Origin of the sequence: Blautia caccae (assembly GCF_040095955.1) — a bacterium.
GTDB lineage: Bacteria > Bacillota > Clostridia > Lachnospirales > Lachnospiraceae > Blautia > Blautia celeris.
This window is the reverse complement of record NZ_JBBMFP010000005.1, coordinates 173,015-230,685: the sequence shown is the minus strand read 5'-3', so window position 1 is coordinate 230,685 and position 57,671 is coordinate 173,015. Positions and strand designations below refer to the sequence as shown.

General features: G+C 49.1%; 54 protein-coding genes and 2 tRNA genes (2 of these 56 running past the window's edge). 11 read left to right on the top strand and 45 right to left on the bottom strand.

The annotated features are described in order from the left end of the window. On the bottom strand, positions 1 to 101 hold the 5' end (the start) of the coding sequence (locus WMO65_RS07750; RefSeq protein ID WP_033143453.1) for a glycosyltransferase family 4 protein. Its footprint begins 991 nt before the window's first position; only the first 101 of its 1,092 coding nucleotides appear in the window; it begins with the start codon at positions 99 to 101; its stop codon lies beyond the left edge, outside the window. A 1-nt stretch (position 102) separates the two neighbouring features. Then, positions 103 to 1,362, bottom strand: a complete 1,260-nt coding sequence (locus WMO65_RS07745) for a glycosyltransferase family 4 protein (protein WP_033143454.1) — start codon at positions 1,360 to 1,362, stop codon at positions 103 to 105. Between the two features lie 164 nt (positions 1,363 to 1,526). Here WMO65_RS07745 and WMO65_RS07740 point away from each other — a divergent pair. From WMO65_RS07740 to WMO65_RS07730, 3 genes are all read left to right on the top strand, one after another. Next, a tRNA-Ala gene (locus WMO65_RS07740) sits at positions 1,527 to 1,599 on the top strand. A gap of 115 nt (positions 1,600 to 1,714) precedes the next feature. Then, entirely contained in the window at positions 1,715 to 2,473 is a 759-nt protein-coding gene (locus tag WMO65_RS07735; RefSeq protein WP_033143455.1) for a TraX family protein, read from the top strand. Positions 2,474 to 2,583: 110 nt separating this feature from the next. Next, entirely contained in the window at positions 2,584 to 3,195 is a 612-nt protein-coding gene (locus tag WMO65_RS07730) for a metal-dependent hydrolase (protein ID WP_148392918.1), read from the top strand. Between the two features lie 113 nt (positions 3,196 to 3,308). On the opposite strand, the gene WMO65_RS07725 is transcribed toward WMO65_RS07730, so the two are convergent. From WMO65_RS07725 to WMO65_RS07700, 6 genes are all read right to left on the bottom strand, one after another. Beyond that, entirely contained in the window at positions 3,309 to 3,983 is a 675-nt protein-coding gene (locus WMO65_RS07725) for an acyltransferase (protein ID WP_148392919.1), read from the bottom strand. A 5-nt stretch (positions 3,984 to 3,988) separates the two neighbouring features. Further along, positions 3,989 to 6,010 carry a DNA topoisomerase gene (locus tag WMO65_RS07720; protein ID WP_148392920.1) on the bottom strand — a complete coding sequence of 674 codons (2,022 nt, stop codon included), beginning with the start codon at positions 6,008 to 6,010 and terminating at the stop codon, positions 3,989 to 3,991. Between the two features lie 58 nt (positions 6,011 to 6,068). Continuing rightward, positions 6,069 to 7,154, bottom strand: coding sequence for an aspartate-semialdehyde dehydrogenase (gene asd, locus WMO65_RS07715; RefSeq protein WP_033143459.1), 1,086 nt, complete (start codon positions 7,152 to 7,154; stop codon positions 6,069 to 6,071). A 111-nt stretch (positions 7,155 to 7,265) separates the two neighbouring features. Next, entirely contained in the window at positions 7,266 to 8,645 is a 1,380-nt protein-coding gene (gene argH / locus WMO65_RS07710; protein WP_148392921.1) for an argininosuccinate lyase, read from the bottom strand. A gap of 84 nt (positions 8,646 to 8,729) precedes the next feature. Beyond that, the gene (locus tag WMO65_RS07705) at positions 8,730 to 9,368 is read right to left on the bottom strand and encodes an epoxyqueuosine reductase QueH (protein WP_033143461.1); all 639 of its coding nucleotides are present in this window, start codon (positions 9,366 to 9,368) and stop codon (positions 8,730 to 8,732) included. Between the two features lies 1 nt (position 9,369). Continuing rightward, positions 9,370 to 10,368: a 2-hydroxyacid dehydrogenase gene (locus WMO65_RS07700; protein ID WP_148392922.1), complete on the bottom strand. Its 999-nt coding sequence runs from the start codon at positions 10,366 to 10,368 to the stop codon at positions 9,370 to 9,372. 214 nt (positions 10,369 to 10,582) lie between these two features. Here WMO65_RS07700 and WMO65_RS07695 point away from each other — a divergent pair, with 214 nt between their 5' ends. Both WMO65_RS07695 and WMO65_RS07690 read left to right on the top strand, forming a co-directional pair. Beyond that, positions 10,583 to 11,353 carry an ABC transporter ATP-binding protein gene (locus WMO65_RS07695; RefSeq protein ID WP_148392923.1) on the top strand — a complete coding sequence of 257 codons (771 nt, stop codon included), beginning with the start codon at positions 10,583 to 10,585 and terminating at the stop codon, positions 11,351 to 11,353. After that, a complete protein-coding gene (locus WMO65_RS07690) occupies positions 11,346 to 12,152 on the top strand; it encodes an ABC transporter permease (protein WP_187370619.1) in 807 nt (268 codons plus the stop codon). Before WMO65_RS07695 ends, WMO65_RS07690 begins: the two co-directional genes overlap by 8 nt. Positions 12,153 to 12,211: 59 nt before the next feature. Here WMO65_RS07690 and WMO65_RS07685 read toward each other — a convergent pair whose 3' ends face one another. The 5 genes from WMO65_RS07685 to WMO65_RS07665 all read right to left on the bottom strand — a co-directional run bounded on the left by WMO65_RS07685 (position 12,212) and on the right by WMO65_RS07665 (position 16,343). Further along, positions 12,212 to 12,409, bottom strand: coding sequence for a type II toxin-antitoxin system antitoxin (locus tag WMO65_RS07685; protein WP_148392924.1), 198 nt, complete (start codon positions 12,407 to 12,409; stop codon positions 12,212 to 12,214). Positions 12,410 to 12,427: 18 nt separating this feature from the next. Next, positions 12,428 to 13,453, bottom strand: a complete 1,026-nt coding sequence (locus WMO65_RS07680; protein ID WP_033143465.1) for an SPFH domain-containing protein — start codon at positions 13,451 to 13,453, stop codon at positions 12,428 to 12,430. Between the two features lie 152 nt (positions 13,454 to 13,605). Further along, a complete protein-coding gene (locus WMO65_RS07675; RefSeq protein ID WP_033143466.1) occupies positions 13,606 to 14,544 on the bottom strand; it encodes a hypothetical protein in 939 nt (312 codons plus the stop codon). A gap of 141 nt (positions 14,545 to 14,685) precedes the next feature. Beyond that, the gene (locus WMO65_RS07670) at positions 14,686 to 15,603 is read right to left on the bottom strand and encodes a SufB/SufD family protein (protein ID WP_148392925.1); all 918 of its coding nucleotides are present in this window, start codon (positions 15,601 to 15,603) and stop codon (positions 14,686 to 14,688) included. Continuing rightward, on the bottom strand, positions 15,603 to 16,343 hold the full coding sequence (locus WMO65_RS07665) for an ABC transporter ATP-binding protein (protein ID WP_033143468.1): 741 nt from the start codon (positions 16,341 to 16,343) through the stop codon (positions 15,603 to 15,605). The genes WMO65_RS07670 and WMO65_RS07665 overlap by 1 nt, the downstream gene beginning before the upstream one ends. A 310-nt stretch (positions 16,344 to 16,653) precedes the next feature. Here WMO65_RS07665 and WMO65_RS07660 point away from each other — a divergent pair, with 310 nt between their 5' ends. Together WMO65_RS07660 and trpB are read left to right on the top strand one after the other, a co-directional pair. Continuing rightward, positions 16,654 to 17,295 (top strand): tetratricopeptide repeat protein, encoded by a 642-nt coding sequence (locus tag WMO65_RS07660; protein WP_033143469.1) that lies wholly within the window; start codon positions 16,654 to 16,656, stop codon positions 17,293 to 17,295. A 33-nt stretch (positions 17,296 to 17,328) separates the two neighbouring features. Further along, positions 17,329 to 18,552 (top strand): tryptophan synthase subunit beta, encoded by a 1,224-nt coding sequence (gene trpB, locus WMO65_RS07655; RefSeq protein WP_033143470.1) that lies wholly within the window; start codon positions 17,329 to 17,331, stop codon positions 18,550 to 18,552. Between the two features lie 68 nt (positions 18,553 to 18,620). Here the strand turns inward: trpB and WMO65_RS07650 are convergent, their stop codons facing one another. From WMO65_RS07650 to WMO65_RS07555, 20 genes are all read right to left on the bottom strand, one after another. Then, on the bottom strand, positions 18,621 to 19,052 hold the full coding sequence (locus WMO65_RS07650; protein ID WP_054352375.1) for a DUF3887 domain-containing protein: 432 nt from the start codon (positions 19,050 to 19,052) through the stop codon (positions 18,621 to 18,623). Positions 19,053 to 19,063: 11 nt separating this feature from the next. Then, positions 19,064 to 20,371: a sensor histidine kinase gene (locus WMO65_RS07645; protein WP_256157790.1), complete on the bottom strand. Its 1,308-nt coding sequence runs from the start codon at positions 20,369 to 20,371 to the stop codon at positions 19,064 to 19,066. An 18-nt stretch (positions 20,372 to 20,389) separates the two neighbouring features. Continuing rightward, on the bottom strand, positions 20,390 to 21,094 hold the full coding sequence (locus WMO65_RS07640) for a LytR/AlgR family response regulator transcription factor (protein WP_033143471.1): 705 nt from the start codon (positions 21,092 to 21,094) through the stop codon (positions 20,390 to 20,392). A gap of 136 nt (positions 21,095 to 21,230) precedes the next feature. Then, a complete protein-coding gene (locus tag WMO65_RS07635; RefSeq protein ID WP_148392927.1) occupies positions 21,231 to 22,751 on the bottom strand; it encodes an ATP-binding protein in 1,521 nt (506 codons plus the stop codon). Beyond that, complete coding sequence (locus WMO65_RS07630) at positions 22,741 to 24,108, bottom strand: vWA domain-containing protein (RefSeq protein ID WP_148392928.1); 1,368 nt, start codon at positions 24,106 to 24,108, stop codon at positions 22,741 to 22,743. Before WMO65_RS07630 ends, WMO65_RS07635 begins: the two co-directional genes overlap by 11 nt. Positions 24,109 to 24,167: 59 nt before the next feature. Continuing rightward, positions 24,168 to 25,025 carry a leucine-rich repeat protein gene (locus WMO65_RS07625; protein WP_148392929.1) on the bottom strand — a complete coding sequence of 286 codons (858 nt, stop codon included), beginning with the start codon at positions 25,023 to 25,025 and terminating at the stop codon, positions 24,168 to 24,170. Between the two features lies 1 nt (position 25,026). Beyond that, positions 25,027 to 25,620, bottom strand: a complete 594-nt coding sequence (locus WMO65_RS07620; protein ID WP_148392930.1) for a hydrolase — start codon at positions 25,618 to 25,620, stop codon at positions 25,027 to 25,029. Positions 25,621 to 25,640: 20 nt separating this feature from the next. After that, positions 25,641 to 26,681, bottom strand: coding sequence for a polyamine ABC transporter substrate-binding protein (locus WMO65_RS07615; protein WP_033143475.1), 1,041 nt, complete (start codon positions 26,679 to 26,681; stop codon positions 25,641 to 25,643). A gap of 9 nt (positions 26,682 to 26,690) precedes the next feature. Further along, entirely contained in the window at positions 26,691 to 27,491 is an 801-nt protein-coding gene (locus WMO65_RS07610; RefSeq protein ID WP_148392931.1) for an ABC transporter permease, read from the bottom strand. Next, a complete protein-coding gene (locus WMO65_RS07605) occupies positions 27,488 to 28,345 on the bottom strand; it encodes an ABC transporter permease (RefSeq protein WP_033143477.1) in 858 nt (285 codons plus the stop codon). The genes WMO65_RS07610 and WMO65_RS07605 overlap by 4 nt, the downstream gene beginning before the upstream one ends. A 2-nt stretch (positions 28,346 to 28,347) precedes the next feature. Then, on the bottom strand, positions 28,348 to 29,484 hold the full coding sequence (locus WMO65_RS07600) for an ABC transporter ATP-binding protein (protein WP_225305295.1): 1,137 nt from the start codon (positions 29,482 to 29,484) through the stop codon (positions 28,348 to 28,350). A gap of 273 nt (positions 29,485 to 29,757) precedes the next feature. Beyond that, positions 29,758 to 29,830 (bottom strand) — tRNA-Thr (locus WMO65_RS07595). Between the two features lie 46 nt (positions 29,831 to 29,876). After that, on the bottom strand, positions 29,877 to 30,284 hold the full coding sequence (locus tag WMO65_RS07590; RefSeq protein WP_033143478.1) for a zinc ribbon domain-containing protein: 408 nt from the start codon (positions 30,282 to 30,284) through the stop codon (positions 29,877 to 29,879). Between the two features lie 5 nt (positions 30,285 to 30,289). Beyond that, positions 30,290 to 30,814: a flavodoxin family protein BilS gene (gene bilS / locus WMO65_RS07585; RefSeq protein WP_033143479.1), complete on the bottom strand. Its 525-nt coding sequence runs from the start codon at positions 30,812 to 30,814 to the stop codon at positions 30,290 to 30,292. A gap of 82 nt (positions 30,815 to 30,896) precedes the next feature. Continuing rightward, the gene (locus WMO65_RS07580; RefSeq protein ID WP_148392932.1) at positions 30,897 to 31,985 is read right to left on the bottom strand and encodes an oxidoreductase; all 1,089 of its coding nucleotides are present in this window, start codon (positions 31,983 to 31,985) and stop codon (positions 30,897 to 30,899) included. Between the two features lie 65 nt (positions 31,986 to 32,050). Continuing rightward, entirely contained in the window at positions 32,051 to 32,749 is a 699-nt protein-coding gene (locus tag WMO65_RS07575; RefSeq protein WP_148392933.1) for a GerMN domain-containing protein, read from the bottom strand. After that, entirely contained in the window at positions 32,746 to 33,633 is an 888-nt protein-coding gene (locus tag WMO65_RS07570; RefSeq protein WP_103731890.1) for a mechanosensitive ion channel family protein, read from the bottom strand. Before WMO65_RS07570 ends, WMO65_RS07575 begins: the two co-directional genes overlap by 4 nt. Before the next feature lie 11 nt (positions 33,634 to 33,644). Then, positions 33,645 to 36,869 (bottom strand): 1,4-alpha-glucan branching protein GlgB, encoded by a 3,225-nt coding sequence (gene glgB / locus WMO65_RS07565; protein WP_148392934.1) that lies wholly within the window; start codon positions 36,867 to 36,869, stop codon positions 33,645 to 33,647. 150 nt (positions 36,870 to 37,019) lie between these two features. Next, complete coding sequence (locus tag WMO65_RS07560; RefSeq protein WP_054352366.1) at positions 37,020 to 38,513, bottom strand: IMP dehydrogenase; 1,494 nt, start codon at positions 38,511 to 38,513, stop codon at positions 37,020 to 37,022. A gap of 277 nt (positions 38,514 to 38,790) precedes the next feature. Further along, positions 38,791 to 39,372, bottom strand: coding sequence for a LysE family transporter (locus WMO65_RS07555; protein WP_054352365.1), 582 nt, complete (start codon positions 39,370 to 39,372; stop codon positions 38,791 to 38,793). Positions 39,373 to 39,627: 255 nt separating this feature from the next. On the opposite strand from WMO65_RS07555, the gene WMO65_RS07550 reads away from it, so the two are divergent. The 4 genes from WMO65_RS07550 (at position 39,628) to WMO65_RS07535 (ending at position 44,516) form a co-directional block, all read left to right on the top strand. Then, on the top strand, positions 39,628 to 40,179 hold the full coding sequence (locus WMO65_RS07550; protein WP_148392935.1) for a helix-turn-helix domain-containing protein: 552 nt from the start codon (positions 39,628 to 39,630) through the stop codon (positions 40,177 to 40,179). 285 nt (positions 40,180 to 40,464) lie between these two features. Next, complete coding sequence (locus WMO65_RS07545; protein WP_033143487.1) at positions 40,465 to 40,944, top strand: NADH-quinone oxidoreductase subunit NuoE family protein; 480 nt, start codon at positions 40,465 to 40,467, stop codon at positions 40,942 to 40,944. Beyond that, complete coding sequence (locus WMO65_RS07540; protein WP_148392936.1) at positions 40,941 to 42,815, top strand: NADH-ubiquinone oxidoreductase-F iron-sulfur binding region domain-containing protein; 1,875 nt, start codon at positions 40,941 to 40,943, stop codon at positions 42,813 to 42,815. Before WMO65_RS07545 ends, WMO65_RS07540 begins: the two co-directional genes overlap by 4 nt. A 12-nt stretch (positions 42,816 to 42,827) precedes the next feature. Next, positions 42,828 to 44,516, top strand: coding sequence for a [FeFe] hydrogenase, group A (locus WMO65_RS07535; RefSeq protein WP_033143489.1), 1,689 nt, complete (start codon positions 42,828 to 42,830; stop codon positions 44,514 to 44,516). 118 nt (positions 44,517 to 44,634) lie between these two features. Here the strand turns inward: WMO65_RS07535 and WMO65_RS07530 are convergent, their stop codons facing one another. From WMO65_RS07530 to leuB, 12 genes are all read right to left on the bottom strand, one after another. After that, a complete protein-coding gene (locus tag WMO65_RS07530) occupies positions 44,635 to 45,729 on the bottom strand; it encodes an alkaline phosphatase family protein (RefSeq protein WP_033143490.1) in 1,095 nt (364 codons plus the stop codon). Positions 45,730 to 45,769: 40 nt separating this feature from the next. Then, positions 45,770 to 46,261 (bottom strand): GNAT family N-acetyltransferase, encoded by a 492-nt coding sequence (locus tag WMO65_RS07525; RefSeq protein WP_148392937.1) that lies wholly within the window; start codon positions 46,259 to 46,261, stop codon positions 45,770 to 45,772. A 27-nt stretch (positions 46,262 to 46,288) separates the two neighbouring features. Further along, on the bottom strand, positions 46,289 to 47,473 hold the full coding sequence (hydF, locus tag WMO65_RS07520; RefSeq protein ID WP_148392938.1) for a [FeFe] hydrogenase H-cluster maturation GTPase HydF: 1,185 nt from the start codon (positions 47,471 to 47,473) through the stop codon (positions 46,289 to 46,291). A gap of 13 nt (positions 47,474 to 47,486) precedes the next feature. Continuing rightward, positions 47,487 to 48,908 carry a [FeFe] hydrogenase H-cluster radical SAM maturase HydG gene (gene hydG / locus WMO65_RS07515; protein ID WP_148392939.1) on the bottom strand — a complete coding sequence of 474 codons (1,422 nt, stop codon included), beginning with the start codon at positions 48,906 to 48,908 and terminating at the stop codon, positions 47,487 to 47,489. A gap of 21 nt (positions 48,909 to 48,929) precedes the next feature. After that, complete coding sequence (gene hydE, locus WMO65_RS07510) at positions 48,930 to 49,988, bottom strand: [FeFe] hydrogenase H-cluster radical SAM maturase HydE (RefSeq protein WP_148392940.1); 1,059 nt, start codon at positions 49,986 to 49,988, stop codon at positions 48,930 to 48,932. Positions 49,989 to 49,991: 3 nt separating this feature from the next. Then, positions 49,992 to 51,227: a DUF1015 domain-containing protein gene (locus WMO65_RS07505; RefSeq protein ID WP_148392941.1), complete on the bottom strand. Its 1,236-nt coding sequence runs from the start codon at positions 51,225 to 51,227 to the stop codon at positions 49,992 to 49,994. A gap of 13 nt (positions 51,228 to 51,240) precedes the next feature. Beyond that, the gene (locus tag WMO65_RS07500) at positions 51,241 to 51,408 is read right to left on the bottom strand and encodes a hypothetical protein (RefSeq protein WP_187370620.1); all 168 of its coding nucleotides are present in this window, start codon (positions 51,406 to 51,408) and stop codon (positions 51,241 to 51,243) included. A gap of 320 nt (positions 51,409 to 51,728) precedes the next feature. Next, on the bottom strand, positions 51,729 to 52,892 hold the full coding sequence (locus tag WMO65_RS07495) for a phosphoglycerate dehydrogenase (RefSeq protein WP_033143496.1): 1,164 nt from the start codon (positions 52,890 to 52,892) through the stop codon (positions 51,729 to 51,731). A gap of 2 nt (positions 52,893 to 52,894) precedes the next feature. Next, positions 52,895 to 53,977, bottom strand: coding sequence for a 3-phosphoserine/phosphohydroxythreonine transaminase (gene serC, locus WMO65_RS07490; RefSeq protein WP_103731469.1), 1,083 nt, complete (start codon positions 53,975 to 53,977; stop codon positions 52,895 to 52,897). Between the two features lie 153 nt (positions 53,978 to 54,130). Next, positions 54,131 to 55,816, bottom strand: coding sequence for a biosynthetic-type acetolactate synthase large subunit (gene ilvB, locus WMO65_RS07485; protein ID WP_033143498.1), 1,686 nt, complete (start codon positions 55,814 to 55,816; stop codon positions 54,131 to 54,133). Between the two features lie 38 nt (positions 55,817 to 55,854). Continuing rightward, positions 55,855 to 57,522 (bottom strand): dihydroxy-acid dehydratase, encoded by a 1,668-nt coding sequence (gene ilvD / locus WMO65_RS07480; RefSeq protein WP_103733117.1) that lies wholly within the window; start codon positions 57,520 to 57,522, stop codon positions 55,855 to 55,857. A gap of 47 nt (positions 57,523 to 57,569) precedes the next feature. Then, positions 57,570 to 57,671: the 3' portion of a 3-isopropylmalate dehydrogenase gene (leuB, locus tag WMO65_RS07475; protein ID WP_033143500.1), read on the bottom strand. 981 nt of this gene lie beyond the right edge of the window; the window shows 102 of its 1,083 coding nt (coding positions 982–1,083); the start codon falls outside the window, past its right edge; it ends in the stop codon at positions 57,570 to 57,572.

The window sequence follows — 57,671 nt, the reverse complement described above, 5'->3', positions numbered from 1 at the left end:
TTCAGAACCTGCGCCGCCAGCGCTACCTGCTCATCGTGAGCGGAAAGAACGCCCTGTCCTTTTACCATATCTGCCTTTGACATCATATTTATTTTCATCATATTAAGAAGCCCTCCTCATCATACGTTTCATCATCGCCCGTCCCCAGGCAGTACGCTCTGTATCTGTGTATACGGAAACCTGCTCTTTCTCCCGGCAGGCGGTGCGGTAAGCACGTTCCACCATGGTACAGAAGTTCCAGGTTGAAAATTCTTCCGCCATCTCTCTTGCCATTGCCCCCATTGCCTGTCTTCTCTCCTCATTTTCCAGAAGATAGGTAAGGTGCATGCGGAAATACTCATACGTCTCATACTGGAAGCCGTTGCAACCGTCTGCTATGACACCCTCCAGACATGCATCCTTTCTGCACAGGGCAGGGACACCGCTTGCCAGTGCCTCAATGTAAGTGATTCCCTGTGTCTCACTGTTGGATGCACACACAAAAATATCTCCCATCTGATAGCAGGCCCACACTTCATCCGGAGCCACCATTCCGGTAAAACAGACATTTTTGTCGATTCCCAGACTTTTCGAAAGGTTTTCCAGGTTCTCCCTGTCCGGCCCGTCACCTGCGATCAGAAGTGTCAGGTGCTCGGTACCCTCCTCCGAAAGTCTGGCGAAATACTCCATGATCTCTTCCAGATTTTTCTCTTTTGCCAGCCTGCCCACACTGACCAGAACTTTATTCTCTTTCGGAATCCCAAGAGCTTCTTTTCTCTGCTCTTTTTCCTCCTGTGTCAGTATTCTCCTGAACTTTCCAAGGTCAATGCCGCTTGGGATCACGTCCACTTCGGGTTTAACCTGATAGGTGGAAAGAATGTCTCTTACTTTCCCTGTCGGTGCGATGACCCGGTCTGTTTTGTTCAGAATGGTTCTGGAAAATTCGGCCACTGCCTTTTTGCCTGCCTTGCGGCCCGCTGTATATCTGCCCAGCATGCCCGGAAGATAATGCATATAATCTTCATAAATGGTGTGGTAGGTGTGAAGAAGCGGGCATCCGCATTTCTTACTGATTTTAACTGCGTATTGAAAAGTCATAAATTCACATTGTGAATGCACCACGTCCGGCTCCCAGTCGATCAGTTCCCCTATAAAGGGATTGCCATAGGGAAGAACAGCTCTCGCATTGGGATAAATACTTCCCAGATCCATGGATTTCACATAATAAACTTCGTTATCTCTATAGGAAGCTCCGGTCTCGGAAAGTGTCAGCACTCTCACCTCATGGCCGCGCTCTTCTAATTCTCTCTTCAGATTGAGAACAGAGGTGACTACTCCGTTGACAATGGGTTTGTACCAGTCTGTAGTAATTAATATCTTCATCAAAAGTCCCCCTTTGTTTTCTCCTTGTCTTAGGTTGACTTTATCTTAACCGGAAGACTTAAAGAAATGGTCGGCGGATTTTTAAAAAATTTCTAAAGAAAGTTGTAAGAATTACTTCCATTTCTAAAAACTATATGCTATAATAACATCGTTGTAAATCCTGAGGGGCATTAGCGCAGCTGGGAGCGCGCCACAATGGCATTGTGGAGGTCACGGGTTCGAATCCCGTATGCTCCATTTAAAACAGTAAGGGCTGTGAAAAAATGGAATGAATCTAAACTCCATTTTTCCAGCCCCTTTTATTTTTCAAAATAGGAAGGCAAAGAGCCGAAAAAAATAAAGGAGTTATTACATGCAGGAAAAAACATTTCGTCCGTCCCGCTGGCAGCTTCTGCCTCCCGTACTTTCGGGGTCTGCCCTGAAGATCCTTGCCATAGTCACCATGCTGATTGACCACATCGGTGCCGTCATTCTGGAAAACGGATTTATCCACGCTTATCAGATGAACCTGCCCCAGGCTCTGTCCTACGAAAATACGCTTCTCATATGGAAGATTGACTGGGTTCTCAGAAAAATAGGGCGTATTGCTTTTCCCATATTCTGTTTCCTGCTTGTAGAGGGTTTTATCCACACTTCAAACAGAAAAAAATATGCGCTGCGGCTCGCTCTGTTTGCCCTTCTCTCGGAAATACCTTTCGATTTGTGCTTTAGAGGCAAATTCCTGGAATTTTCTTACCAGAATGTCATGATCACACTCCTCGTCGGTTTTCTTGCAATCACGGCAATGGACGAAGCCCGAAAAAGAGTGCCTGCACTGGCCCTTGTGGCTGCCGCTGCCGGCCTGCTCCTCGGATATCTCTTAAAAACGGATTACAGTTACAGAGGCGTCATACTGATCATCCTTCTATATCTGTTTCAGAGTTATCCCCTGGAAAAGACCATTGCGGGCTGTCTCTCTCTTCTGTGGGAGCCGCCTGCCTGCTTCGCCTTTATTCCCATCAACATGTATAACGGACAGAGAGGCCGGAAGATCAAATACTTTTTCTATTTCTTTTATCCGGTGCATCTTTTCCTGCTGTTTCTCATCCGCTATGCCCTTCTAAAATGCTGATTTCAGCCTATGCAGCATAAAAAACACTTACACTACATGAAACAGGGAGACTGCATCCAGGCAGGAAAAAAGAAACGCCTTTCTGCAGTCTCCCGGAACTGGAGATACATATGACCGGAAAAACACATCTGTCCGTAGGTACAGCCGCCGCTGTCTGCGTGACGCAGCCGCAAAACTTAAGCAGCTTATTATTATGTCTTGGCACAGCCGCCATCGGCTCCGTGATCAGCGATATTGATGTCACCACCTCGGAATCCCGGGATGAACTGAATAAAATCACTGTCATCACTGTACTTGTCATAGCCGCCCTGGCCTTTGCAGAATGGAAATGGAATGTGGGAATCCGATACCGTTTCCAAAAAGAGAGCAGCATTTACAGACTTACCGTAAGTTTTCTTATCTTCCTGGGTGTATGCACCTTTGGAAAAAACCAGCCCCACAGGTCCTTCATGCATTCTCTGCCCGCACTTGTCCTCTTAAGCGGCATAGTATACGGAATCTTTCCGGATATCACACCGTATTTTTCTGCTGCCATGCTCTCACACATGCTTATCGACATGCTCAATTACAAAAATGTCCGGATTTTATATCCTCTTAAATTCGGTATCAGCCTGGATCTGTGCCATGCGGACGGCCTGGTGAGCAAAGCCTTGTTTCATGCAGGTATGGCAGTTTTAACCATTATGGTACTGTTTCTCTTATACCGGATGTATTTTCATTAAAATATATCCGCAGACGCAAAAAGAGCTGACCCACTCCGAACCGGTCAGCTCTTTTCTATTAATCATAACCATTCAGCGCGCTAAAACGCACAGCCCCGGCTGAATTGTTACACTCAATCTTCTGTTTTCTCTACCACTTCATTCTTATTCTTATAAATACTTTTCGCCGGAACCACTCCGCGCACGGAGGACAGCGGGTAAATGTTGCTGTGGCTTCCGATCACGGTTCCCGGATTCAGCACGGAACCGCATCCTACTTCCACTTCATCGCCCAGCATAGCGCCGAATTTTTTCAGTCCTGTCTCTATATTTCCGGAAGCACCTTTTACAACCACCAGTTTTTTATCAGATTTTACATTGGAGGTAATGGAGCCGGCTCCCATATGGGACTTGTATCCCAGAATGGAATCGCCTACATAATTATAGTGGGGAACCTGTACTTTGTTAAACAGGATCACGTTTTTCAGTTCTGTGGAATTTCCTACCACAGCACCTTCCCCAACCAGTGCATTGCCGCGGATAAACGCGCAGTGGCGCACCTCGGCGTCCTTACCGATAATGGCCGGGCCGTTGATGTATGCAGTGGGGGCTACCTTTGCGGATTTGGCGATCCACACATTCTCTCCCCTCTTCTCGTACTCCTCCTCAGACAGTGTGCTGCCAAGTTTTACAATAAATTCGCTGATAAGAGGGAGCACTTCCCAGGGATATGTCCTGCTTTCCAGAAGCTCTTTTGCCATTGTCTGATCTAAATCGCTGTATAATTCACTGATTTTAAGCTGTTCCATTTGCTTTACCTCTTTCCGCCGGCTCTTCCGGCTTTTTTATAGTATACGGCCGCTGCGTCAAAAAACTGCTTCAGGGCCAGTTGATTTCTAAGTCCCAGTACGCCCTGGGTTCTGCTTCTCACAAAATTCTCCAGCTTTGCCATGTATTCATCCGGAGTGATCTCCCCCTCCGCCACATAGGTAAGGCCCTTCTCCCAGCTTGCGGTCAGCTCAGGATTTAAAAGAGAGCGGATGGATGCGTTGACCACATCAAAGATCATCTCGCCCAGCAAAGTGGGGGTGATGACCTGGGTCTTCTTATTTAATGCCAGGTACTTGATGGTCATGAGTTTTTTCAGGATCTCCGCCCTGGTGGCACTGGTGCCGATGCCGCTTCCCTTTATCTGCGCCCGCAGCTCCTCGTCCTCTATGAGCTGTCCCGCATTTTCCATAGCCAGGATCATAGAACCGGAAGTATAGCGTTTCGGCGGGGAGGTCTCCCCCTCTTTGATCTGGAAACCTGTGATATCCAGTTCACTGCCTTTTTTGATGGTCTGCAGGATTTCCAGAAAGCCGGTATCCTCTGTCTGTTCCCCATCCTCCTGGGGACTCTCATCCTTCTTTTTTGCGAAAGAGTTCTGCACCACTTTCAGATATCCCTCTGAAACCAGTATTTTAAAGGAGGAAAACAGTCTCTCCTTCTCAATGACAGACACGATACTCACCTTCTGATACACAGCAGGCGGATAAAAAATGCTTAAAAACCTGCGCACCACTGTCTCATAGACCTTTGCCGCCTGGGGGTGGAGGCTGCCCAGAGCACCCATTCCCTGTCCTGTGGGGACAATGGCGTAATGGTCTGTGATCTGTTTGTCATTGACATATCTTGTCTTCTCCAGATTTTTGTAGCTGCCCTTTTCCAGTATCTCTTCCGCAAAGGGTTTTCCGTGCACATAGCCCCGAAGGCCGCTGATGTTCTTATGTATTTCTTTTGCCACCGCAGTGGAGAGCACACGGGCATCGGTCCTTGGATAGGTGACCATTTTTTTCTCATACAGTTCCTGGACAATCTTCAGGGTCTCATCCGGGCTGATCTTAAACATGCGGGAGCAGTCATTCTGAAGCTCTGCCAGATTATAGAGAAGAGGAGGATTTTTATTCTCCTTTTTCTTCTCAATCCTTTCCACCACAGCCTTGTACGGCGGATTGGCGGACAGAATGGCTTTTAACTCCTCTGCGTGTTTTTTCTCCTTGAATCCGTTCTCCTTATAGAGATAAGGAGACTGGAAATACCGGCTGCCCTCCACGGCGCGCCACTCCCCGTCAAAGGGGTGTCCGCCTGCCGAGAAGCTGCCCAGTACACGGTAAAACGGGGTTTTTACAAATTCCCGGATCTCCCGCTCCCTGCGCACCACCATGCCCAGCACGCAGGTCATGACACGGCCCACGGATATGGCCTGGTATTTGCTGCCCAGGTAATTGGACACTGCATTTCCATATTTTAAAGAAAGAAGCCGGGAGAAATTAATACCCATGAGATAATCTTCCTTGGCCCGCAGATACGCGGACGCGGATAAATTGTCATAGGCAGTGATATCCTTTGCCTCCCGGATTCCCCTCAATATCTCTTCCTCTGTCTGGGAATCGATCCACACTCTCTTCTGTTCCTTGTCTTTCACCCCTGCCATCATGGCGACTAGGCGGTAGATATACTCTCCCTCCCGTCCGGAGTCGGTACAGACATAGATGGTGGAAACATCTTCCCGGTTTAAAAGTCCGCTCACGATCTGAAACTGTTTGGATACGGACGGTATGACCTCGTATTTGAATTCTTCAGGCAGAAAAGGCAGGGTCTCCAGACTCCATTTCTTAAATTTTATGTCGTATTTTTCCGGGTAGCTCATGGTGACCAGATGGCCTACACACCAGGTGACAATGGTATTCTCAGATTCCAGATACCCGTCATGCCGGGATGTCTGGACCTTGAGAGCCTTGGCAAATTCCTGTGCCACGCTGGGCTTTTCTGCGATAAATAAAGATTTACTCATAAAAGCTCCTCTTCCATGCAATCAGACCGGAGGGAGCTCCCCGGTCTGACTTTAAGTTTTATTTTTTTGTGATAAATCCTTTGGCTTTCAGTGTCTCTGCGCAAAGGACAGCACCGCCGGCAGCGCCGCGCACGGTGTTATGGGAAAGGCCGATGAACTTGTAATCATATACACTGTCCTCTCTCAGACGTCCCACTGTCACGCCCATTCCCTTTTCATAATCAACATCCAGGGTAACCTGCGGACGATTGTCTTCTTCCATATAACGGATGAACTGCTTCGGAGCGCTTGGCAGGTCTAATTCCTGGGGAATGCCCTTGAAGTTCACCATTTTTTCGATGAGCTGTTCTTTGGTCGGATTCTTTCTGAACTTTACAAATACGGCTGCTGTATGTCCGTTCAGTACCGGAACACGCACGCACTGTGTGGTGATGACAGGTTCTGCTGCCTTTTCGATCACGCCGTCTTTGATCTCACCCCAGAGACGAAGGGGTTCCTGCTCGCTTTTTTCTTCCTCTCCGCCGATGAAGGGGATTACATTGCCTACCATTTCCGGCCAGTCTTTGAAGGTCTTGCCTGCTCCGGAGATTGCCTGATAAGTGGTTGCCACTACCTCGTATGGCTCAAACTCTCTCCATGCTGTGAGCACCGGTGCGTAGCTCTGAATGGAACAGTTGGGTTTTACGGCGATGAAGCCTCTTGTGGTTCCCAGACGTTTTTTCTGGAATTCGATCACATCAAAGTGCTCCGGATTGATTTCCGGCACTACCATAGGTACATCCGGAGTCCAGCGGTGTGCGCTGTTGTTGGACACAACCGGTGTCTCTGTCTTAGCGTAATCTTCTTCAATGGCTTTGATCTCCTCTTTGCTCATATCCACGGCAGAGAATACAAAGTCAACAGTGGATGCCACTTTCTCTACCTCAGATACATTCATGACTTCCAGCTTTTTCACAGCCTCCGGCATGGGAGTGTCCATTTTCCAGCGTCCGCCCACGGCTTCCTCATATGTCTTGCCTGCGCTTCTTGCGCTGGCTGCCACAGTAACCACCTCAAACCAGGGATGGTTCTCAAGCAGAGATATGAATCTCTGGCCTACCATTCCTGTTGCACCTAATATACCAACTCTTAATTTCTCACTCATACGGCAATTCTCCTCGTCTATGTATTCTGTGCCCACTTTTGTTTTCCCTGTGCGCACATTTGTTTTTCCTAAACAATACTATAACAAATCCGGGAAAAAAGCAAGTATTTTTTAGTTTTCTTCCAGATATTTTTTGTGCAGTACCAAAACCTGCTTCATGGCTGCCTCGCCGGGAGCACCGATGGTATTTCTCTTCTCCACGCAGTTTTTCATGCTGATGGCCTCATAGATATCCTCCTTGAATACAGGGCTGATCTCCTGATATTCTTCCAGGCTCATCTCGTCCAGAGAGATGTTTTTCTCTATGCAGGCAAGCACCAGACGTCCCACAATGCCGTGTGCGTCCCGAAAGGGCACACCGTTGTTCACCAGATAGTCTGCCGCGTCTGTGGCGTTGGTAAAGCCGTTCTTGGCGCTCTTTTCCATATTTTCTCTATTGAAGGACATGGTGGCGATCATACCGTTAAACAGAGCGATACAGCCCTTTACCGTGTCAATGGCATCAAAGGTAAACTCCTTATCCTCCTGCATATCTTTATTATACGCCAGAGGAATGCCTTTCATGGTCGTCAGAATGGACATGAGGGCGCCGTAGACACGTCCTGTCTTTCCGCGCACCAGCTCCGCAATATCCGGATTTTTCTTCTGGGGCATAATGCTGCTGCCTGTGCTGTAGCCGTCATCGATCTCCACAAAACGGTACTCATTGGAATTCCAGAGAATGATCTCCTCACAGAAACGGCTCAGATGCATCATTATGGTGGAAAGGCCTGACAGAAGCTCGATCAGATAATCCCTGTCCGCCACAGAATCCATACTGTTCAAGGTAGGCCCGTCAAATCCCAGTGCCTCTGCCGTAAATTCCCGGTCAAGAGGATATGTGGTTCCCGCCAGTGCTCCGCTGCCTAAAGGACAGAGGTTCAGACGCTTACTCGTGTCTGCCATACGGCTTCTGTCACGTTTGAACATCTCAAAATACGCGCCGAAGTGATGTGCCAGTGTCACCGGCTGCGCCTTCTGCAGGTGCGTGAATCCGGGCATGTAAGTATGTACATTTTCATCCATGATCCTGTAAATGGATTCCAGCAGTTCTTTTAAAAGGATATCGATCTCCCCGATCTCATCCCTTACGTACATTTTCATATCAAGAGCTACCTGGTCATTGCGGCTTCTGCCTGTGTGCAGTTTCTTGCCCACATCCCCGCAGCGGTCAATCAAGTTAGCCTCCACAAAGCTATGGATGTCCTCATATTCAGGGGAAAAGGCAAGCGCTCCGCTCTCTATATCTGTCAGAATGCCCTTCAATCCTGCCAGGATCGTCTCCTTCTCCTCCTCTGTGATTATGCCCTGCTTTGCAAGCATAGAAGCATGTGCCATGCTTCCTGTGATATCCTGTTTGTAGAGCTTGTTGTCAAAGCTCAATGACGCGTTGAAATTATATACCAGCTGGTCCGTTTCCTTTGTGAAACGTCCGCCCCATAACTGAGCCATCTTTTCGTACCTCACTTTTTCATTGAATTTTTCCTATGCCATAAGCCGCATATCCCTATCCGGCTTATGGGTAACAGTTTATCATTATCTGTCTGGCCGTGCAAGATTTTTCTCCCTTTTGGAAAATACACAGCCGCAGAAATCCTGCCGGTACAGGCCATACTCCCGTGAAAGCTCTGTGGAGCGCTTATACCCGTTTTTCTTCTTGAAATCCGAGGGCAGATGGCGGACATGATATTTTTCTTCCAGCTTTTCGCCGATCTCATTGATCTTTGCCGCATTTTTCAGAGGACTTATTGACAGGGTCGTGGTAAAATAATCATAACCGCCCTCTGCCGCCAGCCTTGCCGCCTCCTCCATACGCATCTCATAGCAGGCAAAGCAGCGCTCCCCGCCCTCCGGGATGTCCTCCATCCCTCTTGCCATCTCAAAAAACTTCTCAGGGCAGTACACCCCTTTTAAAAATTTCGGCTTATGTACAAAAGGCATGGACGCTATGAGCCGCTCAAGCTCCTCCTCCCGCTTCTCATACTCCTCCCTGGGAGAAATATTGGGATTGTAGAAAAAATCTGTGATCTCAAAATACTGGGACAGGTATTCCAGCACATAGCTGCTGCAGGGTGCGCAGCAGCTGTGCAGGAACAGGGTGGGGACTTTTTCTTCCCCTTGTATCTGCTCCAGTATCTTTTCCAGTTCTCTTTGGTAATTTCTGTTCCGGTTCATTTTAAGATTCCCTTTTTAATACTTCATTGCTGTTTGTCTCGCCCTTTTCAAAGGCCACCGCATTGTCCAGCGTAGTCCGGGAGATAGCAGCCAGAGCCTCCTGGGTAAAAAATCCCTGATGGGAAGTGATCATTACATTTGGGAAGGACAGAAGCCTTGCCGTCGTGGAATGCTCCAGGATTTCATCGGATCGGTCCTCAAACACATTCTTGGTCTCCTCCTCATATACATCAAGGCCCACCCCAAAGAACTTGCGGGCGCGGATTCCCTCGATCAGATCCTCTGTCTTTACCAGGCCGCCTCTTGATGTGTTGACCAGGACCACGCCGTCCTTCATCTTTGCTATGGTATCCCTGTTGATCAGATGGTAGGTGCTGTCCATTAAAGGGCAGTGCAGGGAGATCAGGTCACTTCTCTCAAGCAGTTCATCGAAAGAGACATACTCCGCAAAATCCAGGTCAGGATTCTGGTACACATCATAGGCAATGACCTTCATGCCAAAGCCGCGGCAGATTCTTGCCATGGCTGCGCCGATCTTACCGGTTCCCACAATCCCCGCTGTCTTCTGGTAGAAATTAAATCCCATAAGTCCGCTGAGGCTGAAATCATTTTCCCGCACTTTTACATAAGCCTTATGGATCCTGCGGTTTGCGGTGAGGGCCAAAGCCATGGCATGCTCCGCCACCGCCTCAGGTGAATAGCCCGGCACGCGCATAACACGGATGCCGTACATGGCTGCCTTATCCAGATCCACATTGTTGAAGCCTGCGCAGCGCATAAGCACCAGCCTGACGCCTGCTTCATGAAGGGCTGTCATGGTCTCTGCCCCCACGTCGGAGCTTACAAAGGCGCACACAGCGTCAAAGCCTTTTGCAAGCGGCGCCGTCTTGGGTGCCAGGTCTGTTTTCAGATAGTCGATCTCTATTCCCGGATAATGTTCCAGTTGTTTATCAAAGGATGCCCTGTCGTAGTTCTTGGTGTCAAAAAATAAAATTCTCATAGTTCTGCCTCCTGTTCTTGTCAAACAAAGTTTCCGTTACCGGATAGGTTTCCCAATCCGTACTTATTTTATCAATAATCAAAGAAAAACACAAGTGCCTCCCTTTCCCATATGTCAACCCCCGGCTTTTCATCATATGATACTGTATACCAACCCAAAAAACAGACAGTCTCACACCTGCCTGACGATGGAAAAAAGAAAGGAATGACAACTTATGGATACACCTCTTTTAGAAGTAAAAGATGTCAGTTATGCCTATCATACAAAATCCGGTGAAACACCCGCTCTGTCCCATATATCTTTTTCCGTGGAAAAAGGAGAATTCCTGGCAATCGTCGGCCCTTCGGGCTGCGGAAAATCCACTCTGCTGGATATGCTCTGCGGTCTGCTCACCCCGGAAGAAGGAGAAATTCTTTTAAACGGGAAACCACTCAGCGAATCGGTGACAAACATCGGATATATGCTGCAGAAGGACCACCTCTTTGAATGGCGCACCATCTACAGCAATGTACTGCTGGGCCTGGAGATCCAGAAGAAAAATTCACCCAATGCCAGAGATAAGGTCAATCATCTTCTGGCCGATTACGGCCTGGATAAATTCAGGGAATCACGTCCCTCCCAGCTTTCCGGCGGTATGCGGCAGCGCGCCGCCCTCATCCGCACCCTGGCTCTGGAGCCGGATCTGCTGCTTTTAGACGAACCTTTTTCAGCTTTAGATTATCAGACACGCCTCTCCGTGGGGGATGACATTGGCAAGATCATCAAACGGGAGGAAAAGACCGCCATACTGGTAACCCATGATATCTCGGAGGCCATCAGTATGGCAGACCGGGTCATCATCCTCGGAAAACGCCCGGCAGCGATCAAAAAGATCATCCCCATTGTGCTCACCATTGACAACCGCACGCCTTTTACCTCCAGAAGCGCTCCTGAGTTCAAGAATTATTTTAATGAAATATGGAAGGAGCTAAACCATAATGGCTGAAATAACTTCTATGTCCAGAGGACAAAAGAACTATCTGCAGAAGTTAAGGCGTGATTCCCAGATAGTGAGGCTGATCCGCATCCTTATATTTCTGGTCTTTCTGGCGCTCTGGGAGGGCAGCGCAAGGCTGGGGCTCATCGACTCCTTTATCTTTTCCAGCCCTTCCCAGGTGGTTATGGCCATGTATCACATGATACTGGACGGAACCCTTGCCGTACACACAGGCGTAACGCTCTGGGAAACCATTGCCAGCTTCGCCCTGGTGACCGTGTTCGGTGTTGCCATCGCGGTGCTTCTGTGGTGCTTCCCTAAGCTCTCCTCTATTTTAGAGCCGTACCTGGTAGTCTTAAACAGTCTGCCGAAATCAGCCCTGGCACCGCTTTTGATCGTGTGGCTGGGCAGCAATATCAAGACCATCATCGTTGCCGGTCTTTCTGTGGCTATTTTCGGGGCTATCCTGAATCTTTACACAGGTTTCTGCGGCACGGACCCGGATAAACTGAAACTGATTTCCACTCTGAGGGGCACGAAAAAGGATGCCCTTTTTAAAGTGGTTCTGCCCTCCTCCGTTCCGCTTATTTTAAGCATTATGAAGGTCAACATCGGCCTGTGTCTGATCGGTGTCGTCATCGGAGAGATGATCGGCAGCAAACGCGGCCTTGGATACCTGATCATCTATTCCAGTCAGGTCTTCAAGCTGGATACCATGATCATGAGCATTGTTATTCTATGCATCATCGCTGCTGTTTTATACAGTCTGATCAATGTGGCTGAGAAAAAATACAGAAAACACTTCTGAAAAATGTAAAAAATCCAGGCGTGTACGGTCCAACTGCCGGCCGCTGCCTGGATTTTCTTTCATTCTGATTCAGATTCCTCCGTGGAATTCTTCCTTGTCTTCTTCCGATGCTTCACACATTCCGTCAGCAGATACTCGATCTGCCCATTGACAGAGCGGAAATCATCTTCCGCCCACTGTGCCAGATCGTTGTACAGAGACGCGGAGAGCCGCAGGGGGACCTGCTTTTTTTGTTTTTCCTTCGGTTTGTTTTCCATGAAGGCCTTCACTCCTGACTAATACAGGGAACCGCTGTTGACGATGGGCTGGGCATCCTTGTTGCCGCAGAGGACAACCAGCAGGTTGCTGACCATGGCTGCCTTCCGCTCCTCATCCAGTTCCACGATATCTTTATCGTTTAATTTCTGCAGGGCCATCTCCACCATGCTGACAGCGCCTTCCACGATTTTCTGACGGGCATCTATGATGGCAGCAGCCTGCTGTCTCTGCAGCATGGCAGATGCAATCTCCGGCGCGTATGCCAGATGGGTGATACGCATTTCCAGAATCTTGATCCCCGCGTCCTCCACCTTCTCCTGCAGTTCCTGCTGCATGATGCTGGCTACCTCCTGGCTGCTTCCGCGAAGGGAACGCTCATCTCCGCCCTCGCTTGTGTCATAGGGGTATCTTCTGGCGGCGTTTCTTGTGATGGCATCACACTGGATGGACAGATAGTCCTTGTAATTCTCCACATTGAATACCGCTTTTGTGGCATTTTCCACTTTCCATATGACCACCGTTCCGATCTCAATGGGATTTCCCAGTTCATCGTTTACCTTCTGCTTTTTGTTGTCCAGGGTCATGGTCTTCAGGGAAACCTTTTTATTGGACTTTGTCTCTGTGTTTTTCTGTTCCGCTTCAATGCCCATGCCCTTCAGGACCGTGGAGCCGGCGCTTCCTGCTGCACGCACTGTGGGATTGATTCCTGTCACAAAGGGATTGACCCAGTAAAAGCCATTCTGATTCAGGGTTCCGTAATATTTTCCGAACAAAGCCAGCACAAGCGCTTCATTGGGGTTGATGACCTTTAAGCCTGCCAGACATACACTGGCTGTGCAGAGGATCAGGATACCGACTGTTACGCAGAAACCGGACAGCACACTGCTGATCTCAGAGATCACTGCCCCTGAGAGTATCATCAGCACAATACTTCCCACAATGCCCAGGATCAGCAGAAACAGCATCGCCATACCTGACTTCGGATGCAGGATCCTTTCCTCCACGTTCTTGTTCATTGGACTGGTTCCGTCTTTTTCTTCCATTATACTTCCTCCTCTTTGAAAGGCCGCACGCGGCAGTAATTAATTTGATATCTTTTTGATATCATCATAATACACCTTATCTATAAAAATGTCAACAAAAAAAGGCTGTCCGTCCCCGTCTTCCGGTTTCGGACAGCCTTTTGGTCCTGATTCTATACTTCAGTCTGTATATCAATGGTATTCAGCTTGTCGCTGTCTTCCTCTTCCTTATGTCCCACAGTACCGGCCACAATATAGTAGCCGAACTTGGAATCATAGAAGAATTCTTTTACCAGGGAGAATCCTTCTATCTTTCCCGTACTGCTCACATGCATCAGAGGTCCGGTACAGGAAATGATATCATCCCCGAATTTCACATGCTCCTCATCATAATATGTGATGGGCAGATCCTGTGCGATAAGCTCTTTCATCTTCTTTTCGATCTCCACCAGATCAAAATTCACCGGCTTTTCGGAATAATCCAGCATAAATCCATGGCGGATGTCCGCGCGGACATAGCTTGGACGCTCAATGTCCCTGACCACATAGCCGAATAAATCCTCCGCGCTGTGCGCCATCTTCCTGTAGATCAGGGATTTGAACACAATATCAGCTATATTCTGGGGCAGCGGTCCGAACAGGGAAGGACGAGTCACAATGACCTCCTCACCGATGCCGACCATCAGATCCGCATTCCTTTTCAGCACAGGATACAGAATCTCAAAATGCTCCACGATCACTCTCTTGTGCTGGGAAGTCACCCGTATGATGGCCTCCGCGATGGTCTCCAGATCCACATATTTTCTCGCGGCTCTGGCATCCACGTGGAAGGTCCTGGGGGTATAGAATCCCACATCCTCCGCGTTCAGCAGGGGCATGTTGGTGATATCATACTCGTCATCCCCGTCCACTACCTGAATCCCCGGAAACATACCCTTGATCATCATGCTTTTTCCGGAGTCCTTGGCACCGATGATACCGATAATACGATCAAACGGGTTCAGATACATCTGGGCAATCTTCTTTCCCAGTTCCATCATTCTACGGTTTCCTCTCGGTGCATAGAAAAAATTATACAGATTGCACTCATGGCGTACATTGTTGTAAATCATAAAAACCTCTCCCTATAAATATGTTTTTTGTTCCCCAATGGCTTGTAACTCTTACTATCCCAACTATAGCACAAAACCGGACAGTTGTACACGGTTTTGTCCCGTGTATCTGCCCGGCTGACGCTGTAGCGTTATGTCGTTTTACTTCAGGAAACCGTTGATGATCTGGGCTTCCGCCTCTTCCTCTGTAAGGCCCAGGGTCATGAGCTTGATGATCTGCTCCCCTGCGATCTTACCAATGGCTGCCTCATGAATGAGCGCCGCATCGGAGCTGTTCGCGGTGATCTCCGGGATGGAGCTGATCTTGGCATTGCCCACTATGATGGCGTCACATTCTGTATGGCCGCTGCAGGCCGCGTTTCCGTTGAGCACGGACTGGAAGAGCTGACGGGAATCATCCTTTGCCACCGAACGTGATATGATATTGGCACCTGAATTTTCCCCGTCCATATCCACAATGAAACGGCTCTCCGCATCCTGGGTTCCGTGTGTCATGAGACGCTCCATCACTTTTAAGCTGGCGCCTTCCATTAATTTTGCCCTGGTCATACGCTTTGTGGAATCTACGCCTTTGATCTGCACCGTATCCATCTCCATGACGCTGTTCTCCCCGATCTCTATGATCGTCTCCGGGTTCATGATGCGCTCGCCTTTGCCGTCCCCGCTGCCATAGTGTTTTTCCACGTATTTCACTCTGGAATTTTTGCCGATGAAAAAGCTGTGGATGCCGTCATGGCGGCTTGATGCATCCCCGCCGTTGTGGATGCCGCAGCCTGCGATGATAGTCACATCACAGTCATCGCCCACGTAAAAGTCATTGTAGACCACCTCTTCAAGCCCTGCCTGGCTCATGACCACCGGGATATGGACACTCTCTTTCCTGGTGCCGTCCTTGATGCGGATGATGATTCCGTCTCCCTCTTTTCTTGTGGTGATCTCGATATGCTCTGTGCTGTTTCTGCCTTCACTTTTTCCGTTCGCCCGGATGTTGTATGCGCCCACCGGGATTTCATGCAGCCCGGCCACTGCTTCCAGTAATTGTTTCTGTATTGCGTCCATTATTTTACTCCCCCATCCTTCCAGATTTTGCAGCCGGAATAGTCATCCACACCTTCCAACAAAGCGGGAAGCACTTCCTCTTTGCTTCCGCGGCTCACCAGTTTTCCGTCTGCGATCACCAGAATTTCATCTGCAATGTTCAGGATCCTCTCCTGGTGTGAGATGATCAGAATGGAGCCGTGAATCTCCCTGTGCATATTTTCAAACACATGGATCAGGTTCTGGAAGCTCCACAGGTCAATGCCGGCCTCAGGCTCATCAAATACGGACATCCTGGTTCCCCTCGCCATAACGGTGGCGATCTCGATCCTCTTCATCTCCCCTCCGGAAAGGCTTGCGTTGACTTCACGGTTGATGTAGTCTTTTGCGCATAATCCCACCTCAGAGAGATACTGACAGGCTCCGGCAACGGTAATGTTTTCCCCGGATGCCAGCCGGATCAGGTCAAGCACGGTCACTCCTTTAAAACGCACCGGCTGCTGAAAGGCATAGCTGATGCCTTTTTTCGCCCTCTCCGTAATGTTCAGTTCCGTGATATCCTCACCGTCCAGGTAGATCCTTCCCTCCGTGGGCTTCTCAATACCGGCAATGATCTTTGCCAGCGTGGATTTTCCGCCGCCGTTTGGTCCTGTGATGGCAATAAATTTGTTATCTTCCAGAGTAAAGCTTACACGCTCCAGAATCCCTTTCTCCTTTGTCTCCTCTTCGACTTTAAAGGAGACATCCCTCAGTTCCAGCATTTTTCATTTCCTCCGATGTCATCTTCATCTTTTTATGTTTATAAATCCCGGTTCCTATGTTATAATATCAGCAATGGGCCAAAGGATGGCTCAACCGTGGATTTAATTCCGTAACTATTCAGCCAGCTGAAAAGTTACGGGTATTCGCCCATTAAAAATCGCTGTGCGATGGGCCGAATACATGCTGCCGCTATTCTATCACACGGTCAGCACAGTAAATGTGCAGACCTGACTGCGCAGCTGTTTAATTCCTACAAAAACAGTACACTATATTACAAAATTTGTCAAAAGAAAAATGGAGATATTTTCAATGGACGCAAAAAATATGGATTTTACCCTGGAAGAACTGAAAATCCTGGCGGAAAACGGTCAGAAGGATCTGCAGTATGCCGTAGGCTTTTACTATGAAAACGGCATACACACCCTGACGGATTACGCACAGGCCGCCCAGTGGTATGAAAAAGCAGCCGAAAAAGACCATGTGGACGCGCTGCTGCACTTGGGATTTCTCTATGCCCAGGGAAAAGGCGTAAAAAAAGACGAAACAAGAGCATTTTCCTACATCAAACGCGCGGCTGAGACGGGCAGTAAAAATGCCCAGTATAATCTGGCCAGATGTTATGAGGAAGGCATTGGGACCAGACAGGATTATTCCAAAGCCTTTGACTGGTATAAGAAAGCCGGACAGCAGGGCGACTACCGGGCCATGTGCTGCATGGGCGGTTATTTTTTAAGCGGCCAGGCAGTGCCGCAGAGCACAGAGCGGGCATTCCAGCTCTTTGAAAAGGCGGCAAACGCCAACATCCCGGCCGCACAGTACAATCTGTCCATCCTCTACCGCTACGGCGAAGGTGTGGAAAAAGACGAGGCGAAAGCCGACCTGTGGCTGACAAAAGCCGCCCAGAACGGTTTCAAGCTGGCAAAGGACGCCCTTCACGGAGAGCAGGAATAAAAATATATCATTTACATAAAGGAGAAAACAACCATGGAAGTAGATTACAGAACTTATCTGAGACATTACCCGGACAGAAACGGACGCTTCGGCCCTTACGGCGGCGCCTACCTGACAGAAGAGCTGGTTCCGGCCTTTGAGGAGATTGCAGACGCATACCAGACCATCTGCCATTCCTCCCAGTTCATCAGTGAACTGCGCCGCATCCGCAAGGAATTCCAGGGAAGACCCACACCGGTCTATCACTGCGAGCGCCTGTCAAGAACCATCGGCAACTGCCAAATCTACCTGAAAAGAGAGGATCTGAACCACACCGGAGCCCACAAGCTGAACCACTGTATGGGGGAAGGGCTGCTGGCAAAATTCATCGGCAAAAAACGTCTTATCGCAGAGACAGGTGCCGGACAGCACGGCGTGGCCATCGCTACAGCGGCGGCTTTCTTCGGATTAGAGTGTGAAGTGCACATGGGTGAGGTGGATATTGCCAAACAGGCTCCCAATGTGACACGTATGAAGATCCTGGGTGCCAAGGTGGTTCCCGTCACACACGGCAACAAGACCCTGAAAGAGGCCGTGGATTCCGCTTTTGAATCCTATGCTAAGAACTATAAGGACTCCATCTACTGTATCGGCTCCGCGGTGGGCCCCCATCCCTTCCCTCTCATGGTCAGGGACTTCCAGTACATCGTAGGCGAGGAGGCCAAAGACCAGTTTAAAGAGATGACCGGCCTGCTTCCCGATGTAGTCTGCGCAAGCGTAGGCGGCGGCAGCAACTCCATCGGCATGTTCGTTCCCTTCGTGGATGAACCGGTGGACATTGTCGGTGTGGAACCTCTCGGAAGAGGCACCGGCATGGGAGACCACGCCGCATCCATGCAGTACGGGGAAAAAGGTGTTATGCACGGATTTGAAAGTATCATGCTGAAGGACGACAAAGGCGAGCCGGCTCCTGTATACTCCATTGCCAGCGGACTGGACTATCCTTCTGTGGGACCGGAGCACGCATTCCTCCGCGACCTGGGCAGAGTGCAGTACGACACCGTCAGCGATGAGGAGGCCATGGACGCATTCTTCAAGCTGTCCCGCACAGAGGGCATCATTCCGGCCATTGAGAGTGCCCACGCGGTTGCCTATGCCATGCGGAAAGCAAAAGAGATGAAACAAGGCTCCATTCTCGTAAATCTGAGCGGACGCGGAGACAAGGATATTGACTACGTGGTAGAGCATTACGGCTACGGAGAGCAGTTCTTTAAATAAACTGAATAGTTACAATAACAGATACGAAAGAGAGTCCGGCGCACACATTCCGCCGGACTCTCTTTTACTTATTTCACATAAAATCCAATACATTTCATACCCGTATCAAACGTGACTGTATACTGGGCCTTCCCCTCCTCATATTTGGCCAGAAGCACCACCACCGCATACGGTGTCTCCGTATCCTTGTCCTGTCCTCCCACCACACTTATCTTCTCATAGGATTCAAATTCACCCAGCTTGTCAAAGACATAATCCAGATTCTCCTGAAGCTGTTCATATTCGATTCCCTGGCGCATGACAGGGGCAAAGGTATTCTCATACACATCCTTCAATTCACCGGAATTTACCTGGTTAATCATGGTTTCAGCGGCTTCCTTGACTTCCTCCTCGTCAAATTTGTCGGAAAGCTTATTTCCGCATCCCGCCGCAGATGTCCCAATCAGGCATATGACCCCCAGCAAAAAACATCTCTTCCGAATCTTTCTCCATATCTCCATCCCTCTTCACCTCACATTTCCTTTTGCTCATCCGGTATCATGATACTCACCTGGAACTCCTCATCCGTCTGGGAGATTTTCATGGTACCCCCATATTTACCCAGGGCACTCCGCACATTCTGCAGTCCCAGCCGCTGATGCTTCTGTCCTGCCCGCTCCTTTTTCTTCCCTTTTGAATTTATCATTTTGATCACAAGGAAGGAGTGGATGTTTTGTATCTGCAGGGAAAAGTATCTGTTTTCCCCCTCCCCCATGGCCTCCGCCGCATTGTCCAGAAGATTTGCGAATATGGTGGTGATATCGATCTCCCGGATTCTGTCCAGGCATCCGTCGCAGATATCCAGCTCCAGCCTTGCATCCCGCATGGATGCCTGCCCCAGCTTCTCATTCAATATGATATTCAGCATCCGGTTGCCCGTATACCAGGTATGGCCCGTCTGGTTCAGCAGATGGAAAACCTCCTCCGCATAGGCCCTGGCCTTGTCTGTCTCCCCGCTCTCATAGAGACGTGCCACTGCCTGCATGTGGTTCTTGGCATCATGTATGGCCTTTCTGGAAGCCTGATAACTCTCCTCCAGAGTCTGGTAGTGCTGGTAAAGCAGCTCTGACTCCTGCTTATAGAGCTTTTCCTCCCTGAGTGCCCGACTGCCCTTCCCTGTCTGCCTGAAAAGATACAAGAGCAGCAGGTTCATGGCAAATATCAGAATAATATTCAGGATCACCGGACCGAATCCATACCTGAGCACAAAGAAATCTGCACTCATCCAGATAATAGATACCATAAATACAATGGAGAACAGCGGAAGCAGCAGGAAGAAAAAATACTGCCGCTTATAGAGAAAAAAACGATTCTCCTCCTCCTCGTCCTTTTTTACGATCGCGAGAATAAAATACGTCCAGAAAAATTCCGTGAACCATTTTACCAGCAAGAGGATCAACTGCATATTGTCTACCCTCTCCAGGCCTACGCGCAGAAGGGTCAGTGCAGTCATGTTCGTAAAGATCCACTGCACTACAAAGACACTTGTGATCTGGCAGAGAAAAAATCCCAGACAATATACCAGACAGTAAAAATAAGACACCCCGTTTGGCCGATACAATACGGTTTCCATGAAAAATACCATCAATACAATGGAAAAGGTAACGACCCATTCACTCCGGGAATACTGGACCAGCAGACAAAAAACAGCAAAAGCCGCAAACGATGCAGGATATACCCATGCCTTATCCATACGCCGTTCCCCGGTTCTGTTCATGAACCAGTAAAACAAAAATCCCAACACAGACAGATCCAATGCCATCAGAATATAGTCAAACACCCGGTTACCACCTTCTTCCTATCCCATCTTATCCGCCAGATAAAGACTGAGTTTTTCCTTGAACTGCACTGCCTGCTTCTGGGACAGAGGAATCCACTCCCCGTTCATCATGAGGATCTCGTACCCCTTGATGTTCTTCACATGGTACAGGTTCACCACAAAGCTTTTATGGGGAACGGAAAATCCATACTCTCCCATCTTACCGGCAATGTCGGATATCTTCCCCCGCATCTCATGGGTAACTTCCTTTGTCTTCATGAAAATACGCCGGTTCTGATACTCAAAATAATAGATTGCATCCACCGGAAGCCTCACAAGCCCTTCCACGGTGGAAAACTCCACCTGCTTTACCTCCGGCGTCTCTTCCTCCTGCCAGAGCATGGCATCCTCGATCTGCTTCCAAAGCTTCTCCTGCTTCACAGGCTTCAGCAGGTAGCCAAAAGCATGGACAGAAAAAGCCCGTCCTGCATATTCCTTGTAGGAGGTCACATATACGATCTTCACCTTCCTGTCATGGACGCGAATCCTCCGTGCAGTCTCGATTCCATCTATGCCCCTCATATCAATATCCAGAAAAATCAGGTCATACACATGCCCCGACCGAAGCAGGTCCTCCCCGCTGCTGTATCCGTCCGCGCAGAGTTTCTGTTTCGGATACGTCTCTATCAGTTCTCTTAAAAAAGATACTGCAGTCTCGTCGTCATCACACACTGCGATACGCATCTTTCTCCTCCTGTCGTCTTCATCTGCTTTTATTTATTATAGCCCTGTCCTCTGTTCTGCTCAATACATGCGGTACAGGGTACAGAAAATTGTGCACAAGATGTTATTGTTCACTCTTCACTGTCCCGCCAGGTGTTTATAAGTCGTTCTCAATGTCATCCAGCTCTTTTAAAATGTTCCTCTGTTCCTCTTCAAAGAGAAGTTTTTTGTTGTATTTATAATAGCTGTCACATCCGTTTTCACTGATAAACTGAATGCTGTAGGGATTTGTGTTCAGTTCTGTGATAAAGATCACCATCTCCTGACTGTCCCCAAACGCCAGCTCCAGAAAATCAAAAGCATTCTGCAGGGCACCGCCGGTCTCAAGGACCATGTTCTCCCGTTTGGCGGATTCCTGCCCAAAATAACCGGCCGCACCGGTAAATATCTCCTCCGGCACCAGGCCCTCCCTCTCACCGGCCTCAGCCTCTTTTAACCGCGCTTTTAAAAATCCTATAGTTTTCACAGCCGCATGGCGCGCGGGAGCTGTAAACTGACCCGCGTTTTCTTTCCTCTCATAATCCGCCTGCTCCCGGTCAAGAAGCAGCGCAAGTGATGCGGAAGGCGATGTGCCTTCCCCCATCTCCCGCTTCCAGCCCTTCAGCTTCTCATAGAGGGTCGTTACATACAGGTCCATCTCATAGTACGCGTAAAATCTGGTACCCAGATGCCCCACAAGCAGTCCCACCACACTGAATTTTTCATCAAAGGACGCCAGCTTCAGTTTATCCACCGCAAATTTTTCAAAATGGCCTGCCAGCACCTCCTCGATCCGGTAATCCGTCCTGTATTTTTCAAAGAGTTCCAGATAGTTGGCAAAATCCCTGGCCGCCTTCCCGTGCTGGATATACTGGCCCACCACTTCCCTGTCCGCTCTTTTTCCCAGCTTTTCATAGGCATAGAGGAACTGGGACAGATCCTCCCATCCTCTGGCTGTGGCGAACATGCGCCCGTCCACACTGGTCTCCATGCGGTAAAAATTATCTTTGTGAATATCCAGATAGGAGATCACAGCCGGATGGATGCCTGCACTGTAAGCATACTCTTTCCACACGCCGAAATCTTCTTCCACGTCAATCCTGCGGATCCGGTCAAGAGTCACCACGTCAAACTCCCGGACAGATTTATTGTACTCCGGAGGATTGCCTGCTGCTACAATGATCCAGCCCTTGGGCACAGACTGATTGCCGAAGGTCTTGCACTGCAGAAACTGCAGCATGGTGGGCGCAAGCGTCTCAGACACACAGTTGATCTCATCAATAAAAAGGATTCCCTCCTTTATCTTCGTCTCCTCCATCCTGTCATACACAGAGGATATGATCTCACTCATGGTATATTCTGTCACGGAATGGGACTTCCCGCCGTATTCCTTCTCCCTGATAAAAGGCAGTCCCACGGCACTCTGCCTGGTGTGGTGGGTAATGGTATAGGATACCAGGTTGATCTCACATTCCCTGGCGATCTGCTCCATGATCTGTGTCTTTCCGATTCCCGGAGGGCCCATCAGCAGAATGGGGCGCTGCCGGATGGAAGGAATGCAGTATTCTCCATAGGCGTCCTTGATCAGATATGCCTCTATAGCGTCCTTGATCTCCTGTTTTGCTCGTTTAATGTTCATCTGTAATTCCCTCTTTGTATGCTTGCATTTCCTCCTGGTCCAGATATATTTTTATGGCCCAGGCAGGTACATCTATCTCTTCATATTCTTTCTGCATCAGCACGAATGCTGTTTCGTACCGCGGCATTTTCTGCGGAAATATCCCTTTTCCGTCGGTAAAATATAACAGCCCTTTCAGGCTTGTAAATTCTCTTTTCGCCAGCAGCTCCTCCACCCGGGTGAAAACAGGCCTGAAATCCGTCCCTCCCTGGCCCAGAAGCTCCAGATGTTCCATATAGGCCTTAAGCTCCTCCTGAGACGTGATCTTGTCATCACTTTGCACCACCTCATCGCACTGGATGATATGGATATTGATCTTCCTGAAAAAGCTCTCTGTCTCCCTCAGAATAGAATAGGTCTCCTTCAAAAAAGCTTTCACCAGTTCACCGGAACAGGACATGGAGGTGTCAATGGCTATGACAAACTCCTCCACCTTCTTTACCTCCCGGCTCTCCTGAGGCTCGATCAAAGGCATATTGCCGTACAGGGAAAGTCCGTAGCTGTAGAACCCATAGTCAAAGGAATCCGGGTCAATCTGCTGCTCCTCCTTCAGCACCGCGAATTTCTGCAGGAACCTGCGGTAGTCATAGGAATCCCTGTTTTCCACCTTGATCTGTTCCAAGATTCCCTCCGAAGCTCCGACTGCAGAGTCCTGGCCGAAGCTCTGCAGCTCCGTTTCCATCTTATCGCGGATGTCATCCCAGTTTTCTTTCGGGCGCTGACTGGGTGCCCTTCTCTTTCCCCCGCTCCACAGGCTGTGGTCATCCACATAGAACTCCTCTTTCAGCCTCCGGAGCCGTTCCAAATCCGGCTTATCCTCCAGAAGGGCGCCAAAAACCCCCTCCGCGTTCAAAACCCTGCGCTTCTTTCCAAGCGATGCATACGTCTCCCGCCTCAATACAGAGGCCGGGCGGCGCACACAGTGCAGAGGGATACTGTCGATCATGGCTTCACTGGCAATATCACAGGAAACCTCCCACAAAAGATCCGCCGTCTCCTCTTCAACCAGTCTGGATGCCCGCTTTTTTCTCAGGCGTACATCTTTCCACGGATGGGCAAATATGCAGTGAAACACCATGTGCAGATACGCCCTGTTTACAAAAACACGCCCCTGCCGGTAAAGGCCCCCCAGATAAGAAGGGTTATAATAAAGTCCCACACCGTCTGTACCCAGAGTCCCCATCTCCGGATTTTGTACATAGGAAAAGGCGGAGAGGGCCACATCCAGGAATCGCATGTGCAGATAAAGCTCACTTCTGGACGAAGCCAGGATTCTGATACACACTTCATTGATACGTTTTTCCATTTCCTGTGCCATTTTTTTACTCCATTATTGTTTCGATCCACGTCCGGCACTATCACATGTGCCGCCGCATCTTAAAATTCAAAGGACTTTACAGCCCTGCCAAACCGTTTTCTCTTCTCCTCCATCAGCAGGCTCACGGCCTCCGTCATCCCGCATCCGGATGCCAGACCCAACAGCAGTTCCATCTCCTCAGCCCTCTGCACCGCGTACTCTGCCAGATAACACAGAGCACTGTGCCATTCCCGGCGTTTCAGAAAATACGCGCCTGCCTCCTTCAGATGCTCCCTTACATATGCGGCATACGCGTTCCCCGCCTCCTCCCCCAGTTCCCGGGGATACATCAGGCGCCCCATAGCCATGGGAATGAGGATTTCCGGCTTTTCATATACCTTTGCCACTTCAAACAAACTGTCATAGCGGTGATAATCCACCCGCTTTTCTGTAAAACACTGGCGGTAGCGATAGCCTGAGCCGTGAAAATGTGTCTCCAGGATCCTGGCAGGCGTGTTCTCCACACCCTCCTCATAATATTCCGGAAACACCAGCTTCGCCCGGTCCCCTGTCTCCCTGAACGTGATGGTCACAAACACTTCATGAAAGGTCTCCGCCGCCACATCCATTATGCAGCTTTTTGCCCCTTCCCCCATGAGCACATGAAGCTCACGTAAGGCGGAGCATCCCGTGAAGGAGCCTCCCCCTATGCGTTTCAGGGAATCTGTAAAGGAGAGGCTTCTGAGCCTCCCGCAGCCGTAGAAGGTATAGTTTCCAATCTCCTCCACACCGTCCGCGATCTCCATCTCTTCCGCAAGAAGCAGGGCCTCCTGTTCCTCTTTTGTCCTTCCCTCTTTCCAGGGTGAATAATGGTAAGCAGGCAAAAAGGATGCTTCCGCATCCCTTTTGCCCGCATTCATACTGTATTTATCCTTCATATCACTGTGCTGCCAGTTCCCCGCATTCCCGGGCAGCAGAAGCCTCACAGGAACGCATAGCCTGGATCGTCTTATCAAATAATTCCGTCAGTTCCCATCCCAGCATCTCGGCGCCGTCCTTTATCACATCTCTGGAACAGCCTGCGGCAAATCTCTTGTCCTTGAATTTTTTCTTGACACTGGAGACTTCCATGTCCATAACACTTTTGGAGGGACGCATTTTTGCCGCTGCCCAGATAAGGCCTGTAAGCTCATCGGAGGCAAACATGATTTTCTCCATCAGGTGCTCCGGCTCCACGTCAGAGCAGAGGCCGTATCCGTGGCTCACAACCGCGTGTACCAGCTCCTCCTCCGCGTCGATCTCAGAAAGAAGCTCCGGCGCTTTTTTGCAGTGCTCCTCCGGATACTGCTCAAAGTCCACATCGTGAAGCAGGCCTGCCATTGCCCAGAACTCTGCCTCATCGCCGTATCCCATCTCCTGGGCATACCAGCGCATAACGCCTTCCACGGTCAGAGCGTGCAGGATATGGAATTCCTCTTTGTTGTATTTTTTCAGAAGCTCCAGCGCTTGTTCTCTTGTCACTTTTGTCTGCATTGTATGTACCTCCTTTTTCCTTAGTCACATGCAGCTTTGAATTCTGTCCAGTTTTTCTCATATGCCTCGTTGGCTTCTGCGCTTACATTCTGTACGATCTCGCCCTTTTTCACGGAATCCGGCACTACCAAGTTGGGATTTACCAGATCATCCGCCGCATTTGTAGTACAGTAATATCCGAGAGCGTCAAAACATTTCGCCGCGTTTTCCGGCTCCAGAATATAGTTCAGGAATTTATAGGCGTTCAGTTCATCCGGTGCGTTTTTGGGAATAAACAGGTTCATAATGCCAAAGCCCAGTCCCTCTTCCGGATAGACCACCTTCAGGTCCGGATTCTCTGCCAGGGCTGCTGTCACCTGGGAAGTATACAAATAGGCAACACTGGCCTCTCCGTTCAGCAGTGCATTCTGTGTATCACTGTCCTGGATCATACGGATATTCGGCGCCAGCTCTTTTAATTTTTCCCCTGCCTGTTCGATGACCTGTACATCTTCCTCATTCATGGATTTTCCCATAGTCTGAAGCACAAATCCATTGACTGCCCGGTAGCTGCCGATCATGGCGATCTTATCCTCAAGCTTTGGATTCCACAAATCCTCATATCCCTTGATCTCAAAGTCAACCTGCGCAGGGTCATACACGATCAGAGGGATACCTGCCCCGTGCGGAACGGTATATTCATTGTCCGGATCATAAAACTGGCTCTGATACAGAGGATTGATATTGCCGAAATTGCTGATCTGTGTCTTGTCCAGTTTTTTTGCCAGACCGTTCTTCACGATCTGTTCAATGATATAATCATCGCCCACAACAATGTCGTAGTCTTTTCCGTCTGTCTGCTGAATTTTTTCCAGCATGGTTTCATTTGTGTCGAAGTTGGAGCTGATGATCTTGATTCCTGTCTCTTCCTCAAAGCCATCCAGCACTTCCTGGGGGAACAGTCCCTCCCAGGTGTAGAGTACCAGTTCTTTGTTGTCATCTTCCTCTTTTTCACCACATCCGGCAAGCATGGAGGCTGCCATTGCAAAACAAAGTGTAAGGGCTGCTAATCTTTTCTTCATATTTCTACCTCATCTTTCTGAAAGTTCTCCCCGCCTGCGTTCCTGCCGTTTCTGCACCAGGGAAGAAATGCCGAGAACCAGTACGATGGCCGTTAAAATTATGGTACAAAGCGCATTGATCTCCGGTGTCACCCCTGTCTTAAGCTGGGTGTAAACCTTTACCGGAAGCGTATTGAGCCTTGGACCGTTTACAAAAATACTGATGACCACATCATCAAAAGACATGGCAAACGCCAGCAGACTTCCGGACAGAACCGCCGGCATAATGAGCGGCAGCGTTATGTCAAAGAACGTCCTGATCTGGGATGCGCCCAAATCCCGGGCTGCCTCCTCCAAAGACCGGTCAATTCCCACAAGCCTGGCCTTTACCATCATAAATATATAGGGGATACAAAAAGTAGTATGCGCAATTACCAGGGTTGTCATACCAAAAGGCAGGTTTAATAAGGAGAAAAAGGCAAGAAATACCATGCCCAGAATGATCTCGGGTATCATGATGGGAACTGTGGACAGATACTCCATCATGCCTTTTGTCTTATAATCCGCCCGGGCCATGCCCACAGCACCCAGAGTTCCGATGACTGCAGAGATGGCGCAGCTTATAACGCCCAGAAGTATGCTGTTGAACAGCGCTTCCTTAATATCTCTGTCATGCCAGAGTGTTTCATACCATTTCAGGGAAAATCCTGTAAAGCTGGCTGTGAGCTTGGACTCATTAAAGGAAAATATCACCACCATCACAATGGGGAGATACATGACGAGCAGCAGGACGGCCAGATAAATGCCTGACAGCTTATGTTTTTTTCTCAAAAGAATCCCTCCAAATCTTTCACGTGGGTAATTTTCCGGTACAGATAAATCATAATGGAAGTCAGGACCATAAGTACCACAGCAAGCGCTGCCGCAAAGGGCCAGTTGCTTCCTCTTGTGAGCTGATCCTGGATCACACTGCCCACCAGAACGATTTTATTTCCGCCCAGAATATCCGCAATGAAAAACAGTCCCATGGACGGCACAAAGGACAGGATCACACCCGTCAAAAGTCCGGGCAGCGTCAGCTTCAGCGTAATCGTCAAAAATGCCTTGGCCCGGCTGGCCCCCAGATCTCTTGCAGCCTCCACCAAAGACCAGTCCATTTTTTCCACGCTGGAATACACGGAGAGCACCATAAAAGGCAGCAGCGCGTAAATCATGCCAATGACAACTGCAGGATAGGAGTAGAGGATTTTCAGCGGTTCCTCAATGATGCCCAGCTTCACAAGCAGCGTATTGAACACGCCTTTTGCCTGGAGCAGGATGATCCATCCGTACATACGGATCAAGGAACTGGTCCAGAAAGGCACCATGATCAGCAGCATGATCCTCTTCTTCCATTTTGCCGACTGTTTTGCCATAAAATAGCCAAAGGGATATCCCAGCAGCGTGATACAGATGGTGCTGGTAAACGCAAGCTGGAAGGACTGGGAAAAGCTCTTCAGGTAAACAGGATCTGCGATCTTCTTATAATTTTCCAGGGTAAATTTCCACAGGGTCCCCCATCCGTCACTGTTTGTGGCAAAGCTCAGGGCTATCATATAGAGCAGCGGTCCTGCCACAAAGACAAGGGTGAAGATATAGAGGGGTGCAACCGTCAGAAACAGTCCTGATCTTTTCTTTTTCTCCATCCTCACGCCTCCTGTGTATCTTCCAGATCCACGAAGACAGCGTGCTGCGGCTCCCATCCCACACAGACCTTCTGGTCCACCGTCAGATCTGTATCTATGCCGTAATGGCTGGCAACCACTTCCCTGCCGTCCTCCAGTTTAAAGGCCATGTGGAGCTGTCCTGCATTAAAGGATTTATCGGTTATCACTGCAGGAAGACCTTTTTTACACTCGCGGCAGACTTTGATATTTTCCCTTCTCACAGCCACCACAGCCCTGCCGCCTTTTTTCAGGCCGTCCGCCGTCCCTGCTGTGATAAGGCAGTTGTTCACCCGGATATCCGTAAGCTCCTCCCCTATATGCTCCACAACACCGGAGATTATATTGGCATTGCCCACAAAGTCAGCCACATAGCTGGTCTTCGGGCGGTTATAGATCTCATCCGGGGTACCGATCTGTTCAAACTGACCGTCACGCATGACCACAATACGGTCTGACATGTTGATTGCCTCCTCCTGGTCATGTGTTATGTACAGGAAGGTAATACCCAGCTTCTTCTGAAGCCGCTTCAGCTCTGTCTGCATAGCCCTTCTGAGCTTCAGATCAAGGGCGCCCAGAGGCTCATCCAAAAGCAGGAGTTTTGGGCTGTTGATCAGGGAGCGGGCAATGGCAACCCTCTGCTTCTGCCCGCCTGACAGTTCTGATGGCATACGCTTTTCATAGCCGGAGAGCTGAACCAGATCCAGCATTTTCTTTACTTTTTCCCTGATTTCATTTTTGGGAACCTTACGGATTCTCAGGCCATAGCCGATGTTTGCCTCCACATTCATATGGGGAAACAGGGCATAATTCTGAAACACTGTATTCACATCCCTCTGATGGGGTTCCAGCATGGTCACATCCCGGCCTTCCAGAATCACCTGGCCTTTGTCCGGCATTTCCAGCCCGGCAATGATACGCAGAGTTGTGGTTTTTCCGCAGCCGGAAGCGCCTAAGAATGTGATGAATTCTCCTCTTTCTATCGAAAGGTCAATATCTTTGAGCACGTCTGTGGTCCCGAAGCTCTTGCTTATCCCCTTAAGTTCCAGTAACGTCTCTTTTCCCGCATCTGCCACTGCAGAATCCGCGGGAGTTTCTTGCAGGTGTCGTATATCGTTCATGTAGTATCCTTTTCTAATCTTAACATTGTTATTTGTTAAACTATCTCTGGTATATAATGGCACAAATGTTCGGCGTTGTCAATTCCCGGCGGGCAATTCAGATGTATTTTATCCATTTTATTCTCTGTTATTAAAAATATCGGCTGGCTGTGAGCAGTATTGGCGAATGTGTAACCCGCTGAAAAACAAAGAAAGCGTAAAGTCCTGCTATAGGACCTTGCGCTTTTAGCTCTGAAAAGACAAAGAATCCTGCATATCTGCGGGATTCTGAAAAGCTGGAAATGAGACTCGAACTCACGACCCCTTCATTACGAGTGAAGTGCTCTACCGACTGAGCTATTCCAGCTTGTGTTTCACACACAAGTGATATTATACACGATTTTGAGAAAATTTCAACTATTTTTTACAAATTCTGTCCCACATTTTGGACAGCGCACGCTTACCTTGCCTTTTCCCTTCGGAATACGAATCTTCTGCTTGCAGTTTGGGCAGGAATAAATGTGGTAATCCTTTCTCTGCTGCTGGATATACTTTTTCTGTCCGAAAAAATGGCGTACCTTGTTCTCCACAGCCAGATACTTCTGATTCTCAGCATAACGTTTCGTGAGATTTCTTGAAAACATTCTGATGTAAATAAAAACGATCAGCAGAATCTCCCAGGAAGTCAGCAGCATGGAAACATATCCATTTCTGATGAACATATTGATGACAGCACAGACCAGAAGTACGATCAGCATAAACTGGTTCAGCCTGTCTGTGCCGTAGCGTCCTGCCATAAACCTTGCAAATTTTTCTTTCATGATTCTTAATTCCCATCCTTCTCTAATGATTCATATATTTTGCTCACAAACTGTGCCGCATGCTCCAGATCATCCATATCAGGATGCAGCATGGCCATATCAAAATTCCGTATCATGGTGTCAATCTGCCTGTCATTATCCCCGTTTCTCATACGGTTGTATTTTTCCCTGACCTGAATCGGCATCTTGCCCTGGCAGATAAATGCGCCCAGATATTCATTGTCATCCTCTATGAAAACCCGGATGTTCTCCTCAATCTTCTTAAAATACTCCGGGCTTTCTCCCATTCCGCAGGTGCCGAACAATGCGATCTTCTTTCCCTGCAGGGAGCCCAGATAATCCAGCACTTCTACGCTGGCGCTTCCTCTGTCTGTCCAGAAACCGATAAAATAAATGTCCGCCATATCATAGTCTGTCTGCCCGTCCAGCCGGGCAATGTCCTTATCCGAGCCCGGAACTGCTGCAAATATGGCCTTTGCCAGCTTTTCCGTGTTGCCCGTTCTGCTCTTATACAATACCTGCGTCTTCATGTGGTATCATCCTCTCTCATTTTTACGATATATTAATAATAGCACGATGACAGACAAATAGATATTTCCTGACTCTTAAAAATTATAAATTGTCTATAAATTCCTTTTTTCTTCTCAGATTTTTCTTAAGGACTTTTCTGCCGGCACAGGTTTCCGGATTCTCGCACCACAGACAGCGCCTGCAGTGCAGACATTTCCCTGTATCCCGGCCTTCTCTGGCATCTTTAGCCCAATTATAATTCACAATGATTCCCCGTGCAATGTCGATCATATCCACATCGGTGCGCTCCAATACGTCCTGGGCCATCTGTGGGCTTGTGATACCATTTACCGCAAATACAGGAACGGACACGGCACGCTTGATCTCCGCTGCCGCGTAGATACATTTTTCATATGGAAAATCTACCGGTGCTTTCGGGTCATCTTCACCGGAAAAGCCATAGGACACATCAATAAAATCTATGCCCTCCTTTTCCAGTATCCTGGCATGCCGGATTCCGTCCTCCAGCCTTGGCTCAAATCCGCCCAGACGGATTCCCACCACAAAATCCTCCGGCACCCTTTCCCTAATGGCCCGCAGGATTTCCACTGCGAACCGTTCTCCGTGTTCCCCGTATGCATCCTGCCTGCGGTTCACCCAGCGGTTAAAAAATTCACACATCAGGTACTGATGGCATCCGTGCAGTTCCACACCGTCATAGCCTGCTTTCCAGGCACGGACTGCCGCGTCTGTAAATTCCTGCTGAATCTTATGTATTTCCTCGGTTGTCAGTTCTTTTCCTGTTTTTTTGACCCCATCTTTATAGAAGCTGTAGTCACTGGGACAGGCAAGCTCCCCATCCAGACCTGAGACACCGGCATGATGGATCTGGATAAAGATGGGGCATCCTTCCCCGTGTACTGCGTCCACGATCCGGGAAAGTCCCTGGATCTGGCCGTCCTCCCAGATGCCCAGCTGATTTTCGGCAAGCTTTCCGTTCTTATCCACACAGGTAGCCTCCTGTATGATCAGACCGGTCTGTCCTTTTGCCACATTTCTGTAATGTTCCACATTTTCCGGTGACACATAGCCGTCCCGGGAGCCCCAGGCATAGCATACCACCGGCGGAAAACAAATTCTGTTTTTTATCTGCACATTTTTTATCTGTAATGGTTCAAATAGTTTTTTCATAGCCAACCACTCCCATCCAATCTGAAAATGCAGCAGCCGGAATATACCCGGCGCTGCACCTGTAGTTACTGATAATCCATATGTGTCATATAGCCCTCATAAACCTCGTGGCCTGTCTCCAGTGTACCACCGTCCACGGTAATCTGGATTGCTTCCGCCTGAAAGGTGTCCAGAAAAGAATTGACCACTGCACCAATGGTAAGAATCTCTCCGGCAGTCCCCATGGAACGGACACTGTCTTTAAAATTGGAGGACAGATCCAGTTTCAGGACATACTGCCCCTCCTCCTCTGTCTCCTCAAAATTCTGGACTGTAATGCTGTCCGTCAGAACGCCGGCGCCCACAAGCTGGCCAATCAGGGCATCTGCTGTCACCTGCGCGATCTCTACCTGATTGACATTCCAGCCCTCTGCATTGTCATCGGGAACATAGATAAAAGCCTGGCCTGCCTGGACCGGGGTGTTCTCCTCCTCAGGTTCCTGTGTATCAGCACTGTTCTTATCCGCATCTTTTTCTGTGTCTTTCTTTGCTGTCTCATCCGGATTCTCTTTTGCTTCCGTTTTTTCTTTCTTATCTGTCTTGGTGTCCTCTTTTTTTGACTCCTTATCTGAGGTTTCTTTGTTTTCCTGGCCGCTGTCCTTTTGCTCTTCTTTTGCCTCTGTCTGGGTTTTCGCGTCTGTATCCTTGGCATTGCTGCATCCGGCCGCGCCAAATATCAGGACAGCGCCCAGCAGGATGGCAAGACATAATTTTCTGTGTTTCATAGGCTGCGCTCCTCTCTGCCGAAAGTTTCCGGCAATCCGGACTTGATATGCACATCAAGCTGCGGATATGGAATATCAATGTCTTCCTCGTCAAATGTCAGTTTAATCTCCTCGTTCAGCCTCCATTTTGCAGGCCAGTAGTCTTCTGTCTTCACCCATGCCCGGAGTCCCAGGATCACACCGTCATCTGCCAGTTCATCCACAAACACCAGCATCTCCTGCTCCGACATAATGGCAGGATCTGCATGGAGCAGCGTTTCCAGTATTCCTTTAGCCTTTTTCAGATCCGACTGGTAGCCGATCATCACCTTGATCTCCAGTTTCCGCTTGTCCTGAGATGTCACATTCACAATGCTGGAATTGGTAATGTTTCCGTTTGGTATGGTAATCCTTCTGTTGTCCACGGTAGAGAGTGTGGTATAAAACAGATCAATTTTCACCACGGTCCCTTCCTGGCTGTTGGTGTTCTCTATAATGTAGTCTCCCACTGTAAAGGGCCTTAGAAGCATAATGATCACTCCGCCTGCCAGGTTTGACAGACCGCCCTGCAGTGCCAGACCAATCGCTACACCTCCGGATGCCAGTAATGCCGCAATGGAGGATTCCTTGATTCCAAAACGGACCGCAATACTTACGATCAGCAGGAAATACAGGGCCGTTTTTACAAAAGAAGTCAAAAACTGGATCACGCCGGTGTCCGCACCTGCTTTGTTCATGGCTGCCCGTATAAAGGCACATATCTTGACGATCACCTTGCTGGCTATAAAATAGATGACGATCGCCAGGATCACTTTCCATGCGAAAGCTTCCACAGCGGGAATCTGGGCACTGATGTGGTTCCAGATTTTTTCTAGGTTAATGCTTTTTGCCAAAATTCCTGTCATTTAGTTCATCCTTATTTTTTTCCGGTCGTCTTTCTCGTTGTTCCCTTTTTGGAAGCTGTTTTTCCGGCTTCCGGTTTTGCTGCTATTTTCTCGGCCTCTGGCTTTGCTGTTATCTTTTCAGCTTCCGGCTTGGCTTCTATCTTCTCCGCTTCCGGTTTTGCTTCTATCTTTTCAGCTTCCGGCTTCGCTTCTATCTTCTCTGCATCCGGCTTTGCCGCTATCTTTTTAGCTTCCGGCTTCGCTTCTATCTTCTCCGCGTCCGGCTTTGCCTCTATCTTTTTAGCTTCCGGCCTCGCTTCTATCTTCTCCGCGTCCGGCTTTGCCTCTATCTTTTTAGCGTCTGGCTTTGCCTCTATTTTTTCAGCTTCCGGCTTTGCTGCTATCTTTTTAGCGTCTGGCTTTGCCTCTATCTTTTCAGCTTCCGGCTTTGCCTCTATCTTTTTAGCGTCTGGCTTTGCCTCTATCTTTTTAGCATCCGGCTTTGCCTCTATCTTCTCATTCTCCGGCTTTGCCATGGTTTTTTCAGCTTCCGCTTTCACTTCTACTTTCTCAGCCGCTGTCCCGGCTGCAGCTTTTTTAGCCTTAGCCCCGGCTGCCTTCTCTGTTCCCGTTTTGGCTGCCGCCTTTTTTGCTCTTGTTCCTGCGGTCTTCTTGGATGCTGTTTTTTTAGCCCCGGCTTTTGCTGTCAGCGCCTTGTCGTTCTTTCCTGCCTCAGCCTTACTGCTCTTTGCATTCGTCCCGGTGTTTTCCGCCTCGGCGCCTGTTCCTGTCTCCTTTTTGGATACCGCATCCGCTTTGACAGCCTCTGCCGCCGCCGCGATACTCAGCGCCTGCTGCTCCAGCTCCTTTTTACGCTCTTCTTCGATCTTCTGCTCTAACTCTGCCCGGACTTTTGAAACTGCAGGATTTTCCCGGCTCTCAGCAGCCTTTTCTGCTCTGGCAGCCCTGGTTTTACCCTTTTCCGCAGATTTTGCAGACGTTGTCTCCTTCACGGTTTTCTTTGCACCGGTCTTTGCTGTCGTCTTTTTCTCCTCTTTTATGTAGGAGAATATCTGTACAGACAACGGCGCAACATCAATAACGATAGAATTCTTTCTCTCGTCATGCTCTGCCCGTTTGGAGGATTTTGCTCTGGCATTTCTCACGCCGGTTCCGCCGAATTCTGCGGCATCACTGTTGAAGATTTCTTTATATTTGCCCGGATACGGAACGCCCATCTGGTATTTTTCGTACGAAAGAGGTGAGAAATTGCACACGATCACCAGCAGCTCCTCTTTCTTTTTCGTCTTCCTGATAAAGGTCAGCATATTTTTCTCGGATTCCATGTGGTTGATCCACTCAAATCCCTCTGTATCGTAATCCATCTCATACAGAGCCGGCTGTTCCTTATAGAAGTTCCAGAGTGCCTTCACATAATTTTTAAACTGCTGATGATCCGGCTGTTCCAGAAGCTCCCAGTCAAGGCTTCTCTCCTCAGACCACTCTCTCTCCTGGGCAAACTCCTGTCCCATGAACAACAGCTTCTTGCCGGGATGAACAGCCATAAATCCATAGGCAGCACGGAGATTCGCGAACTTCTGCTCCTTGTCACCCGGCATTTTCATAAGAAGGGAGCCTTTTAAATGCACCACCTCATCGTGTGACAGACTTAAAAGGAACTTTTCACTGTAGGCATACACCATACTGAATGTAAGCTCATCGTGGGCACCGCCTCTGAACAGCGGATCCTTTTTCATATAGTCAATAAAGTCATTCATCCAGCCCATATTCCACTTCATATCAAAGCCCAGGCCGTCATCCTCAATGCTGCCCGTGATCTTAGGCCATGCCGTGGATTCCTCTGCTATGAGAAGTGCATCCGGATGTCTCTTCTTAAAAATGGAATTCAAATGTTTTAAAAATTCTATGGCTTCCAGATTCTCATTGCCGCCGTAAATGTTTGGAACCCATTCACCGTCATTCTTTCCGTAATCCAGATACAGCATGGAAGCCACCGCGTCCATACGGATACCATCTGCATGGAATTTCTCTACCCAGAAAAGTGCATTGGAAATAAGGAAATTTCTAACCTGCGGCCTTCCGTAATTGTAGATCAGTGTTCCCCAATGGGGATGCATACCCTGTCTCGGGTCTAAATGCTCATACAGACAGGTGCCGTCAAAATTCGGAAGTCCCGGGGTATCTTTCGGAAAATGTGCCGGTACCCAGTCAAGGATCACACCGATGCCCTGCTGATGCAGATAATCCATGAAATACATAAAATCCTCACAGGTGCCGTATCTGCTGGTAGGCGCATAATATCCTGTCACCTGATATCCCCAGGAGGCGTCAAAGGGATGTTCCATAACCGGCATAAGCTCCACATGTGTGTAACCCATATCCTTTAAATACTCAGCAAGCTTTGGCGCGATATCCCGGTAATTACAGAACAGTTTTCCCTCTTCCTCAGGTTTTATCCAGGAACCGAGATGCATCTCATAGACCAGCATGGGCTTCTTCTCGTCATTGACACGTTTCCTGTCTTTTAACCACTGGTCATCCTGCCAACGGTAATGGTTCAGATCTGCTACTATGGAGGCTGTTTTCGGACGCAGCTCCGCCTGGTTTCCGTAGGGATCTGCCTTTAAGTATACCAGGGAACCTTTTGCCTTGATCTCATATTTATATAAGGCGCCCGGTTTGATCCCGGGTATAAATATCTCAAAAATCCCTGACACAGCCAGGCGGTTCATCTGATGCGCCCTGCCATCCCAGTGGTTAAAATCACCAACCACGGAAACACGAATCGCATTCGGTGCCCAGACTGCAAAATACACACCGGACACACCATTGATCGTCATGGTATGCGCGCCCAGTTTTTCATAGATATCATAACAGATGCCTGCACAGAACTGCTGTTCCTCGTCAAGGCTGATTTTAGATGTAAAAGCATAGGGATCATAAAACTGTTTTTTGTTTCCTTCCCCATCCTGGATTTCCACTTTATATTTCGGTATTTTATTTCCCGGAATCAGCACAGCGAAAAAGCCTGCCTCATCCTCCATGACCATATCGTAAGTCTCTTTTTCCTTTGTGAGCAGAATTCTTGCCTGCACAGCGCCCGGCACAAAACACTGGATCAAAATACCGTCTTCTGTCACTCTCGGTCCCAAAATACGGCGCGGTTCGCTTTCCTCAGAATATACAACAGCCTCTATTTCCGGCCAATCCATCAATTCATATAATTTGTCAGACATAAAACACCCTCCTTTTGTTACATTTTATCATTAAAGCGTTAAAAAGTAAACCTTGGATGAAAACGGCGCGCGATACCAGAAAAAAACAGATTCCGCAAAAGCAGGTTCCGTCATCAGAACCCCCTCTTTTACAGAATCTGTCTCATAAATTTATCTCTGATCCCGCAGCAACACATCATGTGCGCCGCCCTCAACAATACTTGTAGCGGAAACCAGCGTGATCTTAGCTTTTTCCTGCAGCTCCGGAATGGTGAGTGCTCCGCAGTTGCACATAGTAGAGCGGACCTTGCTCAGAGTCAGGTTTACATTATCCTTCAGACTTCCTGCATAGGGTACCAGAGAATCCACACCTTCCTCAAAAGAAAGTTTTTTCTCGCCTCCCATATCATACCGCTGCCAGTTTCTGGCCCGCGCGCTGCCCTCACCCCAGTATTCCTTCATATAGCTGCCGTTGATATTAACCTTCTTGGTAGGGCTTTCGTCAAATCTGGCAAAATACCTTCCCAGCATAATAAAGTCAGCACCCATAGCCAGCGCCAGGGTAATATGATAATCGTGGACGATTCCGCCGTCAGAGCAGATGGGAATATAGATTCCCGTCTCTTCAAAATACGCATCCCTGGCCTTTGCCACCTCAATCAATGCAGTGGCCTGTCCTCTGCCGATGCCTTTCTGTTCGCGGGTAATACAGATAGCACCGCCGCCGATTCCCACCTTGACAAAGTCAGCCCCTGCCTCAGCCAGGAAGCGGAATCCTTCCGCATCCACCACATTTCCGGCACCTACCTTTACATCATTTCCATAATTTTTCCTGATATAGTCAATCGTGATCTTCTGCCACTCTGAAAAGCCTTCCGAGCTGTCAATACACAGGATATCGGCTCCCGCCCCGATCAGTGCCGGAACACGCGTCTCGTAATCCCTGGTGTTGATTCCTGCCCCTACCATGTAGCGCTTATGGCTGTCGATCAGTTCATTTTCATTTTTCTTATGTGTATCGTAATCCTTCCTGAAAACAAGATACACCAGTTCCCGGTTCTTATTCACAAGAGGCAGACAGTTTATCTTGTGCTCCCAGATGATATCATTGGCCTCCTTCAGAGTCGTCTCCTCGTCTGCATATACAAGGTCGTCCAGTTTTGTCATAAATTCTTTTACCTTTAAGTCCAGGTTCATGCGGCTTACCCGGTAATCCTTATTGGTGACAATGCCGAGCAGCTTTCCCCCCGGTGAACCATCCTCCGTGACAGCTATGGTAGAGTGGCCCGTCTGTTCCGTAAGACGAAGCACATCCTGAAGGGTCATCTCCGGCGACACGTTAGAGTCACTGACCACGAAACCGGCACGGTAACGTTTTACCTTTTCCACCATCTCCGCCTGCTTTTCAACCGGCTGGGAACCGTAGATAAAGGAAATACCGCCCTCCTGGGCAAGGGCTACGGCCAGATTGTCATCTGAGACAGACTGCATGATCGCAGAGACCATGGGAATGTTGATAGTCAGTGCCGGTTCCTCCCCTTTTTTGTATTTCACCAGAGGTGTTTTCAGATCCACTTTGGACGGCACACAATGTGTGGACGAATACCCCGGAATCAGAAGATATTCGCTAAATGTTCTGGACGGCTCCTCATAATAAAATGCCATGTCAATTCTCCTTTTCTGACTGCTGGTTTTCCAACTGCAATTCGTATTTCGTTACCTTTTCAAAAATCCTGCGGCTTCCCGGCGCCTGGGAATGCCCAAAGGGTAACTGGTTATGTTTGATACTAGCACAGGCAGTTCTTCTTTGTCAATGAAAACAGGCGCACTCTTTTCCCTCCGTCCGGTGCCCCTGCCACACTGCATTTTGCCGCTCCGTTTTAACCTTTTCGCATCTCTTCCTCTTCACGGATATTTGCTCATGGGGGCCACGGACAAAGGATCAAAGAAACAAAGAAACAGCGCAGTAAATAAGTAAAAGAGCCATAACAGCGTTTACCAGCTTCGTATGTCTGGAGAAGAATTTACAAAATGCCGCCCCGAAAAGCGCCCATATAAAAGAACCGGAAGCACCGATCAGAGACAGTACGGCAGTAAATCCGGCCAGTGCCGTGCCGGAATGATAAACCGGCAGGATATAAAGCGACATTGCCGTGATTGCGTAAATGTAAATTTTAGGATTGATAAATTGCAGTACCATGCCGGAAATAAAACCAGCCTCCTTCCCGCCTTCCGTATTTACCTCCGCAGAACTCTTCCAGACCTTCCATGCAAGGTACAGCATATAAGCAGCGCCCAGGATCTGCATGACCATCTTGACCTTAGGAAGAAAGGAATAGAGTGTTGCGCTGAAGACGGTGCAAACAGACATAACGACTGCAAATCCGGCCAGTATGCCCAAGTTAAAGCGAATGCTTCGGCGAAATCCCAGCCGTATGGCATTACTCATGGAAAGCAGATTGTTGGCACCCGGTGTGTAAGCCGTAATAAAACAATAAATCAGAAAATCGTATAAACGGAACATAATGCATCCTTTCTATTGCTCATTCCTACCGTATGTCCGCAGAAGAACCTCACAGCATTTTGAGCAGTCACCTTTGTTGTATTCTTTGAACATTTCACCTTCTTCTTCAAGATTTAGAATCATAGACATATCTCCTTTCCTCTTTACAAGCCCAAGCTGAAATCGTATAATGATACAAAACAGTTATTATATCGCACTGGTACGATATAATAATACATCATGTGCATTATATTGTCAAGAGAGGAGAACCATATCATGGATTCAATGAATACAATAGTTGCTAAAAATATTAAACGATTGCGTGAAGAAAAGAAATTAAGCATGGAAGAGCTTGCGAAATTAAGCGGTGTCAGTAAGAGTATGCTTGCGCAGATCGAACGCGGTGACGGAAACCCGACGCTTTCTACATTATGGAAAATTTCAAATGGAATGAAAGTACCCTTTGACGCATTGACCGTTCGCCCAAAGAGTCCATATGAGATCGTAAAAACATCCGAAGTGCAGCCATTGCTTGAAGATGACGGAAAAGTAAAAAACTACTCCCTTTTCCCGGATAACGAGAACCGCAGATTTGCAGTCTATTATCTGGAATTAGACGAGGGGAGTTATTGGGAATCCGAACCGCACTTAAAGGGAACCACTGAATTTATCACTGTCTTCTCGGGCAAAATCGAAATTCATGCTGACAGCCAGAGATTTATGGTCGAAAAGGGCGAAAGCATACGATTTAGGGCCGATACTGTCCATTCCTATAAAAATACCGGCAATGAGACCGCAATACTGCATATGATCCTTTTTAATCCCTGACGGAGCAGCCTGAAAGACATTCCGTATTTGGATCATCCGAACATCCTGCCGCTGCAAAATATAAAATATGCGCTGACGCGGATATTACCATTAACCAATTTGTATATTTTCATGTTTTTTTCAAAATATTTATTGTGTATTTCCTCCCGGCATTATATAATTAGGGGAACAGGTATATGTGCAAAAATACCCAAAGCACATGCGGAAGTGTACTGTAGGCAACAGAAATCACCTGCGGTGAATTTACTGTTGTCATGAATGATTAAATCTAAAGGAGGTATCTGAATGCTTGACAAGAGCTACTACCAGAAGACGGACGAAATCATCAGCCATTACGGCCGCAAGCCAAGTGCACTGATTCCCATCATGCAGGACATTCAGGCAGAATACCGTTATCTGCCAGGCGAACTACTGACCTACGTGGCAAAAGAGATTGGGGTAAAAGAGGCCAAAGCCTACAGTGTTGCCACATTTTACGAAAACTTTTCCTTTGAACCCAAGGGAAAATACATTATCAAAGTCTGTGACGGAACTGCCTGCCATGTCCGCAAATCCATGCCCATTCTGGAAGCCCTTCAAAAAGAGCTGGGCCTGAGCAAGAAAAAACATACCACAGACGATATGCTTTTCACTGTGGAGACCGTTTCCTGCCTGGGTGCCTGCGGGCTGGCTCCTACACTCACCGTGAACAATGAAGTACACCCGACTATGACGCCGGAAAAAGCATTGGAATTACTCACAGAATTGAGAGGTGATAGCGTATGATTATCGAAAACAGAGAGGCTCTGAAAAGAGAGCAGGAGGCTGCACAAAAACAGATTGATTCTTATGAATGCCGTATCCTGATCTGCGCCGGAACCGGCTGTGTTGCTACCGGCTCACAGAAAATCTACGAAAAAATGCAGGAACTCTGTAAAGACATGCCCGGTGTTTCCGTAGAATTTGACGGCCATGTTCCTCACATCGGAGTTGTGAAGACAGGCTGCCAGGGCATCTGCGAACTGGGACCCCTGATGAGAATCGAGCCCCTGCATTATCAATATGTAAAGGTTCAGATGGATGACTGTGAAGAGATCTTCAAACGCACAGTCCTGAACAAAGAACCTGTGGAACGCCTGTTCTACAAAAAAGGCGAGGACTCCTTCCCCACACCGGATGACATCCCCTTCATTGCAAAGCAGACCAGGATCACTCTGGAAAACTGCGGACGTTTCGACGCGGAGTCTCTGGACGAATACATAGCTTCCGGCGGTTACAATGCCCTGTCAAAAGCCATCTTTGACATGTCCCCGAGAGATGTCATCGAAGAAGTGGACAAATCCGGCCTGCGCGGAAGAGGCGGCGGCGGATTCCCCACTGGAAAGAAATGGAAACAGGTAGCTGCCCACACAGATGTAAAAGAACACTATGTTGTCTGTAACGGCGACGAGGGTGACCCGGGCGCATTCATGGATGGAAGCGTTATGGAAGGTGACCCCTACCGTCTGATCGAAGGTATGACCATAGCCGCCTATGCAGTGAATGCACAGGACGGTTATATCTATGTACGTGCGGAATACCCCCTCTCTGTAGAGCGGCTCACCCACGCCATTGCACAGGCTGAGGAAAAGGGCCTGCTCGGAGATAACATTCTGGGAACAGATTTCTGCTTCCATATGCATATCAACCGCGGTGCCGGTGCATTCGTCTGCGGTGAAGGTTCTGCCCTGACCGCTTCCATCGAAGGTGACAGAGGTATGCCCCGTGTTAAACCGCCAAGAACCGTAGACCAGGGACTCTGGGCCAAACCCACAGTCCTGAACAATGTGGAGACCTTCGCCAATGTGCCCGGTATCGTCATGAAGGGTGCTGACTGGTTCCGCACCATCGGAACAGAGGGAAGTCCCGGAACGAAGACCTTCTCCATCACCGGCTCCATTGAGAACACAGGCCTCATTGAGGTTCCCATGGGAACTACCCTGCGCGAGATGATCTATGATATCGGCGGCGGCATCAAGGGAGGCGGAGAATTCAAAGCCGTACAGATCGGCGGTCCCTCCGGCGGATGTCTTACGGCGGAGCATCTGGATGTAGGTCTGGATTTTGACAGTGTAAAAAAATACGATGCCATCATGGGTTCCGGCGGACTGGTTGTCATGGACGAGAACACCTGTATGGTAGAGGTTGCCCGTTTCTTCATGAGCTTTACCCAGAGGGAATCCTGCGGAAAGTGTGTTCCCTGCCGTGAAGGAACCAAACGTATGCTGGAGATCCTGGAACGCATCGTAGACGGCAAAGGCGTCATCGAGGATCTGGATACCCTGGAAGAGCTGGCAGCCATGGTTAAGAATATGGCTCTGTGCGGACTCGGAAAGAGTGCTCCGCTTCCTGTTATCAGCACATTAAAGACCTTCCGAAATGAGTATGAGGAGCACATTTTAGACCACAAATGCGCTGCCAAATGCTGTACTGCTATGCGCCGCTTTGTCATCAATCCTGAGTTCTGTAAAGGCTGCGGTAAATGTGCCAAGAACTGCCCGGTTGGTGCCATCACCGGTGTGCGTAAGCAAGCTTATAATATTGACAACGAATTGTGTATCAAGTGCGGTGCCTGCAAAGACAACTGTGCCTTTGATGCCATTTACGTGGAAGCATAGGAGGGTTTTAATATGGGATTTATGACGATTGACGGTAGAAAAGTTGAATTTACCGACGAAAAAAATGTGCTTTCCGTCATCCGGAAAGCCGGGATCAATCTTCCGACACTCTGCTATCACTCTGAGGTTTCCACCTTCGGCGCCTGCCGGCTCTGTACTGTGGAGGATGACAGGGGACGTACCTTTGCCTCCTGCTCAGAGGTTCCCAGAGATGGAATGGTCATCTATACCAATTCCGGAAGGATCAAAAAATACAGAAAACTGATTGTGGAGCTTCTGCTCTCCGCCCACTGCCGTGACTGTACCACCTGTGTAAAGAGCGGTGAGTGCGTACTGCAGGATCTGGCCCACAGAATGAATATTACGGATGTGCGTTTCCAGAACACAAGGGAAATCCGTCCGCTGGATACCAGCTCTCCCTCCATTGTCAGGGACCCCAACAAATGTATTCTCTGCGGCGACTGTGTGCGCGCCTGTTCCGAGATTCAGGGACTGGGCGTCTTAGGCTTTGCGTTCCGCGGAACAGACGCCATGGCAATGCCGGCCTTTAACAAGACTCTGGCAGAGACCGACTGCGTAAGCTGCGGTCAGTGCCGTATTTACTGTCCTACCGGCGCGATCAGCATCAAGACCCATATGGACGAAGTATGGGAAGCGATTGCTGATCCGAATACAAGAGTTGTGGCTCAGGTAGCGCCTGCCGTACGTGTGGCAGTCGGCGATGCCTTTGGCCTGGACAAGGGAAACAGTGTTATGGGCAAACTGGTAGCCGTTCTGCACCGCATGGGATTTGATGAAGTTTACGATACCGCGTTCAGTGCGGACTTAACCATCATGGAAGAATCCAAGGAATTCCTGGAGCGTCTGGGAGACAGTTCCAAGCTTCCTCTTTTCACCTCCTGCTGTCCGGCATGGGTGAAATTCCTCTGTGACCAATATCCGGAATACAAAGACAATCTTTCTACCTGCCGTTCTCCTCAGGAAATGTTCTCCGCAGTCATCAAGGAATACTACAGGGGATATGAGAAAAACCAGGGCAAGAAGACCGTTGTTGTGTCCATCATGCCGTGTACAGCCAAGAAAATGGAGGCCATCCGTCCAAACAGCTTTACCCACGGAGAGCAGAACACGGATATTGTCATCACAACAACAGAATTGATCCGTATGATCAAAAACTCCGGCATTGAGTTCCCGACTCTGATTCCGGAAGCCTGCGACATGCCATTCGGCTTTGGTTCCGGCGCTGGTGTTATCTTCGGCGTAACCGGCGGTGTGACAGAAGCCATGCTCCGCCGTTTTGCAGACAAACACGACAAGGCAACCATGGATACCGTAGCTGAGACAGGTGCCCGCGGGGAAGAGGGCATCAAGGAATTCTCTGTCACCTACAAAGGTATTCCACTGAATGTATGTGTTGCCAGCGGCCTGGCCAATGCACAGAAGGTTATGGAGAAGATCAAGAGCGGCGAAGCCCACTACCACATTGTGGAGATCATGGCATGCCGCCGCGGATGTATCATGGGAGGCGGACAGCCGCCGAGAGCCGGAGACCGCACAAAAGCGGCCAGAAAAGACGGCCTCTACAAGGCAGACAATGTGACCAGTATCCGCAAGGCGGATGAGAACCCGCTGGTTATGTCTCTGTATGATACCCTGTTAAAAGGAAAAGAGCACGAACTGCTGCACAATGACAGCTATTAAAGCTGCTGTATAAAAATGGCTGCTGTGAGATCCGGAAAGGTTTCACAGCAGCAAAAAAAGGACATGCTGACAACGTTTTTGGGTCATCAGCATGTCCTTTTTCCTGTTATATCAGAAATTATTGCTTTTCCACTACAATGAGCGGTACCATCATTTCCTGTTCTGTCATGCCCGCATGGTTTGAACGAAACATGGGTAGATTTCTGGACCAGGCAAATCCCTTATCCGCAGTTGCCACAGCCAGAAAATCACCGGCCAGTTCACGAAACCTTTCACGGGGTGTCCCATCACCGAATATCTGCTTCTCCCGCATCTCCTTGGCGGAGAAAAGCAGAAACTCCTCTCCGAAATGTCTGCGGAATCTTTTGGGAAATTCTTCCCTGAATTCCTCCTTCACATAGAAGGCCGCTGCCCTGGCCTCCACAGATATGGGAAGCCTCAGCATTTCCAATATGTCCGGATAGTCTGTGAGAATATAATGCGACAGATCTATATGCCCATGGTCTGCTGTCACGATCAGAAGTGTATCCTCCAGTCTGTCGGACATCCGGGCGATTTTCCCTTCCAGATACTCTAATTCCCTTGTCACACATTCACTGTGGCATCCCTGGTCATGCATGGTGCTATCCGGTTCCTCCCAATAGGCATAGATGTACTTTTCGTCCTCCTGCCCGCATAGCCTCTGTATCTCCTCACACATTTCATCCAGGGTTTCTATTTTATTCGTGCCGAAATGGGACACACTGTATCCATGTCCGACTCCCGCCCGGTTTATCTTGTCATATATCTTTGTGTAAGGGATAAAACGGCTGGCAACATGGTAATCTTCCGCTGCGCACCTTTCATATTGGTCTTGATTGGTAAAGGCATTCACAACTTTATGGATTTCGCCAAAATACAGGCTCCATCCCAGCCATCCATGCTCTGCCGGTGTCAGACCGCTCTCCATAGTCGTGGTGGCAGCCGTTGTCGTAGGCGGAAAGACGGAGGAGATCCCGCATCTGTAATGGCTTCTGAAGAATCCATCCTCTTTCAGATGGAAGTCAATCGCCTCGCATCCCATGCCGTCCAGCAGGACCACAACAACGTTCCTGAATCCCTTTCCCATCCATTCATCCGCACAGGGCAAAGTCTTATGACCGTATTCTGCGCCGAATCTTTTTAATACAGAGCAGGATAAATTCACCAGGCTATTGCTGTAATCTGCAAACAATTTTTATCCTCCCCTTTCTTCCTTTCTGCTGCCGGATTCTTTATCTGTTCCTTCCCGGCTGCAGATCCATCGCAAATTCAATCTCATGCATCAGCAAAATTCCATTTGCCCCAATCAGAGGAATCTCCGGTTTCAGCTTTCTTGAAAGGTTCAGGGCATTGTGGTACAGATGTGACATATCAAATCCGCAGCGCTGGTAAAAGCGGATGGCCTGAATGTTGTCATTTGTGGTGATCACCACAAGCCTTCTGCATTTTTTCTTTTCTGCTGTCTCTTTTACCTTTTCGATCAGGTTTCTTCCGATCCCCCGGCCCTCCTGACGGCTGTCCAGGGATATGATCTCACAGATACCGTCCCGGATCAGGTATGTGAGAAGGCCCACAATGTTTCCCTTTTCCCAGACAACAATGCCGTCTGTCCCGGTCATATCCACAACTCTGCCGCGAATGACCATCTCTGTTGTGAGCCATTGGCTCTCTATGAATTCATTGACGCGTTCCCGGTTTGTCTCATCAATTGGAACATACTCCATTAAACTGCCCTCCCGCATATTTACTGATCACCGGAATATTTCCAGGCTCCGCTGCAAAATACCGTTCATATGCGCAATGGCTATACCGTAATTTGTCATAGGCACACCCTGCAGGCCGGCCTGGTTCCTGCGCCACTGCATCTCCCGCTCATTGAGCATACAGCCTCCGCAGTGTACCACCAGCCGATATGGTGTCAGATCCTCCGGAAACCCGGTTCCTGAGGTAAATGCAAAGTCAGGCTTTTTCCCGGTATGCGCCTCAATCCAGCGGGGCATTTTCACCGTACCGATATCATTGCACTGCCGGTGATGGGTACAGCCCTCGCTGATCAGCACTTTGTCCCCGTCCTCCAGACGGTCAAGGGCATAGGCACCCTCCAGCGCGCCGTCCAGGATCCCTTTATACCGTGCGAACAGTATGGAAAAGGAAGTAAGAGGGATATCAGCTGGAACCGCTTTGTCCACCTTCCCGAACACCTGGCTGTCTGTAATGACAAGCCGCGGTTTTTCTCCCAGACGTCCAAGTACATCCTCCACCCTGTCATCCTGCACGGCAAGGGGAACTGCACCTGTATCCAGCAGTTCTCTGATCACCTGCTGCTGAGGCAGGATCAGCCTCCCTTTCGGTGCCGCTTTATCAATGGGGACCACCAGGAGCACAAAGTCCCCCGGTGACACCAGGTCTTTTACAAGAGGACGTTCCTGCCCTTCCTTTGCAAGGCTTCCCAGCTTTTCCTTCAGTTCAGTAATGTGAACACCCTGTCCGGCACTCACGTAGATTTCATGGTCTGTCTTCGGTTCTCTCTCCTCTGCCAGCAGATCCATTTTATTGTATACCACAAGATACGGCAGCTTTCTCTTTTCAAAGAGATCTATGAGCTGTAGTTCCATGGGGACCAGTTCTTTTCCCGCCTCCACCACCAGGACTGCCACGTCTGTTTTGTGGAGCACCTGCTCCGCCTTTTTTACCCGGAGAGCGCCCAGGCCTTCCTGGTCATCATCCATACCCGGCGTGTCGATAAACAAAACAGGACCTATGGGCAGAAGCTCCATGGCTTTCTGCACCGGGTCGGTGGTGGTTCCCTTCACATCCGATACCACTGCCATCTCCTGCCCTGTGACTGCGTTGAGCAGACTGGACTTTCCGGTGTTGCGCCGCCCGAAAAAGCTGATATGTACCCTGTTTGCAGAGGGTGCTGCGTTCAGGCTCATGTATATCCTCCTCTCAGAAACGGAAATCTCTCTCCCCGTTCTCAATCTTTGCCAGGCGTTCCACCACGATCTCTCTTGTTCTTTCCCTTGGAATGTTCACAAGTTCTGACCGGATCAGCTCTTCTCCGATTTTTCTTGTCTCAGGGCTTGCGTAATCCATAAGGAACTCTTTCAGGGTCATCAGGGCATTGGGGTGGCAGCAGTTCTGAATCTGTCCTGTCTTGCACAGGCTCATGAAACGATCACCGGTTCTTCCTTCCCTGTAACATGCAGTACAGAAGCTGGGGATATATTTCATGTCCATCAGCCAGTGCACCACCTCATCCAGGGTTCGCTTGTCTGACACATCAAACTGCTCGGAGTTCTCATCCTCCGGTTCCGGTTCGCTGTAGCCGCCCACGCTTGTCCTGGAAGCACCGCTGATCTGGGAAATGCCAAGGTGAAGCACTCTCTCCCTGCACTCCTTACTCTCTCTTGTGGAGATGATCATACCGGTGTAAGGCACTGCGATTCGGATGCAGGCAACCAGTTTCGCGAAAATATCATCATCAATACCGTTGTCAAAAGCAGACGGATCGATATCATCTGCGTGTTTTACCCTCGGAACGCTGATGGTATGCGGGCCGACTCCGTGAACCGCCTCCAGATGCTCCGCATGCATGAGAAGACCGGCAAATTCATAGCGGTACATCTCCAGCCCGAACAGTACACCCAGTCCCACATCGTCAATGCCGCCCTCCATGGCTCTGTCCATGGCTTCTGTGTGGTAATCATAATTGCTCTTCGGTCCTGTGGGATGCAGTTTTTTGTAGCTCTCCTTATGGTAGGTCTCCTGGAACAGAATATAGGTACCGATGCCGGCGTCTTTTAATTTCCTGTAATCCTCCACTGTGGTGGCCGCGATATTTACATTGACACGGCGGATTGCGCCGTTTTTATGTTTGATGCTGTATATGGTCTTAATGCTCTCCAGTATGTATTCAATGGGATTGTTGACCGGGTCCTCCCCGGCTTCCAGAGCAAGGCGCTTGTGGCCCATATCCTGCAGAGCGGTTACCTCTTTTACAATCTCTTCCTGCGTCAGTTTCTTTCTGGCTATGTGTTTGTTTTTTCTGTGATAAGGACAGTACACGCAGCCGTTGATACAGTAATTGGACAGATAAAGGGGCGCAAACATAACAATCCGGTTTCCGTAGAAATCCTTTTTAATCTGTTCAGCCAGTTTGTAAATCTCCTGGTTTTTCTCCTCGATGTCGCAGTCAAGCAGTACGGATGCCTCCCTGTGGGTGAGTCCCTTTCTGAGCTTTGCCTTCTCAAGGATCTGGTCAATAAGCGCTTCATTGTGCTTATTTGCCTCAGCGTAGGCAAGTGTCTCCTGGATTTCCTCATGGGAAATAAATTCCTCTGCTTTCAGTGATTTCGGATTGTAATTCATTTTTACCCTCTCCTTTTCTCTTTACCGGGTGTACATTTTGGTGTCCCCCCGGTCTACAGTCACTTCACAGCCGATTTTCTTCATTCGGCTGCGAAGAAGTTCCAGTTCGGCGGCATTTTCTGCGCCGGTATAAATTTTATGGTCGTACAGTTCATATTTCCCCTGTACCAGTGAAGCCGATAAATTCGGCATAACCACATTGGCTCCTGCCAGTATGCCTCTCTCCCGCCCGTCATCGGAAATGGTTCCAAGGGCAGTTGTGGCCGGAAGCAGGACTTTCGGAAGCAGCAGGCGGATCAGTCCCAGAAGATACAGCGTAAGCTCTGCACTCCCCGGGGCCTTTGTTCCAAATGGAGTGTCCCTGTGGGGGATGAAAGGCCCGATTCCCACCATGGCAGGCTGGAATTCTTTCAAAAACAGCAGTTCATCAGCCAGGTTCTCAGCCGTCTGCCCCGGCGTTCCTACCATAAATCCGCATCCTGTCTGAAATCCAATGTCCTTTAGATTTCTCAGGCATTCCTGTCTGTGAGCATAAGACATGGATGGGGGATGCAGCGTGCGGTAATGTTCCTCGCATACAGTCTCATGCCTGAGCAGATATCTGTCTGCCCCTGCATCAAAAAACTTCTGATAAGCTTCTCTCTCCTTTTCCCCCACGGAGAGCGTCACTGCGCAGTCGCTGTGCTCCTTTTTTATGTCCCGGACCAGCTCTGCGATCCTGTCATCCGTATACCAAGGGTCCTCTCCGCCCTGCAGCACAAAAGTTCTGAACCCAAGAACATAACCTTTCCGGCAGCACTCCAGGATTTCCTCCCTGCCCAGGCGGTAACGCTCTGCCTTTCGGTTTCCTTTTCGGATTCCGCAGTAATAACAGTCATTTCTGCAGTAATTGGTAAACTCGATCAGCCCTCTGATATAAATGCGGTTTCCGTAATATTTCTCCCGCATCCCGGCTGCTTTGCCGAACAGATATCCGGCAAGTTCCTCATTCCGCTTTTCGATCAGCGCGATATAGCTCTCCCTGTCCAGGGACTCTCCTGCCTCTAAGCGGTCAATTTTATCAAATAAATTCTCTGTCATAGTCTATATCCTGTGAATAAACAGCCCGCTTCTCAGCTTTGGCTCAAACCAGGTGGATTTCGGCGGCATCAGCTTTCCTGCGTCCGCAACCGCAAAAAGCTCTGCCATGGAAGTGGGATACATGGAAAAGGCTGCCTTACAGTCTGTCTGCACACGTTTTTCCAGCTCACCCAGTCCCCGGATTCCCCCGATAAAATCAATCCGGGGGTCTTTTGCCGGCTCCCGGATCCCCAGCACAGGTTCCAGAAGGTTATTCTGAAGCAATGCCACATCCAGTCCGTCCACCACATCTGTAGCCCGGTATTCTTCCTTTATCTTAAGTTTATACCATCTGTCCTCCAGATACATACCGAATTCGCCTTTTTCCCGGGGCGATACTGCCTCTGTTCCCGGTTCGGACACGGTAAAGCGCTCCTTTATTTTTTCCAGGAACTCTTCCGCGGAATATCCGTTTAAGTCTTTTACCACACGGTTGTAATCCAGGATTTCCAGTTCCTCATCTGCAAACAGGGTACACAGAAAGTAATTAAAGGGCTCCCTGCCCGTATAATTGGGATTCTCCCGGCGTCTCTTCAGACCTGCTTTGATGGCTGAGGCCGCCCTGTGATGGCCGTCTGCGATATATATGCTGTCCATGGCCTGAAAGGTCTTCTCTATCTTGTGGATCATGGCTGACTCATAGATCATCCATCCTCTGTGACGGATGCCGTCCTCTGATACAAAGTCGAAAATGGGAAAATCCTTTTTCTTCACATCCATCAGATGCTTAAAATCCGCATTGGCACGGTAGGCCAGGAAAATAGGCCCTGTCTGCGCCTCCAGCACATCCACATGGCGGATGCGGTCCAGCTCTTTTTCCACTCTGGTGTTCTCATGTTTTTTGATGACACCGTTTAAGTAATCGTCAATCGACGCACATGCCACGATTCCTGTCTGCACATGCCCGTTTCTGGTAAGCTCATATAGATAAAAATTGGGGTCCACATCCTGCAGAAAGTCCCCGTCCTCCATCATCTTCCAGAATATCCTGCGGGCCTGTTTGTACACCTCAGGAGCGTACATATCCGTATCATCCGGAAACTGTGTCTCCGGACGGTCAATCTTCAGAAAGGAATATGGATTTTTTTCGGTCTCCTCTTTCGCCTCTTTTCTGTTATATACATCATATGGCAGTGCGGCAATTTTAGATGCCAGGCTCTCCTGGGGACGCACTGCACAAAATGGTTTAACTACCGCCATTATCAAATCTCCTTTATAGTTTTTTCTCCATAACGCGGGCAGCAACTTTGCAGACACCATTGAATACCTTTCCCAGACGCCTGCGGTTTCTGCCAAGCGCGCCAAAAAAAGATTTCATCCGCTTTGCACTGCGGATTCTCTTCTGTATGAATGTTTTCGGTTTTTTTATTTTTCTGCTCATTTTCACACCCCAAATATATTGATGCCTATTTATAACGCCATAATAAAATTATACCGTATATAGTCTTAAAATACAATGAAATAGGCACAATAATTTGCACACTTTCCGGCGGATTTATGACTGACAGAGGTATTAAAAAAACACCAGACGGGGATTGCCTTGACTCTTTCCCCGCTGGTGCTTTTTTCGACCCTGGTTTATTTATCTCCATAGTGGTAACGACAGGATAATATATATAATTTCCAGAATATCCACAAAAGGGCCCGCCCTGAAACCACAGTCTCAGGACAGGCCCATATCCGTCTATTCTTTTAAAAGAGTCATTTCACAATACGCACGCGGTAAACACCATGAATCTTTTTCAGTTCTTTTGCCACGTCTCCGGAAATCGGTGTGGAAACGTCGATCATGGTATAGGCGAAGTCGCCTTTACTCTTGTTGGTCATGTTGGAGATATTCACGCCTGCATCACCCAGCACTTTTGTGAACTGGCTGATCATGTTCGGAATATTTTTGTGGTTGATCGTCACTCTTCCCACGTCCACACAGGCCCCTGTATCACAATCCGGATAGTTTACGGAATTCTTGATATTTCCGTTTTCCAGATAGTCCATGAGCTGTCTGACAGCCATGACAGCACAGTTGTCCTCGGATTCCTCTGTGGATGCTCCCAGATGAGGAGTTACCAGGGTATTCGGGGTACTTGTCACAAGAGGGTTGGCAAAGTCTGTCACGTATTTTTTCACTTTTCCCTCTTTCAGGGCCTCCGCCAGAGCTTCCTCATCCACCAGAAGATCTCTTGCGAAGTTCAGGATAACCACGCCCTCTTTCATCTGGGCGATCTCATCCGCGCCGATCATCTTTCTTGTGGATTCCATCAGCGGCACGTGAATGGTGATATAATCGCATTCCTTGTAGATCACATTCAGGTCATTGATGTGGTGAATGCTTCTGGAAAGGTTCCACGCAGCATCCACGGAGATGAAGGGGTCATATCCATAGACTTCCATTCCCAGATGTACCGCGGCATTTGCCACTTTTACACCGATGGCGCCAAGACCGATGATACCCAGCTTTCTGCCGCTGATCTCACAGCCGGCAAACTGTTTTTTCTTCTTTTCAGCCAGCTTTCCGATATCCTCTGTGGCTTCCTGGTGCTCCAGCCACTCGATACCGCCCACTATATCCCTGGATGCCAGCAGCATTCCGGCAATGACCATCTCCTTTACACCATTGGCATTTGCTCCCGGTGTGTTGAAGACTACCACGCCGTCCTTTGCGCACTCTTCCAGCGGAATATTGTTGACGCCGGCACCTGCTCTGGCAATGGCAACCACATTCTTCGGAAGCTCCATCTCATGCATGTTTGCACTTCTCACCAGCACGGCATCCGCATCAGACATATTGTCCGTGCTCTCGTATTTTGCCGGGAAATGCTCCAGTCCTACGCTGGAAATGGGATTTAAACAGTGATATCTGTACATGATCAAGCATTCTCCTTTTCAAATTTTTTCATAAAGGCAACCAGAGCCTCCACGCCCTCTATGGGCATGGCATTGTAAATGCTGGCACGCATGCCGCCTACGCTTCTGTGGCCTTTCAGATTCACAAAGCCTGCCGCCTGGGCCTCTTTGATAAATTTCGCATCCAAATCCTTATCTCCTGTGACAAAGGGAACATTCATAAGGGAACGGGAAGCCGGTTCCACGGTACCTTTGAACATTACGCTCTCATCCAGGAAATCATACAGGATCTTTGCTTTTTTCTCATTGTGCTCTTTCATGGCTTTCAGGCCGCCCTGTTTTTTCAGCCACTGAAATACCTTGCCGCACATGTAAATGCCGTAGCAGTTCGGTGTATTGTATAAGGACTCCGCGTCCGCATGTGTCTTATAGGTCAGCATGGTCGGTGTTCCCGGAAGCACATCCTCTGTGATCAGATCCTCACGGATGATGGCGATCACCACACCTGCAGGGCCGATATTCTTCTGCGCGCCGCCGTAAATAATACCGTATTTCTCCACGTCCATCGGTTCGGAGAGGAAACAGGAGGAAACGTCCGCCACCAGGGTCTTGCCCTTTGTGTCCGGCAGTGTTTTAAATTTTGTTCCGTATATCGTATTGTTCTCGCAGATGTACACATAATCCGCATCCGGGCTGATGGGAAGGTCGGAACAGTCCGGAATGTAGGAGAAAGTTTTATCCTCAGAGGACGCGATCTTGTTGGCTGTCCCGTACTTCTGTGCCTCCTGCCATGCTTTTTTCGCCCACTGGCCTGTTACGATGTAGTCAGCCACTTTGTTTTTCATCAGGTTCATGGGGATCATGGCAAACTGCTGATGGGCACCGCCCTGCAGAAATAATACTTTATAGTTATCCGGAATATGCAGCAGCTCTCTCAAATCTGCCTCCGCAGTATGTATGATATCCTCGAATGCTTTGGAACGGTGGCTCATCTCCATAACAGACATGCCTGTTCCTTTATAATCCAGCATCTCTTCTGCCGCTTCCCGCAGCACTTCCTCCGGCAGAACAGCCGGTCCTGCTGAAAAGTTATAAACTCTGCTCACTTGTTGTTTCCTCCTCTGTTGATTTACTCTTCAAAACGGTTACGCCACATGCCCCCTCTGGGGACACGTGGCATAAATTGCTTGACAAGAAGTATTCTACCTCTTTGTTATATTATTGTCAATAAAAACATTTGTCTTTCTACAAAAGACATATTATTTCTGTTTTGCTTTCAGGTCTTCCTCGTCGAACGCATCCTCAATGTTGGCCCCTGCCGGTACCATTGGGAATACCTTATCATCACTGTCGATCATGCAGTCCAGAACCACCGTTGTATTTAACCGGATGGCTTTTGCAAGGGCTTCCTGCAGCTCCTCTTTTGTGGTCACGCGGATACCCACTGCTCCCATGGCCTCTGCCAGTTTGACAAAATCAACTTTGTCTTTTAATACTGTATTAGAATATCTGCCCTCATAGAACAGCGTCTGCCACTGACGCACCATTCCCAGCACCTGGTTATTGATGACCACCTGGATAAGGGGAACATCATTTCTGGTGGCTGTTGCGATCTCATTCATGTTCATACGGAAACAGCCGTCTCCTGCCACATTGATGACCACCTTGTCCGGATTGCCCATCTTGGCGCCGATGGCTGCCCCAAGGCCGTAGCCCATGGTTCCCAGGCCGCCGGAGGACAGGAAGGTGCGGGGTGTTTTATATTTGTAATACTGAGCAGCCCACATCTGGTGCTGTCCCACCTCTGTTACAATTATGGCATCGCCTTTTGTCTGGCGGTAGATCTCCTCGATAATGGCAGGACCGCTTAAGCCCTCCTGGTTGTAGCGCAGAGGATATTTTTCTTTCAGCTCCTCTATGTATCCCAGCCACTCTTTATGTTCTTTCTGCTCCAGCATATCATTCAGGCGTTTCAGAACTTCTCTGGCGTCACCCACAACGCTGCAGTCAACCAGCACATTTTTATTGATCTCCGCTGCATCCACATCTATCTGGATCACCTTCGCATTTCTGGCAAAGTTTCTGGTATTGCCGGTCACACGGTCACTGAATCTGGCACCCACGGTGATCAGCAGGTCACATTTTGTCACACCCAGATTGGAGGCTTTGGTTCCGTGCATCCCCAGCATACCGGTATACAGCTCATCCTCGCCGGAAAATGCGCCTTTTCCCATAAGGGAATCGGTCACAGGAGCCTGGATCTTGTGTGCAAGTGTGCGCAGCTCCTCCCAGGCGTTGGACGCGATGGCTCCGCCGCCCACAAAGATAAAGGGACGTTTTGCCTCCCGGATCATATCTGCTGCTTTAGCCAGATCCGCTTCTTCAATCTCAGCCACATAGGGTTTCACCGGCTTTGGCACTGTAGTTTCAAATTCTGTCTTGGCTGCAGTCACATCCTTGGTGATATCCACAAGGACAGGGCCGGGCCGTCCGCTCTTTGCAATGACAAAAGCACGACGGATGGTCTTCGCCAGCTTTTTCACGTCTTTTACAATAAAGCTGTGTTTTGTGATCGGCATAACCACACCTGCGATATCTACCTCCTGGAAGCTGTCTTTTCCCAGAAGAGGAACACCTACGTTACAGGTGATGGCAACCACAGGCACAGAATCCATATGTGCTGTGGCAATACCTGTTACCAGATTGGTGGCGCCGGGGCCGCTGGTTGCAAAACACACACCCACTTTCCCTGTGGAACGGGCATAGCCGTCCGCTGCATGGGCTGCACCCTGCTCATGGGATGTGAGTACGTGATGAATCTCATTGCTGTGTTTATATAACTCATCATAAATGTTCAGAATCGTTCCGCCCGGATAACCGAAAACGGTATCTACACCCTGCTCTTTTAAACATTCGATTACTATTTCTGCTCCTGTCAACTGCATATTGAAATCCTCCCAACCGTTATCTTTTCTTTTTCTTTTTATTTCTGGATTTCCAGAACAGCCCCTCTGTTACCGCTGGTCACCATAGCCGCATAGCGTGCCAGGTATCCTGTGTTCACCTTAGGCTCTCTTGGCTGCCACTCAGCCTTTCTCCTTGCCAGCTCCTCATCCGATACGGCCAGTTCCAGTTTGTTTTCCGGAATATTGATGCGGATGGTATCTCCCTCCTTAACAAGGGCAATGGGGCCGCCTACGGCTGCTTCCGGGGAAATATGTCCGATGGAAGCTCCGCGGGATGCACCGGAGAAACGTCCGTCCGTGATCAGTGCCACGCTGGAGCCGAGTCCCATACCTGCAATGGCGGAAGTGGGGTTTAACATCTCTCTCATACCCGGGCCGCCTTTTGGTCCCTCATAGCGTATCACAACCACATCGCCTGCCACGATCTTACCGCCCTTAATGGCGTCAATGGCATCCTCCTCGCACTCAAATACCCTTGCAGGGCCTTCATGTACCATCATCTCCTCACAGACCGCGGAGCGTTTTACCACGCCGCCGTCCGGAGCCAGGTTGCCTGTGAGAACCGCAAGGCCGCCGGTCTGGCTGTAAGGATTTTCTACAGGGCGGATCACCTCCGGATTTCTGTTTACACAGTTCTTGATATTTTCACCCACTGTCTTTCCTGTCACTGTCATGCAGTCCAGGTTCAGCAGATCTTTTTTGGTCAGTTCATTCATGACCGCATACACGCCGCCGGCCTCATTCAAGTCTTCTATGTAGGTGGGGCCTGCCGGTGCCAGATGGCACAGGTTCGGTGTCTTTGCGCTCACTTCATTTGCAAATGTAATGTCAAAATCCCATCCGATCTCATGGGCAATTGCCGGCAAATGCAGCATACTGTTGGTAGAACATCCGAGTGCCATATCCACGGTCAGGGCATTCATGATGGCGTCTTTTGTCATGATATCCCTTGGACGGATGTTCTGTCTGTACATTTCCATTACCTGCATGCCCGCGTGTTTTGCAAGCTTGATCCTCTCGGAATATACAGCCGGAATAGTGCCGTTTCCTTTTAATCCCATGCCCAGCACCTCTGTCAGACAGTTCATGCTGTTGGCAGTGTACATGCCGGAGCAGGAGCCGCAGGTGGGGCAGACTTTATTTTCAAATTCTTCCACTTCCTCCGCTGTCATGGTTCCTGCGCTGTAGGAGCCCACGGCCTCAAACATGGAGGAGAGACTTCTCTTCTGGCCATGCACACGGCCTGCCAGCATGGGGCCGCCGCTCACAAATACAGTGGGGACATTGATCCTGGCTGCTGCCATCAGAAGTCCCGGCACGTTCTTGTCACAGTTTGGCACCATGACCAGGGCGTCAAACTGATGGGCCATAGCCATAGCCTCTGTGGAATCCGCGATCAGATCCCTTGTCACCAGGGAATACTTCATTCCCGTATGTCCCATGGCAATGCCGTCGCAGACAGCAATAGCCGGAAACATAATGGGCGTTCCGCCTGCCATAGCAACACCTAATTTTACGGCATCCACGATTTTGTCCAGATTCATGTGACCCGGCACGATCTCATTGTAGGAACTCACAATACCTACCAACGGCCGTTCCAGTTCCTCTTTTGTCATTCCCAGGGCATTGAACAGGGAACGGTGCGGTGCCTGCTGCATACCTGTTTTTACTGCATCACTTCTCATATCATTCACAATCCTTTCTGTTGTCCGTTATCTATCTCATTCTAATCTCAGATCCGCTCTGCGATCAAATCTCCCATCTCTTTGGTTCCCACCTGCTTCATACCGTCTGCCATAATATCCACTGTGCGGTATCCCTCTGTGAGGACTTT

Excerpts from the sequence above, each read along its gene's own strand:
- WMO65_RS07745 (WP_033143454.1), bottom strand. The coding sequence starts at position 1,362 with ATGAAGATATTAATTACTACAGACTGGTACAAACCCATTGTCAACGGA.
- WMO65_RS07735 (WP_033143455.1), top strand. The coding sequence starts at position 1,715 with ATGCAGGAAAAAACATTTCGTCCGTCCCGCTGGCAGCTTCTGCCTCCC.
- WMO65_RS07730 (WP_148392918.1), top strand. The coding sequence starts at position 2,584 with ATGACCGGAAAAACACATCTGTCCGTAGGTACAGCCGCCGCTGTCTGC.
- WMO65_RS07725 (WP_148392919.1), bottom strand. The coding sequence starts at position 3,983 with ATGGAACAGCTTAAAATCAGTGAATTATACAGCGATTTAGATCAGACA.
- WMO65_RS07720 (WP_148392920.1), bottom strand. The coding sequence starts at position 6,010 with ATGAGTAAATCTTTATTTATCGCAGAAAAGCCCAGCGTGGCACAGGAA.
- asd (WP_033143459.1), bottom strand. The coding sequence starts at position 7,154 with ATGAGTGAGAAATTAAGAGTTGGTATATTAGGTGCAACAGGAATGGTA.
- argH (WP_148392921.1), bottom strand. The coding sequence starts at position 8,645 with ATGGCTCAGTTATGGGGCGGACGTTTCACAAAGGAAACGGACCAGCTG.
- WMO65_RS07705 (WP_033143461.1), bottom strand. The coding sequence starts at position 9,368 with ATGAACCGGAACAGAAATTACCAAAGAGAACTGGAAAAGATACTGGAG.
- WMO65_RS07700 (WP_148392922.1), bottom strand. The coding sequence starts at position 10,368 with ATGAGAATTTTATTTTTTGACACCAAGAACTACGACAGGGCATCCTTT.
- WMO65_RS07695 (WP_148392923.1), top strand. The coding sequence starts at position 10,583 with ATGGATACACCTCTTTTAGAAGTAAAAGATGTCAGTTATGCCTATCAT.
- WMO65_RS07690 (WP_187370619.1), top strand. The coding sequence starts at position 11,346 with ATGGCTGAAATAACTTCTATGTCCAGAGGACAAAAGAACTATCTGCAG.
- WMO65_RS07685 (WP_148392924.1), bottom strand. The coding sequence starts at position 12,409 with ATGGAAAACAAACCGAAGGAAAAACAAAAAAAGCAGGTCCCCCTGCGG.
- WMO65_RS07680 (WP_033143465.1), bottom strand. The coding sequence starts at position 13,453 with ATGGAAGAAAAAGACGGAACCAGTCCAATGAACAAGAACGTGGAGGAA.
- WMO65_RS07675 (WP_033143466.1), bottom strand. The coding sequence starts at position 14,544 with ATGATTTACAACAATGTACGCCATGAGTGCAATCTGTATAATTTTTTC.
- WMO65_RS07670 (WP_148392925.1), bottom strand. The coding sequence starts at position 15,603 with ATGGACGCAATACAGAAACAATTACTGGAAGCAGTGGCCGGGCTGCAT.
- WMO65_RS07665 (WP_033143468.1), bottom strand. The coding sequence starts at position 16,343 with ATGCTGGAACTGAGGGATGTCTCCTTTAAAGTCGAAGAGGAGACAAAG.
- WMO65_RS07660 (WP_033143469.1), top strand. The coding sequence starts at position 16,654 with ATGGACGCAAAAAATATGGATTTTACCCTGGAAGAACTGAAAATCCTG.
- trpB (WP_033143470.1), top strand. The coding sequence starts at position 17,329 with ATGGAAGTAGATTACAGAACTTATCTGAGACATTACCCGGACAGAAAC.
- WMO65_RS07650 (WP_054352375.1), bottom strand. The coding sequence starts at position 19,052 with ATGGAGATATGGAGAAAGATTCGGAAGAGATGTTTTTTGCTGGGGGTC.
- WMO65_RS07640 (WP_033143471.1), bottom strand. The coding sequence starts at position 21,094 with ATGCGTATCGCAGTGTGTGATGACGACGAGACTGCAGTATCTTTTTTA.
- WMO65_RS07635 (WP_148392927.1), bottom strand. The coding sequence starts at position 22,751 with ATGAACATTAAACGAGCAAAACAGGAGATCAAGGACGCTATAGAGGCA.
- WMO65_RS07630 (WP_148392928.1), bottom strand. The coding sequence starts at position 24,108 with ATGGCACAGGAAATGGAAAAACGTATCAATGAAGTGTGTATCAGAATC.
- WMO65_RS07625 (WP_148392929.1), bottom strand. The coding sequence starts at position 25,025 with ATGAAGGATAAATACAGTATGAATGCGGGCAAAAGGGATGCGGAAGCA.
- WMO65_RS07620 (WP_148392930.1), bottom strand. The coding sequence starts at position 25,620 with ATGCAGACAAAAGTGACAAGAGAACAAGCGCTGGAGCTTCTGAAAAAA.
- WMO65_RS07615 (WP_033143475.1), bottom strand. The coding sequence starts at position 26,681 with ATGAAGAAAAGATTAGCAGCCCTTACACTTTGTTTTGCAATGGCAGCC.
- WMO65_RS07605 (WP_033143477.1), bottom strand. The coding sequence starts at position 28,345 with ATGGAGAAAAAGAAAAGATCAGGACTGTTTCTGACGGTTGCACCCCTC.
- WMO65_RS07600 (WP_225305295.1), bottom strand. The coding sequence starts at position 29,484 with ATGAACGATATACGACACCTGCAAGAAACTCCCGCGGATTCTGCAGTG.
- WMO65_RS07590 (WP_033143478.1), bottom strand. The coding sequence starts at position 30,284 with ATGAAAGAAAAATTTGCAAGGTTTATGGCAGGACGCTACGGCACAGAC.
- bilS (WP_033143479.1), bottom strand. The coding sequence starts at position 30,814 with ATGAAGACGCAGGTATTGTATAAGAGCAGAACGGGCAACACGGAAAAG.
- WMO65_RS07580 (WP_148392932.1), bottom strand. The coding sequence starts at position 31,985 with ATGAAAAAACTATTTGAACCATTACAGATAAAAAATGTGCAGATAAAA.
- WMO65_RS07575 (WP_148392933.1), bottom strand. The coding sequence starts at position 32,749 with ATGAAACACAGAAAATTATGTCTTGCCATCCTGCTGGGCGCTGTCCTG.
- WMO65_RS07570 (WP_103731890.1), bottom strand. The coding sequence starts at position 33,633 with ATGACAGGAATTTTGGCAAAAAGCATTAACCTAGAAAAAATCTGGAAC.
- glgB (WP_148392934.1), bottom strand. The coding sequence starts at position 36,869 with ATGTCTGACAAATTATATGAATTGATGGATTGGCCGGAAATAGAGGCT.
- WMO65_RS07560 (WP_054352366.1), bottom strand. The coding sequence starts at position 38,513 with ATGGCATTTTATTATGAGGAGCCGTCCAGAACATTTAGCGAATATCTT.
- WMO65_RS07555 (WP_054352365.1), bottom strand. The coding sequence starts at position 39,372 with ATGTTCCGTTTATACGATTTTCTGATTTATTGTTTTATTACGGCTTAC.
- WMO65_RS07550 (WP_148392935.1), top strand. The coding sequence starts at position 39,628 with ATGGATTCAATGAATACAATAGTTGCTAAAAATATTAAACGATTGCGT.
- WMO65_RS07545 (WP_033143487.1), top strand. The coding sequence starts at position 40,465 with ATGCTTGACAAGAGCTACTACCAGAAGACGGACGAAATCATCAGCCAT.
- WMO65_RS07540 (WP_148392936.1), top strand. The coding sequence starts at position 40,941 with ATGATTATCGAAAACAGAGAGGCTCTGAAAAGAGAGCAGGAGGCTGCA.
- WMO65_RS07535 (WP_033143489.1), top strand. The coding sequence starts at position 42,828 with ATGGGATTTATGACGATTGACGGTAGAAAAGTTGAATTTACCGACGAA.
- WMO65_RS07525 (WP_148392937.1), bottom strand. The coding sequence starts at position 46,261 with ATGGAGTATGTTCCAATTGATGAGACAAACCGGGAACGCGTCAATGAA.
- hydF (WP_148392938.1), bottom strand. The coding sequence starts at position 47,473 with ATGAGCCTGAACGCAGCACCCTCTGCAAACAGGGTACATATCAGCTTT.
- hydG (WP_148392939.1), bottom strand. The coding sequence starts at position 48,908 with ATGAATTACAATCCGAAATCACTGAAAGCAGAGGAATTTATTTCCCAT.
- hydE (WP_148392940.1), bottom strand. The coding sequence starts at position 49,988 with ATGACAGAGAATTTATTTGATAAAATTGACCGCTTAGAGGCAGGAGAG.
- WMO65_RS07505 (WP_148392941.1), bottom strand. The coding sequence starts at position 51,227 with ATGGCGGTAGTTAAACCATTTTGTGCAGTGCGTCCCCAGGAGAGCCTG.
- WMO65_RS07500 (WP_187370620.1), bottom strand. The coding sequence starts at position 51,408 with ATGAGCAGAAAAATAAAAAAACCGAAAACATTCATACAGAAGAGAATC.
- WMO65_RS07495 (WP_033143496.1), bottom strand. The coding sequence starts at position 52,892 with ATGTACAGATATCACTGTTTAAATCCCATTTCCAGCGTAGGACTGGAG.
- ilvB (WP_033143498.1), bottom strand. The coding sequence starts at position 55,816 with ATGCAGTTGACAGGAGCAGAAATAGTAATCGAATGTTTAAAAGAGCAG.
- ilvD (WP_103733117.1), bottom strand. The coding sequence starts at position 57,522 with ATGAGAAGTGATGCAGTAAAAACAGGTATGCAGCAGGCACCGCACCGT.